The sequence below is a fragment of the Plantactinospora alkalitolerans genome, assembly GCF_015690345.1.
Classification (GTDB): Bacteria; Actinomycetota; Actinomycetes; order Mycobacteriales; family Micromonosporaceae; genus Plantactinospora; species Plantactinospora alkalitolerans.
In genome coordinates this window covers 1-51,149 of record NZ_JADPUN010000422.1, presented here as the reverse complement: position 1 = coordinate 51,149, position 51,149 = coordinate 1, and the positions used below count along the sequence as shown (strand labels likewise).

General features: G+C 68.0%; 73 protein-coding genes, 23 tRNA genes and 2 pseudogenes (1 of these 98 running past the window's edge). 36 read left to right on the top strand and 62 right to left on the bottom strand.

The genetic code is table 11. The annotated features are described in order from the left end of the window. Positions 1-144 carry the final stretch of a helix-turn-helix domain-containing protein gene (locus I0C86_RS45690; protein WP_407676411.1) on the top strand. Its footprint begins 738 nt before the window's first position, so only the last 144 of its 882 coding nucleotides appear in the window; the start codon falls outside the window, past its left edge; it ends in the stop codon at positions 142-144. Here the strand turns inward: I0C86_RS45690 and I0C86_RS40930 are convergent. The 48 genes from I0C86_RS40930 to I0C86_RS40695 form a co-directional block, all read right to left on the bottom strand. Further along, positions 101-175: transfer RNA gene (locus I0C86_RS40930), tRNA-Met, on the bottom strand. The genes I0C86_RS45690 and I0C86_RS40930 overlap by 44 nt on opposite strands. Positions 176-177: 2 nt before the next feature. Continuing rightward, positions 178-251: transfer RNA gene (locus tag I0C86_RS40925), tRNA-Lys, on the bottom strand. Positions 252-258: 7 nt separating this feature from the next. Then, a tRNA-Arg gene (locus tag I0C86_RS40920) sits at positions 259-331 on the bottom strand. 57 nt (positions 332-388) lie between these two features. Then, positions 389-820, bottom strand: coding sequence for a group I intron-associated PD-(D/E)XK endonuclease (locus tag I0C86_RS45685; RefSeq protein WP_407676410.1), 432 nt, complete (start codon positions 818-820; stop codon positions 389-391). Positions 821-1,054: 234 nt separating this feature from the next. Further along, a tRNA-Arg gene (locus I0C86_RS40910) sits at positions 1,055-1,126 on the bottom strand. 1 nt (position 1,127) lies between these two features. After that, positions 1,128-1,203: transfer RNA gene (locus tag I0C86_RS40905), tRNA-Lys, on the bottom strand. Positions 1,204-1,207: 4 nt separating this feature from the next. Next, a tRNA-Ser gene (locus I0C86_RS40900) sits at positions 1,208-1,291 on the bottom strand. A 4-nt stretch (positions 1,292-1,295) separates the two neighbouring features. Further along, positions 1,296-1,369: transfer RNA gene (locus I0C86_RS40895), tRNA-Pro, on the bottom strand. Between the two features lie 5 nt (positions 1,370-1,374). After that, positions 1,375-1,447 (bottom strand) — tRNA-Arg (locus I0C86_RS40890). A 1-nt stretch (position 1,448) separates the two neighbouring features. Beyond that, a tRNA-Ile gene (locus I0C86_RS40885) sits at positions 1,449-1,525 on the bottom strand. A 1-nt stretch (position 1,526) separates the two neighbouring features. Then, positions 1,527-1,613 (bottom strand) — tRNA-Ser (locus tag I0C86_RS40880). A gap of 4 nt (positions 1,614-1,617) precedes the next feature. Continuing rightward, positions 1,618-1,693: transfer RNA gene (locus I0C86_RS40875), tRNA-Asp, on the bottom strand. Positions 1,694-1,704: 11 nt separating this feature from the next. Then, a tRNA-Leu gene (locus tag I0C86_RS40870) sits at positions 1,705-1,777 on the bottom strand. Positions 1,778-1,959: 182 nt separating this feature from the next. After that, positions 1,960-2,033, bottom strand: a tRNA-Thr gene (locus I0C86_RS40865). A 34-nt stretch (positions 2,034-2,067) separates the two neighbouring features. Next, positions 2,068-2,457 carry a RapZ C-terminal domain-containing protein gene (locus I0C86_RS40860; protein ID WP_196206676.1) on the bottom strand — a complete coding sequence of 130 codons (390 nt, stop codon included), beginning with the start codon at positions 2,455-2,457 and terminating at the stop codon, positions 2,068-2,070. 264 nt (positions 2,458-2,721) lie between these two features. Then, a tRNA-Leu gene (locus I0C86_RS40855) sits at positions 2,722-2,795 on the bottom strand. A 6-nt stretch (positions 2,796-2,801) separates the two neighbouring features. Next, a tRNA-Gln gene (locus tag I0C86_RS40850) sits at positions 2,802-2,873 on the bottom strand. A gap of 184 nt (positions 2,874-3,057) precedes the next feature. Continuing rightward, positions 3,058-3,498, bottom strand: a complete 441-nt coding sequence (locus I0C86_RS40845; RefSeq protein ID WP_323374159.1) for an HNH endonuclease — start codon at positions 3,496-3,498, stop codon at positions 3,058-3,060. Between the two features lie 33 nt (positions 3,499-3,531). Then, a tRNA-Gly gene (locus I0C86_RS40840) sits at positions 3,532-3,607 on the bottom strand. Between the two features lies 1 nt (position 3,608). Continuing rightward, positions 3,609-3,681: transfer RNA gene (locus I0C86_RS40835), tRNA-Thr, on the bottom strand. A 1-nt stretch (position 3,682) separates the two neighbouring features. Continuing rightward, positions 3,683-3,758: transfer RNA gene (locus I0C86_RS40830), tRNA-Leu, on the bottom strand. 5 nt (positions 3,759-3,763) lie between these two features. Then, positions 3,764-3,837, bottom strand: a tRNA-Gln gene (locus tag I0C86_RS40825). A gap of 11 nt (positions 3,838-3,848) precedes the next feature. Continuing rightward, positions 3,849-3,919: transfer RNA gene (locus tag I0C86_RS40820), tRNA-Gly, on the bottom strand. A gap of 167 nt (positions 3,920-4,086) precedes the next feature. Continuing rightward, positions 4,087-4,159, bottom strand: a tRNA-Glu gene (locus tag I0C86_RS40815). A 3-nt stretch (positions 4,160-4,162) separates the two neighbouring features. Continuing rightward, a tRNA-Ser gene (locus tag I0C86_RS40810) sits at positions 4,163-4,233 on the bottom strand. 515 nt (positions 4,234-4,748) lie between these two features. Continuing rightward, positions 4,749-4,822, bottom strand: a tRNA-Trp gene (locus I0C86_RS40805). A 347-nt stretch (positions 4,823-5,169) separates the two neighbouring features. After that, positions 5,170-5,442 (bottom strand): hypothetical protein, encoded by a 273-nt coding sequence (locus I0C86_RS40800; RefSeq protein WP_196206675.1) that lies wholly within the window; start codon positions 5,440-5,442, stop codon positions 5,170-5,172. Further along, complete coding sequence (locus tag I0C86_RS44215) at positions 5,439-6,248, bottom strand: DUF5662 family protein (protein WP_230395615.1); 810 nt, start codon at positions 6,246-6,248, stop codon at positions 5,439-5,441. The genes I0C86_RS40800 and I0C86_RS44215 overlap by 4 nt, the downstream gene beginning before the upstream one ends. Further along, the gene (locus I0C86_RS40790) at positions 6,245-6,628 is read right to left on the bottom strand and encodes a hypothetical protein (RefSeq protein ID WP_196206674.1); all 384 of its coding nucleotides are present in this window, start codon (positions 6,626-6,628) and stop codon (positions 6,245-6,247) included. Before I0C86_RS40790 ends, I0C86_RS44215 begins: the two co-directional genes overlap by 4 nt. Positions 6,629-6,651: 23 nt before the next feature. Beyond that, complete coding sequence (locus I0C86_RS40785) at positions 6,652-7,572, bottom strand: metal-dependent hydrolase (protein WP_196206673.1); 921 nt, start codon at positions 7,570-7,572, stop codon at positions 6,652-6,654. After that, on the bottom strand, positions 7,569-7,946 hold the full coding sequence (locus tag I0C86_RS40780) for a hypothetical protein (protein WP_196206672.1): 378 nt from the start codon (positions 7,944-7,946) through the stop codon (positions 7,569-7,571). The genes I0C86_RS40785 and I0C86_RS40780 overlap by 4 nt, the downstream gene beginning before the upstream one ends. Next, positions 7,943-8,146 carry a hypothetical protein gene (locus I0C86_RS40775; protein ID WP_196206671.1) on the bottom strand — a complete coding sequence of 68 codons (204 nt, stop codon included), beginning with the start codon at positions 8,144-8,146 and terminating at the stop codon, positions 7,943-7,945. Before I0C86_RS40775 ends, I0C86_RS40780 begins: the two co-directional genes overlap by 4 nt. Before the next feature lie 85 nt (positions 8,147-8,231). Continuing rightward, complete coding sequence (locus tag I0C86_RS40770) at positions 8,232-8,834, bottom strand: NUDIX hydrolase (protein WP_407676409.1); 603 nt, start codon at positions 8,832-8,834, stop codon at positions 8,232-8,234. An 86-nt stretch (positions 8,835-8,920) separates the two neighbouring features. Next, positions 8,921-9,577 carry a hypothetical protein gene (locus I0C86_RS40765; RefSeq protein ID WP_196206670.1) on the bottom strand — a complete coding sequence of 219 codons (657 nt, stop codon included), beginning with the start codon at positions 9,575-9,577 and terminating at the stop codon, positions 8,921-8,923. 87 nt (positions 9,578-9,664) lie between these two features. Then, on the bottom strand, positions 9,665-9,976 hold the full coding sequence (locus I0C86_RS40760; protein WP_196206669.1) for a hypothetical protein: 312 nt from the start codon (positions 9,974-9,976) through the stop codon (positions 9,665-9,667). A 105-nt stretch (positions 9,977-10,081) separates the two neighbouring features. Further along, complete coding sequence (locus I0C86_RS40755) at positions 10,082-10,531, bottom strand: hypothetical protein (protein WP_196206668.1); 450 nt, start codon at positions 10,529-10,531, stop codon at positions 10,082-10,084. A gap of 81 nt (positions 10,532-10,612) precedes the next feature. Next, positions 10,613-11,044, bottom strand: coding sequence for a hypothetical protein (locus I0C86_RS40750; RefSeq protein WP_196206667.1), 432 nt, complete (start codon positions 11,042-11,044; stop codon positions 10,613-10,615). A gap of 78 nt (positions 11,045-11,122) precedes the next feature. Next, entirely contained in the window at positions 11,123-11,563 is a 441-nt protein-coding gene (locus tag I0C86_RS40745; protein WP_196206666.1) for a hypothetical protein, read from the bottom strand. Continuing rightward, on the bottom strand, positions 11,560-11,808 hold the full coding sequence (locus I0C86_RS40740) for a hypothetical protein (protein WP_196206665.1): 249 nt from the start codon (positions 11,806-11,808) through the stop codon (positions 11,560-11,562). Before I0C86_RS40740 ends, I0C86_RS40745 begins: the two co-directional genes overlap by 4 nt. A gap of 92 nt (positions 11,809-11,900) precedes the next feature. Further along, positions 11,901-12,362, bottom strand: a complete 462-nt coding sequence (locus tag I0C86_RS40735) for a hypothetical protein (protein WP_196206664.1) — start codon at positions 12,360-12,362, stop codon at positions 11,901-11,903. Positions 12,363-12,446: 84 nt separating this feature from the next. Next, a complete protein-coding gene (locus I0C86_RS40730; protein ID WP_196206663.1) occupies positions 12,447-12,641 on the bottom strand; it encodes a hypothetical protein in 195 nt (64 codons plus the stop codon). Positions 12,642-12,696: 55 nt separating this feature from the next. Beyond that, on the bottom strand, positions 12,697-15,507 hold the full coding sequence (locus tag I0C86_RS40725; protein ID WP_196206662.1) for a hypothetical protein: 2,811 nt from the start codon (positions 15,505-15,507) through the stop codon (positions 12,697-12,699). Between the two features lie 42 nt (positions 15,508-15,549). Continuing rightward, positions 15,550-17,070: a hypothetical protein gene (locus I0C86_RS40720; protein ID WP_196206661.1), complete on the bottom strand. Its 1,521-nt coding sequence runs from the start codon at positions 17,068-17,070 to the stop codon at positions 15,550-15,552. Continuing rightward, positions 17,067-17,933, bottom strand: coding sequence for a hypothetical protein (locus tag I0C86_RS40715; protein WP_196206660.1), 867 nt, complete (start codon positions 17,931-17,933; stop codon positions 17,067-17,069). The genes I0C86_RS40720 and I0C86_RS40715 overlap by 4 nt, the downstream gene beginning before the upstream one ends. Before the next feature lie 79 nt (positions 17,934-18,012). After that, positions 18,013-18,264, bottom strand: a complete 252-nt coding sequence (locus tag I0C86_RS40710) for a hypothetical protein (RefSeq protein WP_196206659.1) — start codon at positions 18,262-18,264, stop codon at positions 18,013-18,015. Between the two features lie 230 nt (positions 18,265-18,494). Further along, positions 18,495-18,773 (bottom strand): hypothetical protein, encoded by a 279-nt coding sequence (locus tag I0C86_RS40705; protein WP_196206658.1) that lies wholly within the window; start codon positions 18,771-18,773, stop codon positions 18,495-18,497. Beyond that, on the bottom strand, positions 18,773-19,087 hold the full coding sequence (locus I0C86_RS40700) for a hypothetical protein (protein ID WP_230395614.1): 315 nt from the start codon (positions 19,085-19,087) through the stop codon (positions 18,773-18,775). Before I0C86_RS40700 ends, I0C86_RS40705 begins: the two co-directional genes overlap by 1 nt. 326 nt (positions 19,088-19,413) lie before the next feature. Next, complete coding sequence (locus I0C86_RS40695) at positions 19,414-21,069, bottom strand: hypothetical protein (RefSeq protein ID WP_196206656.1); 1,656 nt, start codon at positions 21,067-21,069, stop codon at positions 19,414-19,416. A 263-nt stretch (positions 21,070-21,332) separates the two neighbouring features. On the opposite strand from I0C86_RS40695, the gene I0C86_RS40690 reads away from it, so the two are divergent. The 3 genes from I0C86_RS40690 to I0C86_RS40680 all read left to right on the top strand — a co-directional run bounded on the left by I0C86_RS40690 (position 21,333) and on the right by I0C86_RS40680 (position 23,504). Next, a complete protein-coding gene (locus I0C86_RS40690) occupies positions 21,333-22,472 on the top strand; it encodes a helix-turn-helix domain-containing protein (protein ID WP_323374158.1) in 1,140 nt (379 codons plus the stop codon). Between the two features lie 460 nt (positions 22,473-22,932). Continuing rightward, positions 22,933-23,193 carry a hypothetical protein gene (locus I0C86_RS40685; protein ID WP_196206654.1) on the top strand — a complete coding sequence of 87 codons (261 nt, stop codon included), beginning with the start codon at positions 22,933-22,935 and terminating at the stop codon, positions 23,191-23,193. Next, complete coding sequence (locus I0C86_RS40680; protein ID WP_196206653.1) at positions 23,190-23,504, top strand: hypothetical protein; 315 nt, start codon at positions 23,190-23,192, stop codon at positions 23,502-23,504. The genes I0C86_RS40685 and I0C86_RS40680 overlap by 4 nt, the downstream gene beginning before the upstream one ends. A gap of 117 nt (positions 23,505-23,621) precedes the next feature. Here the strand turns inward: I0C86_RS40680 and I0C86_RS40675 are convergent, their stop codons facing one another. From I0C86_RS40675 to I0C86_RS40610, 14 genes are all read right to left on the bottom strand, one after another. Further along, a complete protein-coding gene (locus I0C86_RS40675; protein ID WP_196206652.1) occupies positions 23,622-24,239 on the bottom strand; it encodes a hypothetical protein in 618 nt (205 codons plus the stop codon). Continuing rightward, positions 24,239-24,394, bottom strand: coding sequence for a hypothetical protein (locus I0C86_RS40670; protein WP_196206651.1), 156 nt, complete (start codon positions 24,392-24,394; stop codon positions 24,239-24,241). Before I0C86_RS40670 ends, I0C86_RS40675 begins: the two co-directional genes overlap by 1 nt. Further along, a complete protein-coding gene (gene dcd, locus I0C86_RS40665; RefSeq protein WP_196206650.1) occupies positions 24,387-25,022 on the bottom strand; it encodes a dCTP deaminase in 636 nt (211 codons plus the stop codon). The genes I0C86_RS40670 and dcd overlap by 8 nt, the downstream gene beginning before the upstream one ends. After that, on the bottom strand, positions 25,022-25,831 hold the full coding sequence (gene thyX / locus I0C86_RS40660) for an FAD-dependent thymidylate synthase (RefSeq protein WP_196206649.1): 810 nt from the start codon (positions 25,829-25,831) through the stop codon (positions 25,022-25,024). Before thyX ends, dcd begins: the two co-directional genes overlap by 1 nt. Positions 25,832-25,902: 71 nt before the next feature. Next, positions 25,903-26,247 carry an HNH endonuclease gene (locus I0C86_RS45680; RefSeq protein ID WP_407676408.1) on the bottom strand — a complete coding sequence of 115 codons (345 nt, stop codon included), beginning with the start codon at positions 26,245-26,247 and terminating at the stop codon, positions 25,903-25,905. A gap of 432 nt (positions 26,248-26,679) precedes the next feature. After that, complete coding sequence (locus I0C86_RS40650; protein WP_196206647.1) at positions 26,680-26,952, bottom strand: hypothetical protein; 273 nt, start codon at positions 26,950-26,952, stop codon at positions 26,680-26,682. Positions 26,953-27,427: 475 nt separating this feature from the next. Next, positions 27,428-28,369: an NADAR domain-containing protein gene (locus tag I0C86_RS40645; RefSeq protein WP_196206646.1), complete on the bottom strand. Its 942-nt coding sequence runs from the start codon at positions 28,367-28,369 to the stop codon at positions 27,428-27,430. A gap of 259 nt (positions 28,370-28,628) precedes the next feature. Further along, complete coding sequence (locus I0C86_RS40640; RefSeq protein WP_196206645.1) at positions 28,629-29,108, bottom strand: hypothetical protein; 480 nt, start codon at positions 29,106-29,108, stop codon at positions 28,629-28,631. Further along, positions 29,108-29,596, bottom strand: coding sequence for a DUF3307 domain-containing protein (locus tag I0C86_RS40635; RefSeq protein WP_230395612.1), 489 nt, complete (start codon positions 29,594-29,596; stop codon positions 29,108-29,110). The genes I0C86_RS40640 and I0C86_RS40635 overlap by 1 nt, the downstream gene beginning before the upstream one ends. A gap of 95 nt (positions 29,597-29,691) precedes the next feature. Next, the gene (locus I0C86_RS40630; protein WP_196206644.1) at positions 29,692-30,048 is read right to left on the bottom strand and encodes a hypothetical protein; all 357 of its coding nucleotides are present in this window, start codon (positions 30,046-30,048) and stop codon (positions 29,692-29,694) included. A gap of 88 nt (positions 30,049-30,136) precedes the next feature. Further along, complete coding sequence (locus I0C86_RS40625) at positions 30,137-30,610, bottom strand: hypothetical protein (protein ID WP_196206643.1); 474 nt, start codon at positions 30,608-30,610, stop codon at positions 30,137-30,139. Positions 30,611-30,723: 113 nt separating this feature from the next. Continuing rightward, a complete protein-coding gene (locus tag I0C86_RS40620; RefSeq protein ID WP_196206642.1) occupies positions 30,724-31,926 on the bottom strand; it encodes a hypothetical protein in 1,203 nt (400 codons plus the stop codon). A gap of 2 nt (positions 31,927-31,928) precedes the next feature. Further along, positions 31,929-33,254 carry an RNA-guided endonuclease InsQ/TnpB family protein gene (locus I0C86_RS40615; RefSeq protein WP_230395611.1) on the bottom strand — a complete coding sequence of 442 codons (1,326 nt, stop codon included), beginning with the start codon at positions 33,252-33,254 and terminating at the stop codon, positions 31,929-31,931. Between the two features lie 158 nt (positions 33,255-33,412). After that, the gene (locus I0C86_RS40610; RefSeq protein ID WP_196206641.1) at positions 33,413-33,634 is read right to left on the bottom strand and encodes a DUF6214 family protein; all 222 of its coding nucleotides are present in this window, start codon (positions 33,632-33,634) and stop codon (positions 33,413-33,415) included. A 390-nt stretch (positions 33,635-34,024) separates the two neighbouring features. Between I0C86_RS40610 and I0C86_RS40605 the strand changes: the two genes are divergently transcribed. The 32 genes and pseudogenes from I0C86_RS40605 to I0C86_RS40450 form a co-directional block, all read left to right on the top strand. Then, positions 34,025-34,357 carry a hypothetical protein gene (locus tag I0C86_RS40605; RefSeq protein ID WP_196206640.1) on the top strand — a complete coding sequence of 111 codons (333 nt, stop codon included), beginning with the start codon at positions 34,025-34,027 and terminating at the stop codon, positions 34,355-34,357. Between the two features lie 145 nt (positions 34,358-34,502). After that, positions 34,503-35,645 carry a hypothetical protein gene (locus I0C86_RS40600; RefSeq protein ID WP_196206639.1) on the top strand — a complete coding sequence of 381 codons (1,143 nt, stop codon included), beginning with the start codon at positions 34,503-34,505 and terminating at the stop codon, positions 35,643-35,645. Further along, positions 35,642-36,241 carry a DUF262 domain-containing protein gene (locus I0C86_RS40595; protein WP_196206638.1) on the top strand — a complete coding sequence of 200 codons (600 nt, stop codon included), beginning with the start codon at positions 35,642-35,644 and terminating at the stop codon, positions 36,239-36,241. Before I0C86_RS40600 ends, I0C86_RS40595 begins: the two co-directional genes overlap by 4 nt. Further along, positions 36,238-36,609: a hypothetical protein gene (locus I0C86_RS40590; RefSeq protein WP_196206637.1), complete on the top strand. Its 372-nt coding sequence runs from the start codon at positions 36,238-36,240 to the stop codon at positions 36,607-36,609. The genes I0C86_RS40595 and I0C86_RS40590 overlap by 4 nt, the downstream gene beginning before the upstream one ends. After that, entirely contained in the window at positions 36,606-37,202 is a 597-nt protein-coding gene (locus I0C86_RS40585; RefSeq protein ID WP_196206636.1) for a hypothetical protein, read from the top strand. Before I0C86_RS40590 ends, I0C86_RS40585 begins: the two co-directional genes overlap by 4 nt. A gap of 81 nt (positions 37,203-37,283) precedes the next feature. Then, on the top strand, positions 37,284-37,667 hold the full coding sequence (locus I0C86_RS40580) for a hypothetical protein (protein ID WP_196206635.1): 384 nt from the start codon (positions 37,284-37,286) through the stop codon (positions 37,665-37,667). An 85-nt stretch (positions 37,668-37,752) separates the two neighbouring features. Further along, positions 37,753-38,538, top strand: a complete 786-nt coding sequence (locus I0C86_RS40575; RefSeq protein ID WP_196206634.1) for an RNA ligase family protein — start codon at positions 37,753-37,755, stop codon at positions 38,536-38,538. Between the two features lie 80 nt (positions 38,539-38,618). Continuing rightward, positions 38,619-38,996 carry a hypothetical protein gene (locus I0C86_RS40570; RefSeq protein ID WP_196206633.1) on the top strand — a complete coding sequence of 126 codons (378 nt, stop codon included), beginning with the start codon at positions 38,619-38,621 and terminating at the stop codon, positions 38,994-38,996. Between the two features lie 83 nt (positions 38,997-39,079). Beyond that, positions 39,080-39,439, top strand: a complete 360-nt coding sequence (locus I0C86_RS40565; protein WP_196206632.1) for a hypothetical protein — start codon at positions 39,080-39,082, stop codon at positions 39,437-39,439. After that, positions 39,436-39,993, top strand: a complete 558-nt coding sequence (locus tag I0C86_RS40560) for a hypothetical protein (RefSeq protein ID WP_196206631.1) — start codon at positions 39,436-39,438, stop codon at positions 39,991-39,993. Before I0C86_RS40565 ends, I0C86_RS40560 begins: the two co-directional genes overlap by 4 nt. Then, entirely contained in the window at positions 39,990-40,253 is a 264-nt protein-coding gene (locus tag I0C86_RS40555) for a hypothetical protein (RefSeq protein WP_196206630.1), read from the top strand. The genes I0C86_RS40560 and I0C86_RS40555 overlap by 4 nt, the downstream gene beginning before the upstream one ends. Beyond that, entirely contained in the window at positions 40,250-40,471 is a 222-nt protein-coding gene (locus I0C86_RS40550) for a hypothetical protein (RefSeq protein WP_196206629.1), read from the top strand. Before I0C86_RS40555 ends, I0C86_RS40550 begins: the two co-directional genes overlap by 4 nt. Before the next feature lie 77 nt (positions 40,472-40,548). Then, positions 40,549-40,833: a hypothetical protein gene (locus I0C86_RS40545; protein ID WP_196206628.1), complete on the top strand. Its 285-nt coding sequence runs from the start codon at positions 40,549-40,551 to the stop codon at positions 40,831-40,833. A 79-nt stretch (positions 40,834-40,912) separates the two neighbouring features. Continuing rightward, positions 40,913-41,293 (top strand): tetratricopeptide repeat protein, encoded by a 381-nt coding sequence (locus I0C86_RS40540; RefSeq protein WP_196206627.1) that lies wholly within the window; start codon positions 40,913-40,915, stop codon positions 41,291-41,293. A gap of 77 nt (positions 41,294-41,370) precedes the next feature. After that, positions 41,371-41,637 (top strand): hypothetical protein, encoded by a 267-nt coding sequence (locus I0C86_RS40535; protein ID WP_196206626.1) that lies wholly within the window; start codon positions 41,371-41,373, stop codon positions 41,635-41,637. A gap of 78 nt (positions 41,638-41,715) precedes the next feature. After that, the gene (locus I0C86_RS40530; protein WP_196206625.1) at positions 41,716-42,171 is read left to right on the top strand and encodes a hypothetical protein; all 456 of its coding nucleotides are present in this window, start codon (positions 41,716-41,718) and stop codon (positions 42,169-42,171) included. After that, a complete protein-coding gene (locus tag I0C86_RS40525) occupies positions 42,168-42,383 on the top strand; it encodes a hypothetical protein (RefSeq protein ID WP_196206624.1) in 216 nt (71 codons plus the stop codon). Before I0C86_RS40530 ends, I0C86_RS40525 begins: the two co-directional genes overlap by 4 nt. Before the next feature lie 78 nt (positions 42,384-42,461). Beyond that, positions 42,462-42,782 (top strand): hypothetical protein, encoded by a 321-nt coding sequence (locus tag I0C86_RS40520; RefSeq protein ID WP_196206623.1) that lies wholly within the window; start codon positions 42,462-42,464, stop codon positions 42,780-42,782. A gap of 5 nt (positions 42,783-42,787) precedes the next feature. After that, entirely contained in the window at positions 42,788-43,192 is a 405-nt protein-coding gene (locus I0C86_RS40515) for a hypothetical protein (RefSeq protein ID WP_196206622.1), read from the top strand. Further along, positions 43,189-43,827: an HD domain-containing protein gene (locus tag I0C86_RS40510; RefSeq protein ID WP_196206621.1), complete on the top strand. Its 639-nt coding sequence runs from the start codon at positions 43,189-43,191 to the stop codon at positions 43,825-43,827. The genes I0C86_RS40515 and I0C86_RS40510 overlap by 4 nt, the downstream gene beginning before the upstream one ends. Positions 43,828-43,952: 125 nt before the next feature. Further along, positions 43,953-44,222: a hypothetical protein gene (locus I0C86_RS40505; protein ID WP_196206620.1), complete on the top strand. Its 270-nt coding sequence runs from the start codon at positions 43,953-43,955 to the stop codon at positions 44,220-44,222. Positions 44,223-44,234: 12 nt separating this feature from the next. After that, positions 44,235-45,167, top strand: a pseudogene (locus I0C86_RS40500) (DUF932 domain-containing protein); the annotation flags it as partial. 80 nt (positions 45,168-45,247) lie between these two features. After that, positions 45,248-45,514, top strand: a complete 267-nt coding sequence (locus tag I0C86_RS40495) for a hypothetical protein (RefSeq protein WP_196206619.1) — start codon at positions 45,248-45,250, stop codon at positions 45,512-45,514. Then, a complete protein-coding gene (locus tag I0C86_RS40490) occupies positions 45,511-45,957 on the top strand; it encodes a hypothetical protein (protein ID WP_196206618.1) in 447 nt (148 codons plus the stop codon). The genes I0C86_RS40495 and I0C86_RS40490 overlap by 4 nt, the downstream gene beginning before the upstream one ends. 79 nt (positions 45,958-46,036) lie before the next feature. Further along, positions 46,037-46,240: a hypothetical protein gene (locus I0C86_RS40485; protein ID WP_196206617.1), complete on the top strand. Its 204-nt coding sequence runs from the start codon at positions 46,037-46,039 to the stop codon at positions 46,238-46,240. Beyond that, a complete protein-coding gene (locus I0C86_RS40480) occupies positions 46,233-46,643 on the top strand; it encodes a hypothetical protein (protein WP_196206616.1) in 411 nt (136 codons plus the stop codon). The genes I0C86_RS40485 and I0C86_RS40480 overlap by 8 nt, the downstream gene beginning before the upstream one ends. Before the next feature lie 559 nt (positions 46,644-47,202). Then, complete coding sequence (locus tag I0C86_RS40475) at positions 47,203-47,922, top strand: hypothetical protein (RefSeq protein WP_196206615.1); 720 nt, start codon at positions 47,203-47,205, stop codon at positions 47,920-47,922. Between the two features lies 1 nt (position 47,923). Beyond that, positions 47,924-48,469 (top strand): hypothetical protein, encoded by a 546-nt coding sequence (locus I0C86_RS40470; protein WP_196206614.1) that lies wholly within the window; start codon positions 47,924-47,926, stop codon positions 48,467-48,469. 47 nt (positions 48,470-48,516) lie between these two features. Further along, positions 48,517-48,822 (top strand): hypothetical protein, encoded by a 306-nt coding sequence (locus I0C86_RS40465; RefSeq protein WP_196206613.1) that lies wholly within the window; start codon positions 48,517-48,519, stop codon positions 48,820-48,822. A 67-nt stretch (positions 48,823-48,889) separates the two neighbouring features. Next, positions 48,890-49,390, top strand: coding sequence for a group I truncated hemoglobin (locus tag I0C86_RS40460; protein WP_196206612.1), 501 nt, complete (start codon positions 48,890-48,892; stop codon positions 49,388-49,390). A 60-nt stretch (positions 49,391-49,450) separates the two neighbouring features. Next, entirely contained in the window at positions 49,451-49,936 is a 486-nt protein-coding gene (locus I0C86_RS40455) for a hypothetical protein (protein ID WP_196206611.1), read from the top strand. A gap of 17 nt (positions 49,937-49,953) precedes the next feature. Then, positions 49,954-51,149: pseudogene (locus I0C86_RS40450) on the top strand (hypothetical protein); the annotation flags it as partial.

Here is a 51,149-nt window from a genome sequence, read left to right as displayed (position 1 = left end):
GAAGCGGTCGTTGGCGGATACCGTCGAGCGTTCGGTTGGCTGCTCGGTACCGCAGTCGACGCCCGGCCGGTCATAGAGCGCCTGCGCGCGGAGTTGTACGTGGGGGCGGGACCGGGAGTCGAACCCGGGGCCTGCGGCTTATGAGGCCGCCGCGCTACCACTGCGCCATCCCGCAAGTGGGTCGCCTCGGACTCGAACCGAGAACCCGTGGAGTAAAAGTCCACTGCTCTACGCCATTGAGCTAACGACCCAAGTAAATGCCCCGCGCAGGATTTGAACCTGCGACCTGCCGCTTAGGAAGCGGTTGCTCTATCCCCTGAGCTAGCGGGGCGGAAAGTACGCGATACCCTGGTTTGGAGGCCCTACCCCGCGCTTGCAGTCAGCCGAGCTACGGTGGGCCATCCTGAAGAAATCCCGAATACTTTGTATCCAGCACAATGTATTTTTTCTCGGCAATGACTGACAGCGGAATCAGATACACGTGACGCGACGCCGTCAAGATGAAGAAGTAGTCCACCTCCCCGGAGGTATAGGACACCTGGCGCATCTGACCGTGTGCATTGCGTACGCCGCTGGCGTCGTATATGCACCGATGCAGGTGAACCCGGTATCGCCCAGTCTGCGTCTCCCGCGACCGCGTCGTTTTCACCTGAATGCGCCGAAGCCCTCCGTCCGACTCCGTGACGAGGTCATACGGCACCGACTCCAGAGGCACCGAGACGGTGTACCCGCGCTCCATGAACCAGGCGGCAGCAAAGCTACTTCCTGCGCGGTGCGTAAGATGCGGCGCTCGCTTAAATTCATGTGGGGGCGCAACCACGGGTAAGACACTGTGGCTCAGGTGCGCTATATCGAGACCCAACCTCTCTGCAACCCTCCGAATATGGGTCGTGCTGTAGTTTCGCTGCTTCCCGAGACACTTCAGGACGCCGGCCCAGTTCTTTGACCCGCGGATCGCCTCGGCCAGCTGCCCGTCAGAGTAGGTTCGACGATTAGGCACGTCTTCTACAATACCGCCCGCCTCCGACACTTTACCAAGCTAGCGGGGCATGAGTGCGACGCCCAGGAGTCGAACCTGGCACACTCGGCTTCGGAGGCCGAGAAGCGCATCCAGCGCACGCGCCGCATGGTACGCCGTGCAGGAATCGAACCTGCGACATTCCGATTAAGAGTCGGAAGCTCTGCCAACTGAGCTAACGGCGCAAGGCGGTGAGGGAGGGAGTCGAACCCGCAAACCTTTCGGTCAAACTGTTTTCAAGACAGCGCCCGTCGCCAATCGGGTGGCCTCACCAAAGTCGGGGTGGCCGGATTCGAACCGACGGCCTCCGCGTCCCGAACGCGGCGCGCTACCAAGCTGCGCCACACCCCGTTGCGTGCCCCTGAGACGATTCGAACGTCCGACTCCCGCATCCGTAGTGCGGTGCTCTATCCACTGAGCTACAGGGGCATGGTGTCGTCGGGAGGGGTCGAACCTCCGGCCTCGGAGTTATCAGCTCCGCGCTCTGACCGACTGAGCTACGACGACATGGCGGAGAGTGCCGGATTCGAACCGGCGGCAGTGTTACCTGCTCGGGGTAGCAACCCGTCGCCTTGGACCGCTCGGCCAACCCTCCATTGCGGTGACGGCGGGATTCGAACCCGCGCCCTCTTCCTTGACAGGGAAGCGCCCTGGACCTGACTGGGCGACGCCACCATGATGTTGCGTGCCCGGGAGAGGAGTCGAACCTCCAACAACGACGGTCTGAGCGCCGCGCCTCTACCGTTGGGCTACCCGGGCATGGACTCCGTCCAGTACCTACCTACCATCCTGTGGACGACCTCGGTATCGAACCGAGCGGGCGCTGCTTGCAAGGCAGTGCTGCGCACCTGCGCGTCGCCCAGAGAGCCAACGGGCCGACTCGAACGGCCTCCTTTCGCTTACGAGGCGAATGCACCACCAGTCGTGCTGCGTTGGCATTGAGCCGGTGGCCGGGGTCGAACCGGCGGCATCCCGCTTACAAGGCGAGCGCTCTGGCCATCTGAGCTACACCGGCATTCGCCGACCCTTCCGAGCCGGCTTCGAAATTGTTAGAGCACCGGCTTGTCGATGTCGCGGTGGAACACCTCGACGCCGATCCCCATCCTTTCCAGCTCGGCGGCGATCGCCTCACCCAGCACCGGCGCCCGGTGCCGACCTCCGGCGCATCCGACAGCGACACGCACCAGAATTCCGCGAGGGTGGTTGCCGTCGGTCAGGAGGTACCGGACGCGCTCGGCGGTAGCGTTGACCAACTCCCGCGCGTTGGGCGTGTTCAGTACGTGTTCCCGGACAGCCGGGTCGCGGCCGGTCAGGTTCCGCATCGCCGGGTCTGCGTGTGGGTTACGGAGCAGTGTTCGGACGTCGAGCGTGATCGGCGCCGAAGGCGCCGGTCCGTGGCCGTATCCGAAGGTATGCACATTCGCTGAGATCCAAGGCATGCCTCAACGCTGATTGCCCTTCGGCTCAACGCCTATGGATCTACCGTTGCCCAGGTAGCGGTCAACGGGAAACTCGACGTCTTTCGTCGGCCTCGCGAGTTCCTTGTCGGCGACGCGCGACGGCGCGTCGGGCGTCCCTCAGGCGTAGTAGTACCACGTCTAGATCTTCCTCGTCGTCGACGGGCTCCGACGTGGCTTCCAACGCGGAGTACTGCTCCGTTCGGGTGCTTGCCATCTCGACCTCCGCGTGTCAACCATCGAACGTGCCCTCGGCGCGATTCGAACGCGCACTGTCGGCCGCCTCATGGCCGCGTCTCCTGCCGTTGGACTACGAGGGCGTGGCGCTCCCAGACGAGGATTCGAACCTCGGTTTCCTGATCCAGAATCAGGCGTCCTGCCAGTTGGACGATCCGGGAATGGCATTTCGTTCCGTGCTGTTCCAACCTGTTCCGCAGCGTTCCGCAGCGTTCCGGCACGTTCCGGCACGTCCGACTGCGACCGGTCGGCCCGTACGCTGGCGAGGCGGTTGTGGATCCGCTTGTCAATTGGTCCGACGAAAGGGTGGGCTCCCCCTTGGGGCGGGGAGCCCACCACCGCCGTTCAGCGCCCACCGAGCGACGTCCATGCGGGCGTGGCCGGCTCGATCCGAAGCACCATCCCCGCCTCGGCGGGGGTCCGGTCGCCCTTGGCCTGGTTGCAGCTGTAGCAGGCGGCGACCGTGTTCCTCCAGCTGTTCCGTCCGCCGCGCGAGCGCGGGAGGACGTGGTCGACGGTGTCAGCCGGGCCCGCGCAGTACGCGCACCGGCGGCCGTCGCGGCGCATGACGCCGGCGCGGGACCAGGCCGGGCCGGCGGTGTAGCGCCACTTCGTCACGACGTACCGGACGAGCCGGACGACGGTCGGTACCGGATAGACGCCGATCAGCCGGTCGGGTTCGGCTTCGTGGACCTCGGCGACACGACGTACGAGCATCCGTACTGCGTGCCGGAGACTGACCCGGTGGAGCGGGCCAAGATCGGCGTTGATGACCAGGACGTCCACCGGACCCCCCTCTCCTCGGTGCGGTCGGTGGTATGGAGCGGCTACCCGGGTTCGAACCGGGAACCTCGACAATGGCAATGTCGCGCTCTGCCAGCTGAGCTACAACCGCATGGAGCCTTCGGCGGGCCTCGAACCCGCAAATCCTGCCTTACCGGGGCAGGGCCCGGCCTGTCGGGCGAAGGCGTGGTACCCCGAGCGGGATTCGAACCCGCACATCCGCCTTTTGAGGACGGCACCTCTGCCGATTGGGCTATCGGGGCTTGCGCTCCGGGTGCGGGAATCGAACCCACGGACTCCGCGTTCAAAGCGCGGCCACGGACGCCAGCGCCGTACCCCGGAAGGGCCTGTCGAGCGGCCACAGAGAATCGAACTCTGGTCATCTGAGTGGAAATCAGAGGCTCTGCCATTGAGCTACGGCCGCGAGGTGGGGACGTAGGCCGGATCCGTATCCCCTGGGTGGGTTGGCGCTCGGTACCACCCTGTGCCACTTACCCGAGTCCCCGGTGGCTAGGCCGGGGTAGCTGGCGGGCACACCGCCTATATACCTTTCGGCACCAGCCGCACTTTGCCCTGGCGCGCGGCTGAGAGCAGACCGTGCCGGGATCGAACCGGCCTTCTCCAGGTTGAGAACCTGGCGAGATAACCACTACTCCAACGGTCCAGGCATGCCCGGCGGGACTCGAACCCGCATCGCCCGCCTTCGGGGCGGATGCTCTGCCGTTGAGCTACGGACGGGAGTATTCTCCCGACGGCCGGCAGGTGGAAGCCTGCGGCCTGTCTCGCGCGGCAACCGGTCCGTTCCGGGTCTTCCACCCCGACGCGCACCGATCGCTGCGTGCTCCCTGCGTGCTCGCCCACGGGCTTGAACCGCGCACCTTGCCCAAGTCAACGCGGCGGCCCCTTGCAAGGCCGCGTCTGTCACTCCCCACCGCACGTTGACGCGGAAGACCACTCGGTTTTGAGGCTCGCGCCCTCGCCCCTCGTTGACGCTGTGCCCTATCCCGCGCAAGGGAACGGGTCTTGGCGTGTGGTCTTCCTCGTCCGGGGCCGGCGAATCGAACGCCGTGTCTCCTGTTCCCAAAACAGGCGGGTCAGCCGTCTCCCTCGCCCCGGATGCCGCGCCGGGCCGGCCGCGAGTTGTCTCGGGCCGGCCGGCACGGTGCGGTCCCGATGGCGCGGGACCGCTGTTCATGCCATCCACTGTGGAATTCTCAAGACCACCAAAGCCGCCGGCCGAAGTCGGGGCTGAGCCCGGGCGACAGGAGTTGAACCTGCAACGCGCGGCTTTGGAGACCGCTGCTCTACCTGGTTGAGCTACGCCCGATTGAGTTGTGGTGTAACGAAAAATCGCCCGGTTCCCTGTTTGGGTCGGGCGGTTTTCGCGTCTTGCGCGGTTCCGCCTACCCCGGGGCCTGCTCGCGGCCGTCGATGGCCCACCCTGTGCTGGGCAGCGTGACGACGTAGCCGAACGGCATGTGCCGCTTCGACTCGTTCGTCCTGCTCGCCAACATCTCGTCTCCTGGTGGTTGGTGGAATCAGCTGCCCCGAGTCCCTGGTGGGCGGGGCCAGCTGACCCAACGGTAGGTGTTCGGACCCTGGCGGGGCAACACCTTTGTGGGGTGTGTCCCGGCCGGGCTTGTGACCGAGGTTACGCCCCGGCCGCAACCGGCGTCAAGCAGTTCGTGCCTGACACTGCTCGCAGGTCAGTTGGCGCGCCGCTTCCTGCGGCTCGAACGAAGCGACGCTGACCTCGGTGCCGCACCCGGCCAGACAACGGCACTGGAACGAGTCGCGCCAGCTGGGCGCCACCATCTGAGCGCCGCAGCACTGGGCCTGCCTGGAGCCGAGATTCAGCACGATGTTGGACCGGCGGCACGCGCCGCAGTAGACGCCCTCGCCCTCGGGCTGGCCCCAGTCGGTCGGCAGGCGGCTGTACGTCCTCACCGCGGTCTCGCTTCGCTCAGCGCGTCCAGAACGGCCTGCGCCCGCCGACCCGCCTCGGCCGCGTTCTGCAGCTCCCGCAGCGTGGCACCGGTCATCTCTTCGTACTCGGGGGCGGCCACGTCGACCCAGACGCGCACCGAGCCGGTCGGGGCCGATTCGGGCCAGTCGAACCGAACGTACCCTCCACTGCGGTGGCCGGACTCGGGAAACCCGTTCGCGGTCATCACCTCGATGAACCGCGCCGGGTCGATACCGGCCGGCTCGACGTCCACCTGAGTTTCCGGCAGGTCGTCGGGTTCGATCCAGCCGAGGTGCCGAGCGGTGTTGACCAGCACGTCGTACAGGCCGGTCGGGATGTTGAATCGCTCGCGGTTCGTCCGGAGACTCCTCGCCAAATTCCCATCGGCGTGCCGCTCGGTCGACGCCCGCCAGTCGGCCAGCATTTCCGCCAGGTCGACCAGCGTCATGCCGAGCACTCCGCGATCGTGGTGCTCGGGGTGGTGGGCATTGTTCGCGTAATGAGCCGTCAGGCCCGAGCCCATCGCCACGCGGTTCGCCTCGTACTCCGGGGAGCCGTACGTGGCGCTGGTCAGCTTCGGAGTGAACTCGTCGAAGGTCGCAACCTCGGGTGGCTGAGTCTTGCTGTAGTCGTGGCTCCGCCCGCGGTCGATCAGCTCTTTGATCAACTGGTCCAAGAGCTGGCCGACGCGGCGAGCGTGGAACAGAGTGTCTGCTCGGCTGTCGTACGCCGGCGCCGGATCGCCACACCCCTCGTCAACGTCGAGCGTCGGCGCGTCCATGGTCATCGCTTGTCCTCCGGGGTGCCGGACGACGCTCCGACCGTCGCCGCACCAGCAAGCGCCGGCTCTTCGTCGAGCGTCGGCAACATGCAGAACGACGGCCGATTGCCCTCACGCGGGACCCAGTGGGCGCCCGGCATTCCGCACGCCGAGTTCTCCGTCGAGTGCACGTCGAACGGGCCGAAGTTGAGCGCGAATCCCAGGTCCTCGTCGCACGCCAGGCCGTTCACGGTCGTCGCTTCGGTCCACCGCACGTGATGCGTCGCCGGCCGGCCACAGATCGCGCCGGTGTGCGGGTTCCCGTCCGGGGCGGCGTTGCAGATCAGGGCGTAGCCGGTTTCTGCAGCGACCTGGCGGCCAACGTGGCGGGGCAGTTCGGTGGTCACGATGTTGACTCCTTCTTCGCGCTCTACCGATCCGGTGATGCCGTGTCATCCCAGAGTGCCGCGAGCACCTGGAGCATGCCCACCATCTGCCCGCCGGCCGCGACTCCAGCGATCATCATCAGCCAGACGACGACCTTCTCGGCACGGCCGCCGGTGGTGATCCGCATCCACCGCGGCGGGCCGACGGACCTCCACCGGCACGGCCCGATCTTCCAGGGCCACAGTAACGGCACGGCGCTCTTCGTGATCAGGTCGCCGAGGATATGCATGAGCGTGCCCCAGCCGGCGGCGAATCCGATCCACCACCAGCTGCCGACGTGCCTCGTGTTCGCCGCCAGGATCGCGGTCGGGATCGCGGTGATCAGAACCGACCCGGTGAAGGCGGCGAGCCGGTACCCGATCGTCTTCTTCGAACGCCCGTCGTGGCCCGTGATGGCCGCCAGGCTGAGCTTTCGCATGTGGCCCGGCAAGAGCATGTCGCCGACCTCGGCCCGGATCTTGCCACTGAACGCGGGGTAGCTGGTGAGGAAGGCGGCGACGGCGAACACGACGACGCCGATGGTCTGGTCATAGATCGCGGCCAGGACGCTAAGGCCGACGCCAATCGCGATCGCGAACAGTAGGGTGTGGCTCAGCGCCCGGTGGCCGCCAACCTTCGGCAGCCGCAGGCAGTGGTCGCAGCTGGCCTTCCGGGCCGCGCGGGCCAGATGCGCGAAGACCCACGACGTCACCCGACTGACCGGCCCGAGCGAGGTGGAGACGGTCGAGTCCTTGTGGTCGATGTCAGGGAACAGGGCGAACCCGGTCGCGACGACGCCGCCGGCGAGGACGTGGGTCCAGGTCGGGTCGGGTACGGGCAGGCCGCGGCCGGCGGCCCAGCTGGAGGCCGCGCATCCGACGAGCCAGCTGGCGGCGCCGCTGACCGCGTGCCCTTTCGCCATCATGGGGCGCCGCCCGGGACGGCAATCTCGAACTCGACCGAGCTGGTCCGAAGGTGCGTTGGCAGGTAGCCAAGCAGTTCGTGTCTGGCGGGATTCGACCACTGCGGGCAAACCCGACAGATGAGCCGGATGCGCCGCTCCCAGCCGTAGTCGGCGAGCGTTTTCAGCATGATGGCGCAGCTGCGGTCGATGAACAGTTCGTTCGGGTCGTCCACGTACAACGTCAACACCGGATCCGCTTCCCGGTCGTCGGGTCGCCCGTCGCCCTTCTCGAACACCTCGATCGCCGCTGCCAGTACTCGTCGAGCGTCGTCGAGGTCGGCCGGCCCGATGCGTGCGTTGCGGAGCAGGCGGAATTCCTTCAGCGGTCCGTTCATCGGTTGTTTCCCGCGCGCTGGCGCGGGATCGGGCCGCCGGCCGCCCACTCGTTGAACAGGTCGGCACCGATTCGCGCAACGGGCAGCTCCGCGCCGTCGCCCGGGGGGTTGATCAGGTCTGAGCAGTCGCTGTCGGAGCCGACCGTTTCGTCTATCAGGCCCAGCACTTCGTCCGGGTCGATTGGGTCGATCTTGTCCATGATTCCCTCTTGCGGTTGCATCGAGGGACGCCACCTTGGCGCCCGCCGCGCGGGCCCGGCACAGGTCCGGGCCCGACGGTGGAGGTCAAGCGGAGAGAGCTTCGGCGATCATCTGCTGGTGGGCAACGCCGATCTTGCCGCCGTAGTTGTCGGCCAGGTACTGGACGAGCTGGTCGTACGTGTCGGCGGGAACCCAGGCGACGCGTTCGAACTCGCCGGGCTGCGGCGCGACTGTCGGGAGGTCGTCGAACTCGCCGAGGTCGAACGTGACGAGGACGGTGACCATCCACGCCCGCCGGCCGGCCCTCGGGTCGGGCACCAGCTGGGGCGCGCCGACGACGTGCGCGTCTCGGCTGCGGAACAGCGTCAGGCCGGTTTCCTCTTCCAGCTCGCGAACGGCGGCGTCGACCGGGTCTTCGCCCGGGTCAGCCTTGCCTCCGGGCAGCACCCAGCAGCCGGGACTGTCGGATCGCTCGCCGAGAAGCAGGTGGCGGCCACCGAACGCGTTCCTGACGGTGACGAAGGCGTCGCCGCACATCTGCTCGCCCCAGTGTCGGAGGCCGCCGCGGCCTTCGGGGAGGGTCGGGTCGTTGGACGGGTTGACGGGCAGGCCGTCGTCGTCGAGTTCGAACGGGACCGCGGCAGTAGCCTGGCGGGCGCGCCAGTTGATCTTGTACAGGTCCTCCACGGGATTCCTTCGGGTTACGAGGGTCGCCGCCTTGGCGTCCGCCGCACGCGCCCGGGACCGGCCGGGCACGACGGTGGAGGTCAAGATCAGTTCTGTGGGCCGAAGTTCGGGGTGAATGGCACCATGTCCGCGGTGAGGTAGCCGAGCAGGCCACTGTCCGGCGACTTCCGCAGGTACATGACGTTGTCGTGGGCGTCGGCGAGAGCCCGCAACATGTGCTCGCAGGAAGTGCCGACACTGGGGCGGCAGTGCGCGACGACGGTGACTCCGGTCTTGCGACTCAGACGCGCGATCATGTTCACCTGTTCCTGCGCCGCAGGGGCGAGTAGGTCCGGGCGGTCCACGAGGAGGACCTGGTGCGCGGCGGTGTCCGGGATCAACATCTCGCTGGGGTGCCGGTGGGCAATCGCGCGTGCCGTCTGGCCCATGACCGTCCGGGTGGCGTCGAGGGCCAGGGCGATCGCGGCAGCGCCCTCAGCGGTCCAGACGTCGACGCCGTCGATACCGTCGAGCACGCCTCGGGGGTCGATCAGGCGTACGGCGATGGTGCGGGCGGACGCTTCGGCGAGGTGGCGCAGCAGGGCGGCGCCGTCCGCGCCATCGCCGACGACGATGCCGCAGTAGGCTTCGCCGTCCTCCCAGAGTCTCCAGGTGACGTCGCGCCCCCCGGAGAAGTGGCCGACGACGACCTCGCCCCGCTGCGGGGAGAAGATCGACTTTGCGGGGAGTCTCAGATCGCTCATGGTTTGTCCTTCTGTTGGTCGATACGTGGGTCGCCGCCTTGGCGTCCGCCGCACGCGCCCGGGACCGGCCGGGCACGACGGTGGGCGTCAAGCTCGCATGCGTGCCGACGTGAGCAGTTGAACTTCCCTGGCCACCTGCCGAGCGCGCTCTACCCCGGCCGGGGTCAGGTACCAGTCCTGGCCTCGACGCTCCAGCAGTGGTGGGTCGACCCGCTCCAGGGCTCGAACAGCGTCGCCCACGGTGTCAAGGTGGGGCTGCCGTGGCCACCCTGCCCGCTCCCGCCAGGCCGAGTGGTTGAGGACGAGTCGACGTCGGCATCCCGGGTTCTCCAGGACGAGAAGCAGGATGACGTCAGCAGCTTCAGTTCGACTGGTCAGTCCGGCGCAGTCGCGTTCCATTGCGATTCTCCTTGAGGTGATGCGTGGTATCCGAGGTCGCCACCTTGGCGTCCGCCGCACACGCCCGGGCGAGCCGGGCGCGACGGTGGAGGTCGAGATGGCGTATCAGCGGGGTTCGACGAAGGTCCTGTTGCGGTTGTAGTGCGGGATCGGGTCGCCGCCTGGCAGTGGTACGAAGACGCGGTCATGCTTGCTGTGCTCGGTGCCGTACCGGTCGTAGTAGCGGTCGGGCCATGAGTCGTCGCCGTCGTACGCCGGCTCACCCTGGGTCACGTCGAGCATCCGCATCTCGGCCTTGGTCAGGTCGCCGTATGTCCGCTGTGCGGCGGCGATGACCTCGTACTCGGGAAGGTCGAGGTGTTCGAACGCGCGGTCGAACTCCTTCAGGCATGCCACCATTCGCCGCTGCCAGTCCAGAGACATGGACTGCATCAGCGTTCGAGGTAGCACCAGGTGCGTCGAGTACGTCAGCTCAAACCAGTCGCTCACAGGGCCGTCGAGGCGCGCGTTGCGCTCGGCCGGGTCGATCGTCGACGTTTCCTGCTCAGCTTGCATGGTCAACTCCTTGTTCTCGGCTACTTGCGCTCGTTGGGTCGAACTGGTTGACGCGGACGGGTCGCGTCGGTCGAGGTGCCGTCAGCGGAGCACGGTCACGTAGACGATCGGGTGGCCGACCCTGTCGGCGGGCCTGGCCCAGCGGATGCCTTCGATCGGGTCGACGGGCCTTCCGTCGGCGACGACGCCGATCATGTCGGCGAGCTCCGCGAGCTGTTCGCGGTCCAGGTTGACGTCGTGCGGGAACCGCTCATGGGTGAAGATCGCGGCGGGCGCGGCCCGCTCCCACGGGTCCTGACCCTCGGGCCACTTGAGCGGATCCGGAGTACCGGGCGCGTACACCCGCCACACCCGGTCGTCGCCGCGCACGGCCGCCCACGTCCGCCCGATGATTCGCCCGTGGTCTGTCTCCTGCTCGGCGACCCGGCCCGGGTCGAACCAGTCCATGGGCAGGTCGGTCAGCGACGCCAGGAGCACGCCGGGTATCGCCAGGTAACTGGTCTTGGTCTCCATGTTGATCACGCCCTTTCGGACGGCTGTCGTTCTGACAACCGCCACCGCCACCGGGCGAGCCGGGGACGATGGTGACGGTCAGACCGCGACTCGCAGGTACGCGATCGGGTACGCCCTCTTCCAGGTCGCATCCTCGGCGCGCAGGCCCTCGATGTGGTCAATGATTTGACCGCCCGCCAGCTGCTCCAGGCGGTGCCAAACCAACTGGCGGCCGACGACGGTGAACGGCAGCCGCGGTCGCTCGGCGGTGTCGAAGGACAGCGTGGCTCGCGGTTCGGCGTCGGCGTGCGGGTCGCCGTGCACCCAGGCCGCCAGGCCCGGGGTGCAGGGTGCGTACAGGTCCCAGTGCCACTCCCGGGGGCGCACCGCCCAGACGCCGCTGTCCGGGTCGCAGTGCCACGCGTGCCATCGGCCCAGACGCGCGTCGTTGCGCCACTCTCTCGGGTAGCGATCGGCGATGCCGACGCCACCTTCGATGTGGGGCCGCGTCCAGCCCGCGATGCGCTGCGACAGCATCATGGCTGATCCTGAGCTCGGTTGGCGAGAGCGTAGAGGACCGTCGGGATGGTCACCTGAACACCCGACCCGGCGAGCGCTTCGTGGACCTCCGTGGCGTCGAAGTCGGGGTTGCTAGAGACGCACTGTTCGATCCGGCCCCACAGGTTGTCCGTCAGCTCGGCGGGTCGAGTCGAAGGGGTTAGGTCGGCGAGCGTGAGGCTAAAGCGCCCGACGAGACTGGCGTCGCCCAGAAAACGAAACTCCATAACGCCTCCTTGGCGTGAAGTGAGTGTTGCGTTGGTCGCCACCCTGGCGCCCACCCCGCCGGCCGGTGCTGGCCCGGTCGGCAGAGAAGCCGTCAGGTGCTCGGCGGAGTGACTCGGGCCAGGACCACGATCTCGTACTCCCCGCAGCCCTCGTCGTAGTAGCGAGCGCCCACGACGATGTCGCCCTCGGCGACGGTCCCTTCCGCGACCCGGCCGATCCGTTCCCGCAGCCGGTCTTTGTCCTTGGCCGTGACGGGCAGCCCGTCCGGGTCTCCGGATTCGGGCAGTAGCCAGATCGGGTCGGTGCGGTGCGGGAAGCGGCCGAGTGGCCACACCGCAGGGTCGGGACTCCCCGGGGCGTACGCCTCCCAGCCGTCGCCGTTGCGGTAGATCGCCCAGACGCCGCTGTCGGCGCGGGCGTGTTCCTCCAGCCACGGCAGTAGGGCGTCGTAGTCACCCCACTCGGCCGGGAACTGCGAGTACGCCCACAGCGCGCGGTTCAACAACCTGGCTGGCGCTTCCACCGCCCGGCCAACCATCTGTCGCACACCCATCCCGCACCTCCTTGCGTTGGTCGCCACCCTGGCGTCCACTCCGTCGGCCGGTGCTGGCCCGGTCGGCAGAGAAGCTGTCAGGGGTCAAATTCGACTGGTGTCGAGCCGCCACCGGTCGCGGTGCGGATGGATGAAGCCCGCCTGTTCCAGCTTCTTGCCGGCGGCGGCCACCTCCCGGATCGTCGGCCGAGTCAGCCGACTGCCGTACCTGTCCCACATCTCGTGCCGCTGGACGTCGTCGAAAGTGCAGCCGCGAGCGTCGAGCGCCACGATCGCCAAGACAATCCGTTCGGCTCGGGGTATGCCAGTCGCCCATTCAGCCAGGGACCCCATTTCACTCCCCTCCCGCTCGAACGAGCTCGGCCTCTTGGCGAAGCTCTTCGTTCCGTTCGGCGCGCTGCTCGTCGGTCAGTCCGTCGTCGGCGGTCGGCGCCCCCTCGCTGGCGGCCGGCCCGGTCGGCAGCGAGGGTCGGGACGACAGGTCGGTCCACAGTTTCGCGGCGAGCGGGGCGCCGGCGTCTGTCACGTACAGCGCCCCGGCGTCTCCGGTGATCAGGACGGGAAGCGACGGCTTGTCTCTGCCTTCGATCTCCCCCTCCTCGAACCCCTTCAGGCGTCGAACCGCACGAGTGATCGTCGACGGGTTCGGCTCCCTGTCCCATCCGGCCTGGGCAAACCAGATCGGGTTTTCGACGACGAACCGGCGGGTGCACCCCGGGTTCTGCCCGATCAGGGCCAAGAAGACGTCCCGAGCTTCCGTCTTGGACCGGCCGTCAGTCCCGGCGACCTGGGCCCCGGTGGGCGCGTCGCGGACGGGTTCGGTGCCGGCAAGGAGGTTGTCGAGGCCGTGCTCGCCCTGTCCGAGGCGCCACAGGTCCATGAGTCCTTCGCGTTCGAGGACTTCCATCATCGGGTCGGGGATCGGGGCGACTTCGAGGAGCAGTTCGCCGTTGGGGCCCCACAGTGTGTCGAAGAGGCCGCCTTCGGCCTCTTCGCGCGGGTCGAGATAGGGGGTGCGGATGACCTGAACAGCGCCGCCGCCGGTGTCGTACGATTCCAGGCCCGGGATCGGCGGCATGCTGGCCGGGTCGTAGTCGCCGCTGTAGCCGGCGAGCCGGGCACGGTTGATTGGCGTCCGGAAGACGTGGAGGCCGCTGGCCTGGAACATGGCGCGTACGGCGCCGTCTTTGAAGTCGCCGAGGCCGCCGTCCTGGCTGATCAGGTGATCAAACATGGCGATGGCTCGCTGCAGGCGCTGCTCCTGGCCGATCAACTTGACGAAACGATCGTCGTTGATCATGTGGAATTCTTCCCAGAAGCTACCGAACAACAGGCCGTCGCAGCTGGTGTCGTAGAAGTTGTCGGGCCGGCCGGTACGCGGCGGCACGGGTTCGCCCCGACGGCGCGCGTGGACCCGGGCCGTCGCCTCCCGGCGCTGGCGGGCGAGGACTTTCTGGCGGCGCGCCCGCTCGGCCATCTTGGTCCGCATGATGACGTCGCGGTGTTCGAGGGTGACGCCGATCGGGAACAGTCCGATGAAGTAGGCGAAGTCGACGAGCATCTTCGGGTCCTGGAGGGTTGGCAGCCCGCCGGCGAAGAGCACGTCCATGATGCGGCAGATGACGCTGACGGTCTTACCTGCGCCGGGAATACCGATGGTCATGCCGCTTGCGGGCTGACCCGGGATGTACATCGGCTCGTAGACGTCGACACCGTTGCCGGCGCGGCCGGCGAGGCGGCTGATGGTGCCGTCCGGGTCGACCTTGATGCCGGCCCGGCCGCGATACTTCAGCGGGCTCGTCAGGCTCGGCGTCGTAGAAATGATCATCGCGCCGGTGTTCTGGACCCGGTCGGGCCGGTCGACCAGTTCGATGAGCTCGGGCTGGATCCCCATCATGGAGGCAATCCAGTCGCGAGCGGCCAGCAGCGGCGGGGCGACGAAGCCGCTGCTGATGCCGCGGGTGACCAGTGCGCCAGGCTTCGACTGGATGAAATACTGCCAGCCCACGGGTGTGTCGACACCCTCGATCGGGACGATCACCCGCTTCGTCTTCTCGGGGACGATCCACGTGTGCTTCATCTGCTGGAAGGCGGTGCCGGCAAACTCGGAGTGCGCGGCGTTCTCCCACCACACGCGCATCGCCTCGCCCATCTCCTCGGGCGTTTCCGGCTGGTGCTCGACGACCTCGACGACCTCGACCTGACGTTCCGCTTCGCGCCGCAGCCGGTCGGCTTCCTCCTGGGCGCGGCGGGCGGCGGCTTCGGCGGCGAGCCGGGCGGCTTCCCGCTGGCTGTCGCGGGCCTCGCTGATCTCCGTCCATGTCTTGTGGCAGGTGGCCCAGATCAGCAGTGCGCCGAGAAGCAGCGCCAGGGCGGCGAGCGGGTCGCGGACGTCAACACCGGTGCCGGTGGCAAGTACGAGCCAGACGCCGGCGGCGCCGGCGGCGTACAGGGCGCGGCGGGCACGTTCCCGTGCGCGGCGGGCGCGGCGACCACGCACTTCCTGGCCGGCTTTGACGATCTTCTGGCGTTCGAGGATGTAGACGACCACGTAGGCGACGACCGCGCCCGCGGTGGCGACGGCCGTGCCGAGGCTGGCCGACAGGAGCGGCTGGGCGGTGGCGGCGATGCAGACTTCGGTGGCGAATGAGCCGAGCGCGATGCCGGCGGTCGGCAGGTGGCCCTTGTAGTCGTCGTGGGTTCGCCGGGCGACGCCGGAGGCGGCCTCTCGGGCAGCGTCGGCCTTGATCTGGGCAAACGCGGCGGCCCGCTTCTTCCGCACGTCGACGTGCGCCCGCCAACGCTCACGCGCGGTCCGGCTGGCGGATCCGATCGGGTCGTCGTCGGTGGGCAGGACCCGGGCGGGGATCAGCTGCTCGGGATGTTTGGGGCAGCACGCCGGGTCGGGCTGGTCTTCGGCGGCGAAGGTCCAGGCGTAGGTCTTGCACTCGTCGGCAGGGCAGACGTACAGCTTGCCGACGGGGTTCCCGTCTTCGTCGACGGGGATCTCCTGCTCGTGCGCGATCATGGTGGACGCGTCCGGAGTCGGCTTCCACCACCTCCGCATCTCCACACCCGCGGGCATGCGCTTCGGGGTCGGTACCTGGGTTGTCACGGGTTCGGTCGAGTCCGGACGCGTCATCATGATCACCTTCTTTCGGTCTTGGCTGTCGTGTCAGGTGGGCGGTCAGTCGGACGTGGCGGTGGCGGCCATGTCGCCGCTTCCGCCGTTGGACCGCAGTCCGTCGAGGCGGTCCAACGTCGGGTCCAGGCTCTTCTGGGCAAGGCCGCCGACGTCGAGCGCCTTGGCGATATTGAGGGTGGCCGCCGACGACGCATCGGCGATCTGGTCCAGCAGCGCACCGGTTGCGTTGCAGGCGGCCTCGTACTCGTCGACGGCGGCGGCGATCGAAGCCTCGGCCCCCTTGACCTCGCCGCGCTGCTTGGCGGCGGCGACCCTCGCCTTCGCTGTAGCCTTCGCGGCGTTGGCCTCGGCGATGAGTTCCTCCACCTTGAGCATCGCCGCACGGACCTCGCCGCAGGCGGCAGCTGCGTCCTCCAGGTCGCCGGCGATCAGCTCGACGTTGGCCTCGCCCTGAGGCGCGGCACCGCCGCCTGCCGCCCGCTCCTTGCCCTGCCTGACCGTGTCTTCTGCCACGCTGGCCATCTGTGTACCTCCATCGTCGTTTTCGGTTCCCTCGGCCTGCTCGGCCGGGGCGGGTATGTTGAGACGCCCAGACGGGCCGTCCCCTTCCGCGAACAACTCCCTCTGCTTAGCCTCGTAGGCCAGGAACTCGTCCCGCCGACGAGCGCCTTCCCCGGTCGGCGCCGGGAAGCCGCTGCCGCCGGTGGCCAGCCAGTCGACCGTCTGCTTCAGGTCGGGATCTTCGGCGACGGGCCTCCGATTCGCCGGGCCCTGCGCCACGTCGGCCGCATCGGGGGTCACCGGGCCGGCGAGCCGGTCGTCCGAGCCGACTGCCGGGACTTCCTGGGTCTTCTCCGGGTCGACCAGCGGCAGGTTCGATCCCGGTGCCGGTGCCGGCTTGGCCGCGTCGCTCGGGGTTGCCGGAGCGGCAGGTGCGGGCGGTGCGACCTTGTCGGCGGTCGACTGGTCAGCCGCGGTGACGTTGCCTCGACCGAGGCCGAGATAGCCCGCAGCGGCCCCGTACAGTCCGGCGATTGCCGGCTTCACCACCGGCTCGCCGGCCTCTCGCCGCTTCGTGGCGGCCTCTTTCTCGGTGACGTAGCCTTCGTGCGCCCGGGCGGCGCCGAGCACCGCGTGCGCCGCGCTGGCACGCGCGACCCGTCCCAGCCGACTCCAGAAGCCGGCCCGCTTCGGCTTGCCGTCGACCATGATCGGCTGGCCGTTCTTGTCGAGCGCGTACCGGTACGGCTCCTCCCCGCCGTTGGTGAGGTAGTCGCGCCGCCGCTGCCGGTACGCCTGCTGCTGTGCGGCCATCTCGTCGAGCCGGCCCTGGTGGCGGGCCAGGCGCCGCTGGCGCTTCGCGGCCCGATCGAGGTCGTTCTCGTGCTGCCTTTCCTCGCGCCGCTCGTCGTTCTCGCCGACGTTCGGGAACAACGCCTGCTGGATCGCGACCGCACTGGCGGCGACGACGATCCCGATGGGCCCGGCCGCGGCGGCGAGGATGCCGCCGAAGATCGTGGCCCAGACGGCGGTCTTGTTCTGCTCCTGCTGCTGGGTACTCATGCGACGGTCCCCGAGAACTTGTCGAAGCCGCTGTTGGCGGTGTCGCTGAGCCAGGCGTAGCCGACGGAGAAGAACAGGTAGCACAGCGGGAGGCCGACGAGACCGAAGGTCCGCACGTGCTGATCCGGCTTACGGATGGTCCGGCTCCGGTCGTCGGGGTGTGGGTGCTTCTGGAACGCGTCGGCGAAGGCTCCGATGAGCATCGCGGCCCCGATGACCCCGCCGATCACCCGTCCCCACGTCATGTACTCCGCGGGTACGTGGTCGGCCAGGAAGTCGTCGATCTTCGCGACCAGCGGCACCGCGCACAGCCCGCCGAGGAACGACACGACGGCCGCGTAGTAGAGCCACTTCACGTAGTGCTTCGACTGCTTGTTCTTCAACGCCTCCTGCACGATCTTGACGCAGAAGAACACGCTGATGCCCGACATGATCGCGGCCGTGATGGTGGATCCGATCCCGGTCGGATTCGAGATAACCCCGGCCACGGATCCCCAACCGGCGGGCAGGCAGGTGGGAATGTAGAGCGCCGCACGCTGGGCCTCCTTGTCAGGAACACCGTCAGCCAGGTCGCGAACCATCGAGGTGCCCATCGTCAGGGCGTACCAGCCGAGCGTCAGGCCGACGATGGCCCCGATGGAGCCGATCCAGGCGAAGCCCCCGTCGAGCTTCAGGACCCACGAAACGATCGGCCACAGCACGACGACGGCGATGAAGCCGGCGAGCGCGGACAGGATGAACGCCGTCCACCTCGCGGCCTTCGAGGAGTCCTGGATTCCCTGGTGCGGCTTCCGGGCGTAGTGCAGGAAGACCGCGACGGCGACAAGCCCAACGATCGCCCTGATGATCATTTCAGCGTTCATGGTGGAGCCTCCTTTCAAAGGCGGTTGCGAGCGGGACGTGCGCGCACATGCGCGCGACGACTTGCGGTTACGAGGCGGCTCAGGTGATCAGGTTGGAAACGACGACGGTGGCAACGACCGCCGTGAACAACAGCAGTCCGGCCCGGCGGCGCCGGACGGTCCCGTGGGCGTTGACGACCAGGTAAGCGAGAAAGATCAGGGCCAGCGTGAATGCGCCAGCAAGTAGGTCGACGGGCCACCAGAACCACGGAGTGGCGGTGGTCGGCCACACCTTCCGCGCGGCCTCCGCCGGGGTCGGCAGGCGGTACGTGACCGCCCATCCCTCGGTCAACGAGGCCCCAACCTCCCCCGCGTGCAGTCGCAGAACGTTACTGGCCGCATGCGCTTGCCGCTTGGGGATCAAGCGTGATATCGCGCGTGCGACACGTGGGATGAGCCCCAGCTTCTGGGGCTCGACCGGCCCCTGGGGCGGTTTCGGGGCCCGCGCACGTGCACGCACACCATCACGGTCGGTGACGACGGCGCCCTTCGTCGGGTCGTATCCGTTGTGCGTTGCGGTGGTCACCGGGGCACCTCCTGATCTATCTCTTGGTCTCGATCCAGTTGCCCGGCGAGATCGATGATCTTCCTGACCGCGGTGCGGGTTCTGTCCTCGCGGCCCTTGCAGACGGCCTTCAGGTAGTCGACGGCCTTCCACAGCTGCTGGGTAAGCGTCGGCTGCGCCCGGATCAGCGCGGTGTGGTGCTCGTGCCGACGCTCGGCCAGGTTCGCCGTCGCCACCGGGCCGCGCCGATTACGCGGCACGGAGTGGCGACGGCGAACCGGGCTCAGGCCGAGCATCAGCGGATCTCCTTGGTGATGTTTCCGCTGGTCACAGTGCTGTTGACCTTGCGGCCGGAAACGACGGCCAGAACGACGCCAACGACCGTCAGGAAGGCCGCCGCGGCCAGGAGCGCCACCCCTGTCCCCCGGTACTGCTCCGCCCCGGACCGGAGCAGGAGGCTGGCCATCATCGTGCAGGTGGCCACGGCGCCCAGGACGCCGTAGAGCGCACCCTTTGCCCAGTCTCGGGAGGTTCTGGCGACCGGCGCCGACAGCGGCCTGGCGTACTGCAGGACCGCACCCACCTGGCCCACGCCATCCGCGACCGGCACGGGTAGCCGATCCGCGCGGGTACGTCGCGCCAGCGCGTTGGTCGGACTGGGGCGGCGGCCCGTGCGTGCACGTGCACGCACATTCGGCGCCAGGCGACCTCCGACTCGAACCAGTTCAGTACTGGCAGTACCAGTACTCGCGATCTTGTCCATGACCCCTCCTGGGGCAGTAGCCGCACTGTCAGTACGGGCAATGGCAGTGGTCGGTCCGGCAGTACTGCTACTGGCGTTGCCGGCAGTAGCAGTACTGCTCGGGGCAGTGCCGGCACTGGTCAGTGCAGTACTGGCAGTGGCGGTACTGGTCAGTGCAGTACTGGCAGTGCGGTTCACTGGGCACCGCCAGTACTGGTCGCGGACGTCCCGCCCTCGGCGCGCAGCTCCTCGGCCCACCGGTCGAAGTCCGCCGGCGGGGCGCCGAGCTGGTCGAGATAGAGCTTCTGCTGCTTGCGCCCCTGGCAACCGGTGTCCAGGTCCTTGCCGGTGACAGCCCGGTACATCTCGGTCGCGTTGAACTTCGGGTGGTGGCCAGCGGCGACCATGACCAGGGTGTAGAGCCGCATGCCGGCGTTGAACATGCCGTGGGCTTTCGCGGCCTCCCGGCCGACCTTGGCGGCGTACGCCTCGGCGACCTGAATGTCCAACTTGCGAGCGAACAGGTCGCCGGACTCCCAGCTCTCGCGAAGCCGGGCGACCTCGGCCCACGTCATCGGTTCGACCCGGTTGCCGCGCGCCTTCGCAGTGCTGCTCTTGCCGGCAGTGTCAGTGCCAGTGCTGTCCTGGTCCGCCGGCGGTACTGGCGCCCGCTCCGGCGCAGTATCAGTACTCGTGTCGCCATCCAGTACTGTCTCGCGGTCAGTACTGCCACTGCCGGGACTGTCAGTACTGGTACTGGTCCAGCGAGGAGCACTGCTACTGGCACTGACGGACGCCGGACTGACTGGGCGCCACACGTCGAGCATCTGCGCCCGGGCGGCGGTCAACTGCTGCCGCGCCTGGATCAGGATCGCCAGGAACTCGCTCAGCTGGGCGGTGACGTCGGGGCCGTACCGCTCGACGATCTTCGGAAACTCCACGTCGAACTGGGCCTTGGCCTTGCTCTTGACCTTGTCGTCCGCGCCCTTCTCGGCGAGGTAGGCCAGTCGTGCGACGCGCATCACCTTCCGGCGCCGGATCAGCGAGGAGCCAATCACGCCCTTGTCGTCGACCAGGCCCCAGCGGACGAGGAAGCGGCGCCACATGGTCCGCAGCGGGTTCGCCTCAATGGTCTCGGCGTCGGCCTGCTCGTTGTCGCCGACGGGCTGCTGGTTCTCCCTGCGCCACTTGCGCTGCCGGGCGAGGAGCAGGAATGTCAAGGTCGTGGCGACGATGACCGGGACGATCATTCGCGCCAGCGCCAGGCCAAGGTTGCCGGAGGAGAACACGATCTCGTACGAGACGTACAGGGCGCTGACCAGTGCAATGAACCACGGCGCCGCGCCCTCGACGCCAGCCTTGCCGGACTCGCGGATCCTGATCCGGCCGAGCCGGTAGAAGACCACGATCGCGATCTCCAGCACGGTGGCCACAGAGAGCGCCAGCGTCCAGGCGAACACGCTCGTGCCGAGGGCCGGCTGCAGAACGTGGAGGCCGCTGGCCAACGACACCAGGGACCCGAAGATGTAAAGCCTGTAGGCGTCCCTTTCGGCGCGGCTCCGCTCGCTGTCCAGATCGTCCTCGGGCAGCTTGGGAAGCGTCGCGTCGGGCGCGGCCCGCTTCGCGCGTCGGGCGAGTAGCCAACCCAACAGTCCGGCGAGCGGAAGTGCTACCGCGACGACGAGAGCTGCGGCGACGGCGACGGCGAGCATCGGGCGGGCGGCAAAGAACGTCGTGACGTGCTCGAACGTGGTCGGGTCGGGCACGAACGGCGGCACGTCGAGGGGCAGCTCGCCTCCGGTAGTCCCACCGTTCGGGTCCGGCTCCCGCTGTCCGATCGCGACGCTCATCGAGTCACTTCCTGTCCAACATCTCGGTGATAACCCAAGTCAAACTAGCTTGTGCGAGGTTATCGCCCGAGCGGCCGGCTGTCAAGCCGATACACCGACGGCGTTCGCCCTGGTGGGGGCACGACACCCGCGGCCCTCTCCGACTCCCGGGCGCCGCGCCCTACCTTGACCATCACCCTGGTCGGGCATGAATGCCACGCCCCGGGTGTTTCATAGAGCGATGACACACGTCATGAGACAGCAATCGGCGAAGGAGTGCCGCCGTGAGCGCGTTCGGTACGAACATGAGAGAACTCAGACAGGCCGCGGGCTGGACCCTGCGTGAACTCGGCGCCCGGGCGAACGTCAGCCACAGCTACCTCGGCAAGATGGAACTCGACCAGGTCTCCGACCCGACGGCTCCGACCGCCCTGGCGATCGACCGCGCGCTGAGCGCCGGCGGCCGGCTTGCAGGTCTCGCCTGCCAGGCGCCAGTAAGCGACGCGCTGGACGTGATCGGCGACGTCGACCCGGATCCGAGCCGGCCGCTCGGCGAGGCCGATGTGATCTCCATGCGGGATCGGATCTGGCAGTTGGTCGGCCTCGACCGAGAGGCGGGCGGCGACGAGCTGTACCGGGTCGGCCTGAAGGTTCTGGGGCCGGCGCGGGCCAAACTGGCAGCGGGCCGGTACGCGACCCAGCATGAAGCCGACCTGCGTGCTGTGGTTGCCGAGTTGTCGCAGGTCACGGCCTGGTTGGCGTACGACGCCGACGAGCAGAGTGTTGCCCGGCGGCTGCTCGATGACGGCGTGCTCGGCGCCGAGCTCGCCGGCGAGGAACGCCTGGCATGGTTCGTCCGCGACCAGCGGTGCCTGCAGTCGCAGCATCTCGGCCGGCCCAGCGAGGCTCTGGCCATGGCCGACCGAGCGCTCGCAGACCCGCACACCCGGGGCCGGATGGCGTCGATCAGCCTGATCCGCCGTGCCCGGGCGCTCGCCGCGCTCGGCAGCACGGAGGCGTTGCCGCTGCTGGACCGTGCCCGTTCCGAACTGGCCCAGGGCATGGGCAGTGCCGATTCGCCGTGGACGGCGTGGATGCACACGCCGGAGCAGGACCTGCACGCCGCCCTGGCGCACAGCGCCCTGGGTTTGCACCGGCAGGCCGCTGACCTGGCGATTCGGGCGATCAACGGCCTGCCTGCGGCCCAGGTCCGGGACGGGGCCGTGTACCGGGCGTACCTGGTGCAGATCCTGACGGTGGCCGGTGCCTGGGAGGACGCGATCGAGGTCCTGGCCGAGATGCGGACCCGGTGTGCGCAGGTCGGCTCGACCCGGATGGCCAATCTGGTAGTCGCCTCGGCCACCCGGCCAGGCACACCTCAGCCGGTGGCCGAGGCGGCGCGGGCGGCACTCGCGGTACGGTAAAGATCTTCGGCAGCGTCGGCCGCCCGCAGCACCCCGACGCCGCTACCGCCACTGCCCCACTGACACTGTCAGTGGGGCAGTGGTCTTTTCCGGACCAGTGCCAGTGCCTCGGCGCCGACCAGTACTCGGCACTGCCGAGCCGCACTGCACTGCTCCCTCCAGTGGACTGGAGTATCAGTGCACCAGTACCTCCAGTACCACTGACAGTCCAGTACTCCAGTGCGGACCGGCGACGACCTGGGGCTCCTGGGGCCGGAGGCGCCACGACCCTCGGGACGAAAACCGTTCGCGTTGAGACAGCCGGGCGTCCGTCTCCGGGCAGTGCCGACCGGCCAGTATCAGTAGAGGACACTGAGCACTGGTGGTCAGAGCACTGCCAGTGGCGGCAGTATCAGTATCGGCAGTACCAGTACTGCCGACGGAGTACTGCTACTGCTACTGCCGACCGGAGATCATCGCGATGGGCCAAGATCTGATCGCCACCCACTTCGGCGACGTCGTCGTCACCCACGGGGCGGACGACTGCCTGCCGCCGTGCACGATCCACTCGCCGTCAAACCACCCCATGATCGGCTGGCCGCAGAACTGGCGCGGCGACCGGAAGTCCATGGAGCGGGTGTGCGAGCACGGCGTCGGCCACCCCGACCCGGACGACCTTCAGGTACGCGTCCGGCGCGGGGCTCGCGTGCACACCTGCGACGGCTGCTGCGTGGCGCTGTGACCGACGGAGACGACCGGCCGCTGGCCGGCTGGGCAGGCAGGTCCGTGACGTTCCCGGTGACGTTCACCGACGAGGGACGCCGGCTGCTGCTCGGGGAAGATCAGTCGCCGCACACGCGCGTCGCGTGGCGGCTGGCCGCCCCCGACGGCATGCGGTACGGCGATGAGGACGCGGCTCGGCTGGTCGGCCTCCGGGTCGCCGAGGTGTCGATCGAGATGCACGGCTCTTCGTTCGAGTACGGACCCGGCGTGATCATCGGCGCCGACGTCATCGAGAACGGTGCAGCCCTGTGGCTCGCCGTGGACTGCTGACGGCCGGTGGTTGCCGGCGAGCGCTCGCCAGAATGCGAACGGCCGCCGACCTCTGCTTGCTCGTGGTCGGCGGCCAGTCCGCCAGGATCTCCGCGACCCGCGCGGTGATCGCGGCACTCAGATCGGCAGCGCGCTTTGCTCGACGCGCGGCTGCCACTTCTTCTTTGGATCTTGCAGTAGCTCTTTCCACTTCGCCAGGGTAGGCATCCGCGGTTGGCAGCAAGGCCGGTCGCAGTCCGGCGCGTCGAGCGCTGGGCTCAGCCAGATCACCGGGCGCCGGTGGTGCACCGCCCGGCCCATCGCGTGGTAGGTGCCTCCGTCGTACCGGGCCGAGCGCCAGTCGGTGATACCGAGGTGGCAGTCTCGGAAGATCCAGTCGTTCCGGACGTGGAAGTACTTCGGGTTGTAAGCGTCGCCAAGATCGGCGAACTCCTCCCTGGTCGCTCGCCGGCGCAACTCGTGCCAGTGTGCCTGCTGCTCGCCGCTCCACTTCTTCGGCTGCCACCGTCCCGGGCTGTAGCCCCACAGCTCCAAGCCCAGGTCGAGGGCGGCGTCGGCAAGCCAGGTGTCGAAGCCGAGCGCCAGGCCCGAGATGACGGTGGTTGTGCCGTGCTCGTCGCGCAGCCGTCGCAGGACATCCGGCAACTGGCGGCGAACCCACGCCTCGACGGCGTCGGGCTTCCGCTCCGGGCGGTGGCCGGTGCCGCCGACGATCGGCCAGGTCGGGGCGTCCATCAGAACGCCACCAACCAGGCACCTCCGGTGAGCAGTTGTAGCGCGCCCATCACGCCGACCAAGACCGTGATCTGAACCCAGAACTCCAGCAGTCGTTGAAGACTGGCATCACGGCGATCAAACTCAAGGTCGTCAGCCACGTCGTCGTCATCCATCGCCTACCCCTCCACGTCGTCGATCAACATCGGGTCGACCTGACGACCCGCGCTCGGTGGGCCAGACGCGCCAGTTCCGCCAGGAAAGGCTGCTAGTCGGCCCGTTCTGCCCCTGATACCGCGACTCGCGCACGGCCGAGCCGTACGGGTGCTCAGAGGGGGAAGAAAGCTTGAAAATGCCCAGCTGCCCGATCTTCATCCCGGGCCACAGGTTGATAGGCAGGTTGGCCACGTTGGACAGCTCCAGCGTGATGTGTCCGGAGAACCCGGGGTCGATGAAGCCCGCCGTCGAGTGGGTGAGCAGCCCGAGCCGACCCAAAGACGACTTGCCCTCCAGCCTGCCGGCCAGCTGGTCGCCGAGCGAGATCGCCTCAAGGGTGCTGCCGAGCACGAACTCGCCCGGGTGCAGCACGAACGGGCCGTCGTCCGCCACGATGAACCGCTCGGTCAGTCCCGGTTGCTCCACGGAAGGATCGATATGCGTGTGGATGTGCGTGTCGAACGTCCTGAACGTCCGATCCAGTCGCACGTCGATGCTCGCCGGCTGCATCAGCTCGGGCTCGAACGGCTCCAGCGCCAGGGTGCCGGCCTGGATCTCGACGAGCAGGTCGCCATCAGACAGCAGCATCAGACACGCTCCGCGTGCGGACTCGACGCGACCTCAGTGCCGTCGGGCAGCGCGGTGATCGTGAAGTCGGCGAAGACGTTCGGGGCGATCCGCTGGAGGCCGCGCAGGCACGCCACCGCCAGGTTGCGGATCTCGACGTCGGCGCCCTCGGTGGCCCGCATCGCGACGAAGTGCCGCCACGCCCGGTAGTTGCCGGTGACGACGATCCGGGTCTCGGTGGCATTCGGCAGCACCGCCCGAGCCGCCTGGCGGGCCAGCTTGCGACGCGCCGTCTTCATCGCTTGCGTCGGCCAGGCGAAGTTGTTGTCGCAGGGCAGGCAGTACCCCTCCGTTCCGGCGCTGTACGCCTGCAGCTCGGCAGGCTGGCCGCAGGCTGTGCAGATTGGCTTGCCGGGCAGCGGCACCGCGGCGAGCTTCCGCTCCAGGCCGTGCAGCAACCCGCGATAGGCGGCCACCGACGCCTCGGTGGCCTCGGTGAACAGGCGGTGCAGGTAGGCGTCGTCGGCGACTACGTCGGGCTCGACCATGGCGGCGTCGCCCTCGGGCACGTATCGCTGCGACAGCTGCGAGTACGAGAAGTGCCGGTGCCGGACCAGCTCGTGGGTGAACGACCGGGAGACGCCGGTGAAGTAGAACGTCACCGTGCCGTGTTCGAGCACCGACAGGTGCTGGCTGTCCAAAATGTGGGCCAGGTAGCCGGCGTTGGTCGCGGTGGTCGGGTTGGGCTTCCGCCACGACGCGTAGCAGGCCCTACCCGCCGCCTCCGCAAGAGCCTGACCGCCTTCCGCATCGGTCTCAAACCCTCCCATCGCCTCACGAGCTGCCGCAGCATCGAAGTGCGTCCAGGCGATTAGGCGAACCTCGGGGGTGACGATCTGGGTCATGCGACGTGCCTCCAGGAGATTCCCAGCTTTATCTTGCTGACCAGATCATCGTTCACCCCGAACTCCCGAGCCAACACTCGACCCCGCTCCCCGGAAGCCAGGCGAGACTTAATGCGGCACACCTGCTCCTCGGTCAACCGGGAGGTGCCGACGCGCTCCCCTCGGCAACCGCCCGGCTTCTGGCGACCTCGCTCTACCGCGTCCCGCATGTTGTCCGACTGCGTACCCGCGAGAAGATGCTCGCCCCGTACGCATGCCCGATTGTCGCACCGGTGCCGGACGAGGTTCCCGTCGGGAATCGCTCCGTTCTGGAGCACAAACCCTGCCACGTGTGCCCCCATCGGCGCACCGGGCCTGTTTGAGATCTTCCCGTACCCTGTGCGTGCGCAAACGTATCCCGCCCACACCCAGCACGGGGTGTCGATAATGAGTGGTCCGTTTCGATCAACCTTTGCCCAGAAGCGTTCCGACAACAGCTTGGGCTTGGGTCCAAAGTTGGCCATAGTGAGTGTCGCAATCAAGAGAATTGGGCGCTCGAAACACCTACACGGATGTGTGATGCTTGCCGCAATTCTCTCAACTAAGTACGACACAAAAATCCCTCTAGCTGCAGCTCGGGCAAAGGTCGACAGTCTTACGGCCCGCCACTACTCGGCGAAGCCAGCCCAGTCGACGAGCTGCCTGCCGAGCTAACGCAACAGATGCACGCAGGTCATCCACGCCTCCACAAGGAGCGCCGCAGTGATCGCAGCGGACGTAATAGAGTGTGGCTATCACCGGATCACCCCCAGTGGCAGTAACCCGAATTCCTCCAGTCGAGCGACTGCCTCGACCACCGCCGGCTTCTGCAGCGGTCGGGCGCGGCGACACAGAGTGTCGAGCGTGACGTCGCCGGCACGGATGCACTCGTCCAGGTCCCAGCTGTGCGGCCAGCCGGCGAGCACGTCGAGGACCTGACGGTCAGCGGCGGACAGCCGCGGGTCGCAGTAGGCAAAGGTGGCTGCGTACGCGATGTTCGTCGCAACCACCTTTTCCGCCCGCCCCATCACCAAGTCCGCCCAGCATTGACAACGAGGAATCGACAGGCGCACATGGGAAGACAGTCGCCGTGACGCTGATCGGTCCGGTGTCCAACGTCGCACACCCACAGCCGATACCCGCGCCGAAACTGGCCTGGCTGCCCGCAAAGCCAGGCGTCTCGCCCGTACTGACGGAGTGCGGTCGGGGTGGCACCCTGGTCGATTTCAGCTTGGCAGGTGTGCTGATCTCCGAGGCAAGGCTTAGTGCCCGCGATGCTCGCTGCTGGTGCGGTACACAAGCGGCAGTGCGCGGACCGCTGCGCCCAGTCCCATGGGGTCGCTTCGGGGTCCGGCTCAAGGATGTGTCCCTGCCCGAGGTTCATTCGGGCCTCCAGGAGGCGAATGTGATCGTTGGTCAGCGCAAGTTCGCGCTCAACCCTCTCCAGAGTTGCGTATGCCCGCTCCCGTCGAGCCCGTAGGTCCGACAGGCGTGTCGCCTGGCTCATGGCGCCGCCCCTGTCGACTGCGGCCCGTACAGCAGCACCCGCACGTCGGTCATACCAGCGAACGCGCGCTCGATCATCGGCCGCACTTCGGCCCACCGGAGACCGCCGAGCCCGCACCCGAGCGCCGGGATGGCGATCGACCGGATCCCGAGCTCGCGCACGACCCGGGTCAGGTCGAGCAGGCCGGCGGCGATGTCGTCGGCCTGAGACTGGTCGCGGTAGTGACGCTTCGTCGGGAAGTTGATCACGTACCGAGCTCCGGTCAGCGCCGGCTCGTGATGAACGAACATCTGCCCTGGCTTCACCTGGCCGACCTGGCACGCGACCCGGTACGCCTCGAACATCTCGGGGTGTCGCTGCTTGAACTGGAGCGCCAGGCCGGCACCCATCACCCCGACGCAGTTGACCGGGTTCACCAGGGCCTCGGCGTCGGCAGCAAGGAGGTCGCCGGTCGCGTCGACCAGCTCCGTCGCGGTCGCGGTCGCGGCCGGGCGGCGTAGCTCGTCGCGCAACTTCATCAGCAGCCGGCCGAGGTGGTTCTCGCCGGGCGTACCGCGGTGCTCGCGGCACTGGCAGTCGCCCCACACCTGGTCGTTCCAGGTGTTGGTCTCCACCAGCAGAGCGTCGCCGGTCGACAGGAGGGCCTGGATCCGACCGTCGTTGGCGGTGAACTTGGCTCGCAAGACCTCTTCCATCACCCGGTACCGGACCCGCGCTTCCCAGCCGTCCCGCAGGCGGACCTGGTGCCCTCGCCGCTTCGCCTCTCCCAGATCGGGGGCGCTGGCGATCCACTGCCGGAGGAACGGTTCGGTCGTCTTGCCCGAGTTGAACGCGTGCTCGCTGGTCGGATAGTCCAGACCGTCCCAATGCAGCGGCGCGGGAAAGAAGTTCGACAGGAAGCGGTATTTGCCCGAGAAGCCGCGAATCTCGTCGGTCACGACTGCCCCCTCAGGCCGCAGCCCGCCAGCGCTCCAGGTGTCCGCACGCGCGCTCGATCTGCCGGTCGTATCGGCGACGATCTCGGATTCGGTAACAGGCCGCCGACCGGATCGCTTCCTTGATCGAATCCGGGAGTGCGGCGTGGCAAAACCGGCAGAATCCGTGCCACGTCGAGTCGCGGTCGCAAGAATGGCACGGGGTGGCCTGGGTGGGCATGCCCCATTGTCGCGCACAGATGCGACATAGCTCGATTCCGGTTCATCGCGCGGCCACTTTCGCAGCGCCAGTGAACTCGTCGCAGAGACGCAACCACCGCTCACCGAGGTCGGTCAACTCCGGTTGCGGATACTGCTCGCCGACGAGGCGTACAAGGCTGTCGTGCTCCGCCCGGCGAATAGCGGCGGTGGCGTCGAGCGGTGGCCGGCCGGCGGCCTCGAATCCGGTCCGACCATCGACGGTAACCGGGGAAACGCTGCCATCTCGAACAGCGCGCAGCAGTCGGTTGCGCCCAGCTCGGGGACCGGTGCACGAGGGGAGCGACGTGTCCGAAGCGGCGACACCGTCGGTGAGCCGCGGGTCGGCCGGCCACGACCAGGCCAGGGACCAGTCGCCCGGGACGGTGCGGACCGCGATCTCGCACCAGGCGCAGTTGCGGTGATGCCGAATCTTCTTTACCCAGGCATGCCTGGGCAGGTCGGGGTTGAAGCGGGCCAACGTCGGCACGAGCTTGATCTTCATCAGAGCTTCGCGATCATGATCGCCGAGATGAACAGGCAGCCGTGGTGCAGCGCCTGGTCGGCCAGGTATATGCCGTTCAGCCCGCCCGAACGCAGCTCCGCGAAGCCCGGCGAGCCGGTGAACCGCAGAATCCAGCGAACTGGCCACCGGCGGTCGATGAACGAGTGCGTCGTTGCCGACCAGGCCAGGCCGGCAACGACGCCGCGCCAGGTCGCCGACAGGTCGAAACTCCAGCAGGTAATCAGCAACACCGTCGCCACGACCAGGTGGTAGAGGGCAACGTGCTGCAGGTTCTCCCACCACCCGTAGTGCGACTTCTTCCTCCCGCTGGTCACCTCGTCGACAGTCGGGGCGCCCTTGTTGTCGGCGATGTGATCGCCCTGGCTCAGGATGTGATCCGCCACGTTGTGGCCGACGGCAAGAGCTGCCCAGGCTGCGCCGAACGTGGCCAGTTCCAACAGTGCGTTCAGGTCAACGTCGCTCCCCATCGCGATCTCCCTCGTTCGTCAGCCACTTCCGGCGGCTGCCGCACGGGCCGGTGCGAGACCGGCCCGACGGGTAGCGCCGGATACGGGCACGCCGACTACCGGAAAAGCCAGAACCGGCGGACTCCTGGGGCCAGCTTGTCCAGCTGATTAGCAACGTCGCCGGTCGTTTCCCAGAGCAGGGCCTGGGCAACGGCGCGCGGCTTGTCCCCACCTTCCATCACCAGCTCCGAGCGCAACCGCCGGCCGTGAACCGACAGTTCGGCGGTCACCGTGACCGCGCCACGCATTTCCTTCACGGGGTCCGGTGTGGCGTTGAGCTTGTCGAGGACGTCGTCCCGGGCGACTTTGCGCGCGGCGTTGGCTCGGGCGTAGTCGGACGCCTTACCCTCGCCGGGCCGTGTCGATCTGACCTCCGTGTCGCCGACCCGCACCCGCACTGTTGCCTCGATCATCTTGCCCTCCTGCCGTTCAAACTTCCGCCGCCACCCTGGCAACTCCGTGGCGTCCGGCCGGAGCCGGCCACCACGGGGCCGTCAGGGGTTAGACGTCCTTGCGGTCGAGCCAGGTGAACGACGCGGGCCCAGAGATCAGGTAACGGGTGACGGACTCGATCGGGCCGCCGGGCTGGAAACTGACCATCCCGGAGACGGTCCATCCGTCGTCGTGGCTGCCGGACGCCGTGTGGATCCGCAGGAACAGGCTGGCGTCGCCGGGGCGTTCGACCTCGATCAGGTCGCCGCGACGCGGGATCGTCGCGACGCGGTCGTACCACTGACTGGCGTACCAGGCGGCGGCGTGGCCCGGCGTCTCGTGGAGATCTTCCAGGGGCACCGGTGTCACTTCGTCCGGGTCGGCGATGCGAAAGATCCGATGGTCGTATCTGGCGACACGCCAGTGCGTGCCCCCGTGGTCGGTGTAGTCGAACTGCTCGTCAGGCAGGCGGTCCGGAACCCGGGGGAGCTCGTCCCCGAGTTCGGGGATGAGTCGTACGCGTCTGGTTTGGGCTGCCGTCACGGCATCCTCCTGTAACCTCGGTCAGTTCAGCTTGACCGAGGTTACAGCCGGCCGGGACATGGGTCAACCAGGGTGGCGAATGGCGCAATTGTCGAACCGCCGACAGGCGACGGTCAGACGGAGGCGTCCTCGGCGAACTCGAAGTACTGGTCCAGCCACTCTCGGCCGGCAGCGGTCAGCTCGTACACCGCGATCTTCGCGGTCCTCGGCTTCAACTGCACCAGGCCGTCGCGAACCTCGGCCGCGATGAAGTCGCCACCAGACCGGCCGCGAACGTCGCCGGCGTCAACCCTGGACAACCGCGCCGCCCGTTCGACCGAGTAGCCCGTGCACGGATCGACGCGGCTCTTTCCGACCGCACCCATCTCGCAGAACAGGCAGTACCGGGTCGTAACCGAGTCCGTGGTGTGGGCCGGCGGATGCCACGCGTGCGCCCGCCTGGTCGGCAGATACCGGGCGAAGACGCGTTTGTGCGCGCCGGCGCCGCCGCCGGCACCCATCCGCCGCGGCTGGGACTTGTACCACTCGCCCCACTCGGCAAGCTCGTCGACCTGCGACGCCAACCAGTACGGGTTGCCGCGGTTGTCGCGCTGCTCGGCCGGGAACGGGTGATGCTCCAGATCGCCGCCCGGCCTGGACCGGGACATGAACCGGGTGATTTGGATCGGCTGGAAGCCGAGGAAGTCGCCGACAGCGTCCCTGGTCAGGATTGTCACCGGCGGCGACATGGTGCCGTCGGGCAACCGGAACACCCGCTGCTCGAAGACGGGGGTGCGCTCGCCCGGCTCGGCCGGTTCGTCGCCGCTGCGCCAGGCCAGCAGCTCCTCGGCCTGCGTCTGCCGCCAGTACGGCTTCCCGCCGATGTCGCGCTCCGGCGGCGGGAACGGGTCGTCGGCGCGGCGACCGCCGGGCTCCGACTGCTTTACCCACCGGCTGACCGAACCCTCGGCGACGCGGAGGAAGGCGGCAACACCACTCCGGGTCAGCGCGCGGATCTCCTCTTCGCGGCCGTCGGGGTGCTGCACGACGAGGTCACGGAAGTACCTGGGGTCGTCGCCGAGCTCATCCAGTCGGACTTCCGCCCGATGCCAGTCGAGGATCTTGTCGACCTGCTCCTTCGGCCAGTACCGCTTGTTGTCGGCGTCTCGGGCGGGGGTCGGGAACGGGTGGTCGGCCAGACGTTCGCCCGGCTTCGACTCCTGCACCCACTGGCCGATCTGGCGTGCGCTGACCCCCAGCAGTGCTGCGATGTCAGAGGCCCGAGGGTTCTCGGCGAGGCCGTCTGCCAGCTCTCGCGCCCCGGGCGTGCTCTCCATGATCACCTGTTTTTCTCGACGTCGGCGGTTCCAGCTTGACATAGGTTATCGCACGGGGAGTTGACTTCTACCCTCACCTGAAGGCTAGGGATACCTGAGGTTCGGGCGTGCTGCTGCCCGAACCTCTTGGTCGGTTGGCGCTTCACGGACCGCCCAACGGCGAGGTCTCCACGCCCTGTCACCACCAGCCCGGCGGCGAGGATGTTCTTGGCCGCGTTCACGTCCGCGTGTGCCCGATGCCCGCAGGCGACGCACCGGAACACCGCTTGGCTCTCGCGGTTGTCCCGGGCGATGTGCCCGCAGGCGTTGCAGGTCTGCGACGTGTACGCGGGGTTGATCTTGACCACGGTCGCCCCGTGGTATCGGGCGGCGTAGTCCAACTTCAGCAGGAAGCCGCCCCAGCCCTTGTTGAGAATGGCCCGGTTCAGGCCCGCCTTCTGGCGGACGTTGCGACCCGGCTGCTCCGCCGTGCCTTTCGCGCTGGCCGTCATGTTCTTGATGCGCAAGTCTTCGACCGCGACCAGGCCGTGGCTACGGACCAGCCGCACCGCAGTCTGGGTGGCGAAGTCGTTGCGCCGGGACCGGATCCGGGCATTCAGCCGGCTAAGTTCCGCGCGGACCGCGTCACGACGTCCCGACCGCCGATTACGGCCGTGAACGCGCAGCGACCGGGCCAGCCGCTGATTCAGGCGCCGGATTCGGCGCAGTTCGCCCGGGGTGGCGAACTGCTGGTCGTACAGGTCACCGTCAGAGGTGGCGACCGCGACCGCGACACCCCGATCTACGCCCACCGGCGGGCGGCCGTTCGGGGCAGCCTCGGCCACGCCGTCCTCGACGCAGAACGAGACGTACCAACGGCCACCGTCACGAAGCATGGTCGCGTTGCGAATCGCCCCGCCGACCGGACGAGTCCAGCGAAATCGGACCGGACCGAACTTCGGCAGTCGGACCTCGCCCCACCGGCGGTTCACCCTGCGTACCGCGATCTGATGCGGGTCCGGAAACCGGAACGAGGGCGTGGTGCGCGACTTCGACCGCCACCGCACCTTCCACGTGCCGTGCGCTCGGCACACCTTGTCCAGGTCCCGCAGTGTCTGCTGCAGCGTGTGCGACGGAACCTCGGCCAACCACGCGCAGTCTGGGTCACGCTTGGCCTCCGCGAGCTGACGAGCCTGATCGACGTAGTTGATCCAGGCGTGTCGGCGCCGGTACTCGCGGCGCTGCTCCAAGGCGGTGTTCCACACCGCACGACAGGCCGCGCCGACCTGCTCGGCGTAGGCAACCTGAGCATCGCTGAACGCGAGCAGGTAACGGCGACCGGTCAACATGTGAAACACCTCCTCTTCGGTAGTCTGCGGCCGTAGCGCTTACCTCCAGTTGAACCGACTGCAAGCGCTACGGAGTTCAGGTCACGCCAGCTTGACATAGGTTATCGCAGAATGTGATCAACATGCTATAGCCGTGGCTCCGATAGATGAATGCTGATTCATTGGACGTTCGGGTCCTGATCAACATCCCCGAGCGCAACACCGGCGGACGTCGGAGGGAGGAGGCCGGCCTCGCGGACCCTGGAGATCAGCGCCGAGGCGCCGCCTCGACTAAGCCCCTCGGCCTCGGCGACCGCCTGTGCCGGCTGCCCGCCCCCGCGCAGCGCGGCGCGGTAGATCTCGGCGACCCGTTCATATCTGGCCCGCTTCGAAGCCCTCATGCTTGTCGATGACGCTGCCTGCGGGGTGATCATGCGGGCCCGGTCGGCGGCCGTCCATCTGGATACGTTCAGACCGCGCAGGACGGTATCGGTGAGACGCTGAGGCGGGTCGCTAGTCAAGGTCACTCCGACACACTCGGGTAAGCCGTCGAGCACCTGCCACTGGAGGGTCAACACCCAGGGTCCGGCGGTCGAATCGGGGTACCGGTGCTCGGTCGGCGGCAGGTCCGGAGTTGGTGGCGACGGACTCTGCACCGCCCCACCGTAGAGCCCGCGCGTGCGGCTTCAAAGCATGCAAGGACTCAACCCGCGGCCAGTCGGCAAACATGAAGCAGATGAAATCCGCTGCATGTGTTGCGCGCTGCTTCGATTCGAGGTCATACTCTTTCCATGGACAGGTACAACAGGCGCCTGCTGGCCGAGGCCGTAGGCCACTGCGCAACCGGCGTGGCCGCCGTGATCTTGAGTGCCGCCAACGTCCCCGACGAGCAGATCGCGGCCGACTGCGGCGTTTCCGCCGCGACGATCTGGCGCTGGAAGACGGGAACGCACCCGCCCCGGGGCGATGGCGGGCTGCGGCTCGGGCTGCGCCTGCGCGAACTCCTCCCCGTCGCGGTCGCGAACCTGCGACAGGAAGAAGAGGCCGCGCAGGTGCTGCGCCAGAAGGCGGACGAGTACGAAGAGGCGATTCAGATGGTCAAGGCGCTCGCGCCGGCCGCATAGACAGAAAACGACCCGGAGGGCGTCCCCACGCCCGCCGGGTCAACACACTACTTAGGAATCCGATGTCCAGGATACCAAGATCTGTTCGCCCTTTTCAAAGGGTTGGGATCTACTTCATTTTCGCCAGGTGCACGGGCGGCCGGCGGTGAGCGCCGACGAGCGGCCGTTCCGCGACACGTACCGCGACGCCGTCTGGGAGTCGGACGAGCTGAGCGCGGTCGAAAAGGCCACCGCCGAGACCTATGCCCGGTACGTCCGCAATCGTGACGGAGACAGGGCTCCGGACGCGGACCTGGCGTGGCTCGACTACCCGACGCTGATGGCGAAGGCCGGTATCGGTCGACGTGCGAACGCGGCCAAGACAGCCAAGGGGCTGGTCGAGAAGGGCTGGCTGGAGGTCGTCCGGGCCGTCAGTCGTCGACCGACCCTGTACCGCCTCACCATCCCCGAGCGGAACTACGGTAGTTCCGACGGTGGAACTACCGACCCCTCAGAACGGAACTACCGTAGTTCCGATGGTGGAACTACCGACGATGTGGCCACCCGGGACCGTAGTTCCGATGGTGGAACTACGGTAGTTCCGCAGTGGAACGTCGGTAGTTCCGACGGTGGAACGCAACCTAGGAACTACCTGGAAAACCCTCCCCCTACCCCCATGGAGATCAACTCACCGTCGTCGGACGAGAGCTCTCGGGATGGAGGGGATTCCAATCTTGAAGAGCGGAAGAAAACGATCGTGGCCAGGGTCCGCGAACACCGCCCGCTCTGGTCGGTGCCGGGGTGTTTGAATCAGATCAACACGGCCCTTGCCGGCGGCAGGGAGATCGACCTCGTCGCCGAGGTCTTCCTCCTCGTCGCTAAAGATCCAATTGCGCAAACGCCGAAATGGCTCAACCAGGCCCACCAGTGGTGGGATGTCGCCGTACAGCGCCGCGCGGGGCGACCGACGAAATGCGGTCGGTGCGACGGGGTGCGCAGCATCCCGAGCGACCCGACGCGGCCAAAGAGCGCGTGGGTTGGCTGCCCGGCGTGCGTCGCCGGCGCTCAGGAGCCCGTTACTGGCGAGCGGCCGTCGGCCCCGGCGCCGCCTCCACCGGAGGTTCGGGTGATCTCGAAGGCTACGCACAAGCACGTTGAGGGGCGACGCCCCAACGGACAGCCGAGATGCGTAGCTTGCTCGACCGAGTGGTTTCGGCGAGCCGAGCTGGCCCAGGACGATAGCCCCCAGGAACCGCCGAGCCTAGAGGGCGCGCGGGTGTACCGACTCGACGATCGGAGAGTGTCATGACCCGCCAGACCCCGGCGCCGCTGGAGCGCCTGCCGATCAACGCATCATCGATACCGCTGACGACTCTCGTTGCCTACGTCGAGAGCGGGCGCATTGATCTCAACCCGCCGTACCAGCGCGGCGACGTGTGGGGCACCGACCAGCGGGTTGGCCTCGTCTACTCGTGGCTGCGTGGGGCGACCGTCCCCTCGATCACCATCAACGACCGCAGCAGCGACGTCTGGGCCGACGTCGAGACGTACGACATCGGCGCCACCGACGAGGGGATCTGGGCGGTGATCGACGGGCGCCAGCGATTGACCACCGCCGCCATGTGGATGCGTGGCGAGTTTGCCGTGCCGGCGTCATGGTTTCCGGCCGAGATGGTCGAGACAGCAGAAGACACCGACGACGGCCCGTACGTCCGGCACACCGGGCTGACGCCGCTCGGCCAGAACCGGGGAACCAACCGCACGATCATGCCGGTCGGCATCGGGGAGTTCGCCTCACTCCAGGCCGAAGCAGAGATCTTCCTGCTACTCAACGGCAACGGCACTCCGCAGACCGGGGCCGACATGGCTCGGGCGACCCGTGTCGCCGAGGGGCGGAAGTTGTGACCGCGCAGACCATCCAGCCCGCCCTGATCGGCCGTTCCCGCGCGGGCCGCAAGATCAAGCCCGGCTGGTGGGTGCTCACCGGTGGCACCTTCAACATCGACACCGCTGAGGTCGACCACCGTCAGGAGTGGCTGAAGGTCGACAACATCACGGTGACCGATGAGGTCGACGGCCGCCACCGGTACCGGCGCTACCTGCTGCACCTCGCCGACGGCTCGAAGCTGCCGACCACCGCGACCGAGTTCATTCGCACGCTCAACCCGCGCGAGGCAGTCGCAGCCGGCGCCGCGTCCTTCGGGTCGGCCGTACCGTTGCCCGTCGACGGGTCCATCGCAGCCCCGCCGAATTCAACGAAAGGAACGAGATGACCGAGACGACCAGCACCCCGGCCACCGCACCGACGGCCGCCGAGGTGGCGTTGATCATCGAGCGGACTGCCGACCGCGCGGCCCGCTGGCTGGCCGCCGAGAACGGCACCGGCGAACTGCAGCAGGTCGTGCAGGTGCTGGCCCGGCCGATGCAGCATCTGGGCAAGATCCTCCGGGCACTCCAGACAGCTGCGCCGGACCGCCAGACCGCCCTGGTGGCCTGCGCCGACCTGGTGATCACCGCCTACACCGCGAAGGCGATGCTCGGCTCCGACGGAATCGGGAACGGTGTCGACAAGGCGATGTGCCACCGAAAGCCGCGCGACAGGGCCCGGTTCATGTTCGAGTGTGATCGCCTAGCCGGCGCCGTGACCGATCTTGCCGGACTGGTCGTCGGGTGGTTGGGCCACGATCCCCGCAAGCGAGCCGGAGGGTCGACCACTCCGACATCACAGGTGGGCCTTGGTCTGGACGTCGTCGCGGAGATGGCCGGGGTCTTGATCGCCGAACTCGGTTACGACGTCGGCCCGGCGCTCGTCGCCGCGTGCGACAGGGTCAACGACGAACTCGACGAGCTGGGCCTACCTCGCTGACCGCTTCCGTGGCTGCCGGCACCCCTCGCCGGCGACCGCGGTGGCCGCCAGACGCGGACAAACCGACAAAGGAGAACGATCATGGAGCAGTCCACTCCGTCCGGCCTGTACTACGTCACCCGCGACGCCTCTCGGGCGTTCCTCCTCGACGCCGACGAGACCGAGGTGCTGCGCCTGTCGGCGGAGGAATTCACCGTCCTGGTCTCCCAGCTGGAACTCGCCAGCGAGCAGGTGTACCGGAGCAGATCCAGCATGTTCGCGGCGGACCCTTCGCCGAACGTCGAGGGAGGCAATGCGGCGAACGCCCTCGGCGTCCCGCACGGCGTCTACTACGTCACCATCGCCGGCGACGCGATGTACGACCTGACTGCCGACGCTCGGCCGGACATGAGTCGCCGGGAAGCAGCTGTCGCGGTGGCCCTGATCCGCCGGATCGCGGGCAGTTTGAGCATCAGCCTGCCCTGACCGCTTCCGTGGTTTCCGGCACCGCGCCGGCGACCGCGGTGGCCGCCAGACGCGGACTCGTCGGACCAACCCCGAGAAGGACCCCATGACCAGCTTCAACGTACGCACGGCGGACCTCGCCGCGATCAACTCGATGACGAAATACCCGTCAATCCCGACGTACCACAAGCTCGGTGAGCGTGGCGCGCTGCTCGATGAGTACGTTCCGTTCGCCGGCACAGTGATCGGGACGGAGAAAGTCGACGGGTGCAATGGGAGGGTCGTCCTCCTTCCTGACGGCTCGTACCTGATCGGCAGCCGCGAGGAGCTGCTGTACGGCAGCGGCGACCTGGTTGCCAACCCGGCCCTCGGCATCGTCGACGCCCTCCGGCTGCTTGCTGACCGGCTGCTGACCAACCGGGTGGTGGACCGGCCCACGGTGTACTACGCCGAGGTCTACGGCGGCAAGACAACGGCGGCCAGCAGGCAGTACACCTCAACGAAGCAGGTCGGCTACCGCCTGTTCGACATCGCGAAGGTCGACGGATTCGAGGAGATGCTGCACTGGCCGTCGGCGCAAATCGCCGCATGGCGCGACCAGGGTGGACAGCGGTTCTACAGCGAGACGGCGCTGGGCATCGAGGCCGACTCGGTCGGCGCCCAGTTGACCCCGCGTCTGTTCGTTGACAGCGCCGTGAACGTTCCGACGAAGGTGGCCGACACCCACGTCTGGTTGGCGCAGCGGCTGCCGGCGACACGGGTGGCCCTCGATTCCGGTGCTGGCGGCCTCGCGGAGGGGATCGTCCTGCGAACCCCGGACCGGTCGGCCATCGCGAAGATTCGTTTCCAGGACTACAAGCGGGCTGTCAGCCTGCGCGAGCACGCACACTGACCGCTTCTGCGGTCGCTGGCCCGCCGGCGACCGCGGTGGCCGCCAGACGCGGACTTGGACTAACGAGGAGATCGATGGAGATGACGACGATGACGACCGGAACCAAGCCCGGCCCTCAGGCGTGCGGCACCTGCCGTACGAACGGCCAGGTCGATCCGGACCCGATCCACCAGACGTGCGCGCAGCGGGCAACCCTCGTCGAGGCCCCCGACATGCCGTGCTGGGAAACGCTGACAGACATGACCATGGAGGAGAAGGCGACCCTGCCCGCCCGGTTCCACATTCCGCGCTTCACGGACACCTGCACCCCGAAGGTGTGGGTCTGCGCGGTGTGCTGGGACGACGGCGAGGTCACCCAGTGGCCGTGCGCCACCGCCGTCGACGCCGGCGGCGAGGTCTTCACCCCCGAGCACATGGTGCGCGCGATCAACGTCACCCCCGGTACGTCTGCCCGCTGACCGCTTCTGTGGTTCGCCCGGGATGGCCGGGCGGGCCGCGGTGGCCGCCAGACGCGGACCCTGCCCAAACCTAGGAGCTTGCGATGAGTGAAGTACGTATCGAGCGCCCGGACGACGAGCGCATCGAGGTGTACGTCGGCGACCGCCTCGTTGCGTCCGCCAACCATGACCAGCACGGCTGGTCGGGGATGGAGGCGGTGGAGGCGACCGCGGTGGCCGTGGCCGACGCGTTCGTCCCTACTCCGGCCGGCTGCGAGCCGGTCACTTCCCCGGACGGGAGTGCGCTGTTCATCCATGTGGGCTCGGGCGGCTACCGCTGCGACAACACCGAATGGTGGAACGAGCGCGTCAGCGGGCCGATCAACGTGCAGGGCTGCGACGCATGCGACTCGGGCGGCGGCGGATCGTGGCGCCCGCTGTACGTCCGGGTGGAGACGCGATGAGCACGGCCCTGAGTCCGATCCAGGTGGCGACGCTGGCCGATCGGACCGTCAGTCGGATCGCGGGCTGGCTGGCCGCCGAGAACGGCACCAACCAGGCGGAGCACGTCCTGCAGATCACCGCGAAGCCGTTGGAGGAGTTGGCCGAGGTTCTGGCCGCACTGGACGCCGGAGACTGGCGTGCCGCCGCGGCCGAGTGTGTCGACGTCATCGTGACCTCCTGCACCGCCCAGGCGAGACTCAGTCACCGCCTGGTCCTCGGCGAGATCTACCGGATCAAGGCCGCTACCTCGCCGAACCTGGCCGGCGCGGAGAGGAACCTGATCCGGTCGATTGCCGGGCTCGGCGACCTCGTGATCGGGTGGACCGGCCAGAACCCGCGGAAGCGGGAGCGGGGGGTCATCGTCGAGACGCACCAGGTCGTGAGCCAGCTCGACGAGGTCGCACGGGCGGCGGCCGAACTGATCGCCGCCCTCGGATTCGACGTAGCGCTGGTGGCGGGCGAAGACCTCGCCAAGCTCAACACCCGCCTCGACGGGATCGGAGTGCCGCGATGAACCCCGCCGACCACTTGGAAACGGCATCCGACGAGCCAACCTTGGCGGACCACCTGGTGGACCTCGCTATCCAGTGGGAGGAGCGCGCGACCGAACTGGACGCGAAGTGTGACGTCGACCCAGTCGCCCGCCCTGAGGACGACGACTGGGACGACGGGCTGGACGAGTTTGGCATCCGGGACGCCGGCGTCGAGGCCGACGTACTGCGGATAGCGGCGAAGCAGCTGCGCGACCTGCTGGGGGCGGAGGCTGTCCGGTGAAGCTGCGGCGCCACTTCTTCAAGGGGTGGATCCCGATCCGCCGGATCGCCGTGCTGGCGAACCTGTACGGCGGTGCCGGGCGGTTCTGCACGCTCGTGTCCGGTCGCACCTGGATGGTGTTGCTGGTCCGCCGCGACCGATCCATGCCGGCGGTTCCCGAAGCAGAGCGGCTGACGTTCGCCGAGGCGCTGGAGCAGGCCGACGGTCCGAGGATCTGACCACCCCCGTGCCGCCCGGGCCTCGCGTCCGGACGGTGCGGAGGTTGCCAGACGCAACCCCGACGAAGGAGATCAACATGAGCCAGTCCAGCCCCGACAGCCAGCCCAAACCGCCGGAGTCGTTCTACGAGGAGACCGCCCGGCACCTTGCCCGCCTCGTCGACGCCGAAGAGTCCGGCGCGCCGATGACCCCCGAGGAGTTCGAGGAAGCGGTCAGGGACGCACTCGACGAGCCGGCATTCAAGGAGCTCGTCGACTTCGTCTATGCCAGGGGCGCCGCAGACGCTGGCCGGTCGGGTCCGGTCTCCGTCGTGCAGGAGGCGACGACCGTCACCGGGGTCATGGTCGGCTACCGAGCCTGACTACCCCCGTGCCGGCCGGGCCTCGTGTCCGGGCGGCGCGGAGGTTGCCAGACGGGCGACCGAACGAGAAAGGGATGCCATGCCCAACAACACTGACGACCTCGGGATGATCGAAGCAGCTCTGCGGCACGCGGAGTCGACGAGCGACATGATCAACGTGGTGAACATGTCTACGACGCTCGGCAACGCACTCGTCCGAGCGGGGCGCACCGGTGACGCGAGGCCGCACTACCAGCGCTCGGCGGAGCTCGCCCAGCAGTACGGCCTGATCGGCGCGGAGTCCGTGGCCCGCGAACAACTCGGGATCTGCCTGGCGCGCCTCGGCGACTTTGCTGGGGCCGACGCCCAGTTCGCTGCCGCGATCACAGTGGCCGGACAGCTCGACTCCCCGAAGACTCGCGAGAGCAGGTTGGCGCAGCTCGCCAAGAACCGGAGCCACGCCCAGGAGATGGCCAGCTGACCACCCCCGCGCCGCCCGGGCCTCGCGTCCGGGCGGCGCGGAGGTTGCCAGACGCAACCCCGACGAAAGGATTGATCATGTCTCTGGGGGACTTCACCGCGCGGGTCGCCGCCAAGTATCCGGACTGCGCCATCGAGCAGGTCGCCACCGTGCTGCAGGTCGACCAGGAATCGGACGACAGCTACGTGGCACTCGTTCGTCAACCGGACAACTCCGTACAGCTCATCACCACCGTGTACGGCCTGCCGTCCTCCTACTCCCGGGAGGAGCTGGAGGGCGCCAGGCGCCAGCACGAGGAGGCCCTGGCGTCGATCGACGCCGTCCTGGCGCGCGTGCCGGCCTGACCGCCTCCGTGCCGGCCGGGCCTCGCGTCCGGGCGGCGCGGAGGTTGCCAGACGGGCGACCCCGACAGAGGACTATCCATGATCAATCTGAGATTCCGCCGGACCGATTTCACCCCGGCCCAGGTCCTGGAGGTCTGGGAGCTGAAGGCTCGCAACCAGACCCGGCACGTACGCGTTGTTCAGCTCACCGACGACGGGGCGGCCTACGTCGTACCCGCGTGCAACCCTCCCGGCGAGCGCAGACAGTCGCGCATCCAGCTCGATCGCTACGGCCGCCTCGACGGCTACCGGTTCCTCAACGACCCGGCGACGCGCCTCACCTGCAACAGCCGCGAAGACGCCGAGAGCTGCGCCGACTTCCTGCACGACAAAGGGTGCAAAGACGTGTACGTCGACGGGCGCGTGGTGTCAGTCATCCTGCCGAACGCGCACACCGTGAACTACCTGGCCGATGTCGCCGAGGAGCGCAAGTGGGCCGAGCCGACCCAGTGTGCGGCGATCATCGCGGCGCTGACCGAAGGGTGCACAGGATGACCTCGTACGGATTCTCGGACTCCTCCTACACGACTGCTCGCATCGTCCGAGGCGTCGACGATCTCGGGGCGGACGTCGTCGAGCTCATCGTCAGGCTACGCACGGAAGATCCCCGACGGACCCCTCGTCATATCAGCGACGAGCTGATGGAGCGCGACATTCCCGTACTCCCGGAGGTCGTCGCCGAAGTGTTGGCGCTGCGCCAGTTCTGACGACCCCCGTGCCGACCGGGCCTCGTGTCCGGGCGGTGCGGAGGCCGCCAGAGTGGCGTGCCGGATTGGAGTACGACCATGCCTGAAGTACCCGCAGGTACTCGCGGCCCGTGGTTCGCGATCCTGGCGAACCCGGAAGGGGAGCAGCGCAACTACCTCGACATGCAGCACGGCGACGAGGTCTGGATCCTGCTCGTCCGCGGCAAGGCCGCGCCGAAGGGCCGCGGGGACGTACCGCGGGTGACCAGGAGCACGCCGATCACCGACGTGCTCGTCAACGACCAGGACCTGGTGTTCGGGACCGACGCCGTCCAGGCCCGCTGGGACCAGGTCAGGCAGATCGCGGCGGCACTCAACGCCCAGTCGGGCCAGCCCGACCCCGACGACCGGAAGCGGTAGCCAGGATGACTAGTCAGCTGATACGCGCCGCCCAGGTGCTGGCCGACCGTCTCGACGATGCGACTGAAGCGTTCGACGGAACGTCGTCCAGCTGGCGGGACGCGATGAACGGCTGGCTCGGCGGTCCCGTCGGCGAGTACGCCGCGATCGTCTCCGAGCCGGTTCTTGGTCGGATGCTCGTAAGCATGCTGCGGTCCGGGCCGACCACGCCGGCGCTGGAGGTGGTCGCGGCGGCGATTCTCGGTGAAGACCCGCCCGCCGTGACGGCACCAGAGCCGCCGACGGCCTCGATGTCGAAACCGGCCGACCAGGCCGCGATGTACCGGCTGGGCTGGCGCGCCGGCCGGCGCGACCTGGTCGGCCAGATGAAGAACGCTGCCTGCGACGACCCGACGGAGGTGCCGCAGTGACGCCGACCGTCGCTGACGCTGCCGCGCTTGCCGAGCGTGCCCACGCCGGCCAGGTCGACAAGGCCGGACGGCCGTACGTCGAGCACGTGCGGGCGGTCGCCGGGATGCTGCACCGGTTCGGCGAGAACGCCGTCATGGCCGGCTGGCTGCACGACACTGTCGAGGACACCTGGGTCACGCTCGCCTACCTGCGCGAGCAGGGCTATCCGGAGGAGGTCGTCGGGGCGGTCGACTCGGTAAGCCGCCGGCCGGGCGAGGCGTACGAGGACATGCTCGACCGGGCCGTAAGGCACCCGGTCGGCCTCAAGGTCAAGTTGGCAGACAACAGCCACAACTCGGACCCGAAACGCCAGGCTCTGCTGTCCGAAGACGATCGAACGTGGGGCACGCGGAAGTATGCCGCCGCGCGCAGTCGGCTGGTGGCACGCAATCCCGAGCTGCTGGAAGCTGTTGAGCGGACCGCGTGCCGATACCGCATCGATTCGTACGTCCTGGTCCGCGACGGGTACTGGGACGGCCCGAACGACTGTTGGCTGATTCGCGAGTCGGCGTACTGCGGCAAGCGTCCGCCGGGCTACGAGTACTCGTGCGAGCTGCACCGCGAGCACATCGGCCCCTGCCTAGAAATCGACTGAGTCAGACCAGGAGTGTTGCCGAATTGGGTACTTGCGCTATGCGCGCTCGGGCTATAACCTCGGTCATGTCAGCTTGACCGAGGTTATAGCCTTACCTCGGAGGCGGAGCACACCAGGAGGACCAGATGACCGCATCCGTGCTGGACGTCAACGACCGCTTCGACGCCACCCGTGCCAACCAGATCGCCGAAATCCTGCGCAACCAGGAATCACTCAACGACGCGATCGCCGCCGGCACGATGCGCTCCCTCGGCAACGACCGATACCAAGTCACCGACGGCGGCTACGACAACGGAGAAATCTTCCTCCGCAACGCCATGGGCGACGTCATGCCCCAGCACGGCCTCGACGTCGTCGAGGGGAACGTTGCCCTCTACTCCCGGTACGAGGAATGACACAGGGCCGGCAACGTCGTACCCGCCGGCGTCACCGACATCGGCCAGGTGATGGACCTCAGCGGCACAGCCTGGCTCGTGCTGCAGCGCCCCGCCACCTTCCAGATCGACGCGGACGGCCCGCTCATCGAGGTGCCCGGCCAGTTCGTCAACTACCGCAGCGACACCGGCGCCCCGCTCGGCATCGTCGGCCGCCGGTACGAGATCTTCCAGAACCGGGTCTGCTTCGAATTCCTCCAGGACCTCGTCGACAACTACGACGTCACCTGGGAGACCGCCGGCGCCTTGCGCGGTGGCGCGAAGGTCTTCTGCTGCATCAGGCTGCCGATCGACGTCCGCATCGACGCCGAGGGCGTCAACGACGAGATCCGCCCCTACGTCGTCAGCATCAACAGCCACGACGGCTCCGGCAAGATGGACAACGTCGCCACCCCGTGGCGCCCCCGGTGTGCCAACACCGAACGGCTCGCCGTCGCCGGCGCCCACACCCGCTGGGGTATGCGCCACGTCGGCGACCCGCTGGAGCGCATCGCCGAGGCTCGGCGCACCATGCGCCTCTCGATCGCCTACTACGAGCAGTTCAAGATCGAGGAAGAGGCGCTGGCCCGTACCCAACTGGAGATCGACAAGTTCCACGAGGTCATGGGCGAGCTGTGGACCGCGCCCGACGAGGACTCGCCGGCCCGTACCCACACCCGCTGGAACAACCGCAAGGAGACCCTGACCGAGCTGTTCGACGAGAACGCCAAGCAGCTGGGACGGACCGCGTACGCGGCCGAGCGGACGTTCACCGAGTTCCTGGACTGGAAGGCCGAAGTCCGGCCGGGCGGCAACCTGCGAGGCGCCACCTCCGGCGTCGTACGCGCCACCGCCGCCCTGGAAGGCACCCGCGACGACGCCAAGAGCAAGGTCCACCGGCAACTGCTGCTGCGCACCAACAGCTGACCCGACCAGCTTCCGCCCGGCCCGTCTCGCACGGGCCGGCGCGGTGGCCGACCGGTCAGTATCCACCGGAAGGGGAAGAAATGGGCCCGTACTGCCAGTTCTGCGACCAGCGTTGCTTCCTGCCCCGCGTCCTGCGCGACGCCCGGTTGGTGCTTCTCGCCACCTGCGCCCAAGGCATGGAACGCGACCGAGCCAAGGCAGGGCAAGACCACACCACGGCGCTCAACCCGGTCACCGACCGAGACGCTGTCGCTCAGCTCGTCACCGAATTGACCGAGTTGGAAACGATCGCTCGCGACGTGACCACCGAGGGCGAGCCGGGCGCCGCGCGAGAGGATCAACCGTGACCCGCCCAGACACTGACACCGAGCTCTACTACCTTGCGTTCAGCCGCGCCTCGCACGGCGGCGAATCGCGCGAGGTGCGGCTGCTGCGCGACTTCACCCACGCCCGAATGCTGGCCGGCCTGATCGACGGCGCTACCCAGGACCGTATCGGCGAACTGCTCGACGCGATCTCCTCCCGCGAAATCCCCAAGGTCGGCGACTGGATCGCCCCCGGCAGTGAAGATATTCGCTGGGACGTCCTCGAAGTCGTCGACGATGCGGGCGACACCTGGCACCGCGTGTTCGGCGACGACCGGTACGCCGACGACGAGGACGACGGCGGCCTCGACCGCTCGCAAGAGTACGACTGGCGCAACTCAGGCGGCTGGTCCACCACCGAGGGCGTTCTCGACTATGCCCCGTTGCGCGTCACGAAGGTTGCTTGCCGTCCCGAGGATGACTGACCCGGCCAACTTCCGCCCAGTCCGTCGCGTACGGGCCGGTGCGGTGGCCGACCGGATCGGACTGGAAGGAGGATTGATCATGGCACGCGGGAGCACTACCGCCCGAGAGGGCTCCAGCGACACCCTGCCGTGCGGTGAGAACCGGCAGGCCGTGGTCGACCGGGGGCACCACCGGCCCGGATGCGGGGCGCGGTACGCGGAGGGCTGCAACTCACTCGACTGCCAGGGCGAATGCCTGGTCACCAACGAGCACTGCGACGGCGAGGCTGGCGACGATGAGTGACCTGCCGGAGTGGGTAACGAAGCAACGCGAGCGCATCGAGCGTGCCCGCGTTCCCTTCTACCAACACTGCGGGAACTTTCTGGGACTGGACTGGTATTCGACGGCCAGGGGGGCGCTCCCTGTCTACGGGCGACTGGAAGCGGCGCTGCGGGCGCTACGCGAATGGCGTGACGCGAACAATCAGCGCCGAGACTTTCAGGACGAGGTGAATCTCGCTGTCAGGGTGGTCGCCCACGAGATGGCCAGGCAGATCACCGCGGCGGCCACCGCCGACCAGGACGCGGCCACGATCGCCTGGGTAACCGCCGGACTTCGCTGCGCCAGCCGGCCGTTCTGCACCGGATGCGTCTCGTGTCAGACGATCGAGTCGCCGCATCGCCCGATCGGATCGGGTACAGGATGAGCCCCCGGCTGCCGAGCTGGATGCCCGCGCCGGCGCGGCGACGACGCGCGTCTATCAGCCTTCGCCGTCTGACTGCCGAGGTCGATAACCAGGGCCGTCGCCAGTGCGCCGAGTGCGGCGACTTCATCGACCCGAAGGACTGGTGCCCCGGCTGTATCAGCGCGAAGGGGCCGTGCGGCAACCCGCACGAACGAGACCGAAAACGTGCCGACGCAGCGTACTGCGACGAAGAGTGCCGAAGGCGACGTCGCGCGACGGCGCTCGCCGGCAGGTAGAGAGGGCAGCATGGACAAGCAAGCCGCAAAACGTGAGGCTCACAGCTGGGTGGCGGGCCTTATCGACATGGCACTCTGCGCGGGAGCTTCGTTCCCCGACCACACCGAGGCCGACGGCGAGCGGATCGAGAAAGCCGTCGCCGAGATTCGGGACTCCCACGGGCGTGCGGCCGTTAGTCGGCCCCGCCGTGCACCCACCAGGTAACCCGTCGCCCTCCGTCGAGCCGGACCCGTGCCGGCTCGTGCGGTGGCCGACTGGATCCGACCAACCGAAGGAGGCCACCATGGCCGAAGTCGCGACCAAGCCGGTCGACGTAGACCCGACCAAGGCCGCAGTACGGGCCGCAGTCGAGGCGTGGAACGAGAAGATCAAGCCGGGTGACCCGGTCCTGTACTGGCCGGGCAACCGCCGGTCACGCCGAGCGAAGATCGACGTGGTGGCCCGCGCAGCCGAGGTCTACCACGACCCGCCTCGGGCGCTGGTCGTTCTCCGCAACAACTGGAGGGGGGTGCCGATCGGGCACGTCCGGCTGCATCGCCTCGCCGGCCAGATACGCGCCCTGGCGCCGATCGAAGGTGTGGAGCTGGACTTCCCGCCACCGAACTGCCCCTACTGCGTCAGCGTCCCCTGCGAGTTCGATGACCCCTGGGTCTGCCCGGAGTGTGCCGCCCGGTGGCCTGAGGCCGCCCATCAAGGCGGGGCAATCCGGCGGTGTGTCGAGTGCTTCGACCGCGACGCCACCGCGATCGGCGGCGACGGGCAGCCGCGCTGCGCCGTTTGCCACGTCGAGGTGCTGGCAGGTGTCGTCGAGGCGACGGAACCGTACAACTGCAGGAGCTGCAAGGTGGAGGTTGTCGGTATGCCCGTCGGCCGGGAGGCGTCGAACTGGAGCCTGTGTGGTCACTGCAACCACCGCCGGAAGTGGGATGAGTGGCTGTCCGCGCGGGTCGGCAAACGCACAGGAAGCTCGACTCAGTCGATCGCGTCCGTGAGGGGAATCTGAGATGCGGTGGACGCTGATCGGAATGAAGTGCCCACCTCCGCCCGGTCGGACCGATCATCCAGCGTGGGCGATCCTCATGGTCGCCTCCGTGGTGGCGGATGGGCGGCGGTTGCCGCTGACCGGCTGGATGCGCCGGGAGGCGATGGCGGCGATGACGGCCCTCGGGTACAGCGCCACCCACGTCGCCTGGGCGCTGCGGATGAGCGTGTCCGGGGCGAAAAGCGCCGCACGCCAGATGGGGATCAAGCTCCACCCGCAGGACCAGCGACCGGACGTGCTCAGCATCTGGATGCTGTGCAAAGACCCGAAGCTCCAACTGCCAATCACGACGTCTGATCGCCCCATGGCGGTACGGGCGCTCGCCCTGCGGCGCCGGACAGCGGCGCAGATCGCCTACCAGATCCGCATCGACGACTCCGACACCGTAACGACGATCGCCGGGCGGGCCGGGGTGGAGGTGCTGCACCCCCAGGGCGCCCAGGCGGACCTGATCGCCTTCGCTCGCCGCAACCCCGACTCGCAGTTGGCGAACCTCGTTGCGGCGTAGAGGTGCAACGAACGACCGTTCCGTTCAAATCCATCTTAGGAAGACCTATGGCTGACGGTACGTTGATCGAGTTCTTCGACCAGCCCGTCCTCGGCGAGGACGGGCTGGTCACGCTGGGCCGGTGGGGCGGCTGGCTGGTCCAGGTAATGCCCATGCTCTACAACGACAGACTGATCTTGACTCCGCAATCGTTCCAATCGGTCTACGATTTCGGCTGGTGCTACCCGAAGGGCGGTGCGGCCGAGCTGGCCGCCCGGGTCTGGGACCCGGAGGTCCAGGGCGAGCCGGCTGGGTTCACCAAGGCGGTCGGCAACGCCCGGCGCAGGCCGGGCGAGAGGTGCGCAAGCGCCTGACCAGCGGCAATGTTGACTTAGGTTACCGGCCGGTTTTCCGCGTTGTTTTCGCGTTACCGTGCGGTAGGTGGATGTCCTGATTCCAGCAGGGGTCGGCGTCATTGTGGTCGTGGGAATTGCAGTCTTGTGGCGCGTTTTCGCGCCCCGCGAACCACGACAACCGTCGATCACCGAGCCAGCGACCGCACCCGAAGACCGGATCACGATGTACGACCGGGTTGGACCCGACACGATCCGCGTCGCCGTCGACCAGTTCTACCACCGAGTGCTCGGCGACCCTCGCCTGAGCCACTACTTCGCCGGCGTGAACATGAGCCGGCTACACCGCCACCAGGCGCTGTTCATCGGCCAGATTCTGGGTGGACCGGTGCACTTCCAGATGCATCAGCTTGAGGCGATCCATCGCCGGCTGCGTATCGACCGCGACACGTACTGGGCCGCCGCGTTCCACCTGATCGCGGTGATGTCCAGCGTCGGCGCCTCGGATGACGTGCGGCTACACCTCTTTGGCGCCCTGCTGGACCTGGAGGGCCGGATCGTCGCAAACCCCGCGCGAGCAGCAGTTTGACCGAGGTTAGATCCGGGCGATAACCTAGATCTCCCAGCACTCCGACCAAAGAAGGGCAGGATGGAACAACGTCTGGTGCCACCGTGGAACGCAGATCAAGTCGCCGCCCTGAACAGGTTCCAACAGTCGGGCTGGCTACACCCGTTCACCTGCGGAGACGGCGACCATGGCGGGTCCCGCCCGGCTCTGGTCGCCGCGAAGGACGGCTGGTACTGCCCGGACGTGCCCTGCGGATACACACAGCCGTGGGCGCACGTGTTCATGGCAGGACCGCTCCCGGCCTTTCCTGGAGTACCGGAACCGGGCGGCGCGGAGGCTCGCATTCTCGCCCTGAACACGTTCTGGACCAGGGTTCAGGAAGGAACGGCGAGTCTCGGACTGGGGCCGTCGGAAGGGATCGACGAGCGCCTACTGAAGACCGTCAACGACGCCCTGTATCGCGTCGCAGCCGCGGTCTGGACCGCAAGCCGCGAGGCGGCAGCGAACCAGGGCTCGGCGCCCGTACTGGCCGACGAACACAAGACCGACGGAGGGGTACGTCATTGACCCGAAGCAATGGAAGCATGCAAGAACTGGCACAGCGGTGCGCCGCCGTCAACTGGCGGGTCGTGGATCGCAAACGCGGCTGGATGGTTTTTCCTGCCGACGGCCAGGAGCCGGTCAGGATCCCCTCACAGGGCGCCGGCCGAACCGTGGACAACGTCACCACCGAACTCCGCAAACGGGGCCTGGAGAAGGCCGAGCAGGCCGCGCGTGCGGTGCGAACCGCGTCCCGGCGCACCAAGATCGCGAAAGACAGGGCCAGCGTGGCAACGATTGCCACCGCACCGAACGAACTGAAAGAGCCGCCCATGGCCGTCACCGCCACAACCACACCGGCCCAGACCGCCACGCCGTCCCTTGACGTAGGCATCCCACTCGAAGAACTTGGCGACGACGCCATCGGCCAGTTCTGGCTTCGTATGGAGGTTTACAACAGGCCGTACGCGAACCTCGCCGGCGTGGCGATGAAGGCGGACACATCCTTCGCCGCGAAACGCGCCGTCAGGTACAGCGATGAAGCCAGAGAGAACGAACCGCCGCCGTCGGACGTGCCGGTATGCAAGAACTGGTCGAACTGGTGCCGCCACGAGCCGAGCGAGCGTTGCAGGAAGTGCCCGTGTGGGAAGTGCCCGAAGTGCCTCCTCGACCTGGTTCCCGCTCGCGTCCTGTGCAACAAGCCGGGCACGGGCTGCACGTTGACGTACACCAGCTCGGCAGCGGCACGCAAGCACCTCGGCAACGAACATCCCGGACCACTCACGCTCGCCCGCCGCGAGCTACAGGCAGCCAAGGTCACACGCTTGCGGACCATCTTGAGCAAAGTCGTCGAGGAATTCCCGGTCGAGATGCCCGTGCGGAAACGAGGGACCGGGGAACCCCAGTACTACAAGAAGATCCGGGGTGTGCGCCTGAGGAACGGCGAGCGGTACTTCGTCTGCGGCGCGGACCGTCCGGCGTGCGACTTCGCCTCCAACCACCTCGGAAGAACCAGCGGCCACGTGCAGACAAACCACCACGGCGAGGACGAGACGGCCGGTGCGGCGCCCGTGCCCGCCACCACCGCCAAGCCGCCGCCGACGCAACCGACGACGCCGGCTCCTGCCGTGATCAAGGCGGCCATCGCGAAGGTCGCCGCAGCACCGCGAGAGGTGCGGCAGACCACGCCCGGCGCAACGGGGCCATCTACGACTTCGCCAAGCACCCCCAGCAGCCCGCC

Coding starts and splice junctions, on each gene's coding strand:
- I0C86_RS40860 (WP_196206676.1), bottom strand. CDS start 2,457: ATGCCTTGGATCTCAGCGAATGTGCATACCTTCGGATACGGCCACGGA.
- I0C86_RS44215 (WP_230395615.1), bottom strand. CDS start 6,248: ATGACCATGGACGCGCCGACGCTCGACGTTGACGAGGGGTGTGGCGAT.
- I0C86_RS40785 (WP_196206673.1), bottom strand. CDS start 7,572: ATGATGGCGAAAGGGCACGCGGTCAGCGGCGCCGCCAGCTGGCTCGTC.
- I0C86_RS40780 (WP_196206672.1), bottom strand. CDS start 7,946: ATGAACGGACCGCTGAAGGAATTCCGCCTGCTCCGCAACGCACGCATC.
- I0C86_RS40775 (WP_196206671.1), bottom strand. CDS start 8,146: ATGGACAAGATCGACCCAATCGACCCGGACGAAGTGCTGGGCCTGATA.
- I0C86_RS40765 (WP_196206670.1), bottom strand. CDS start 9,577: ATGAGCGATCTGAGACTCCCCGCAAAGTCGATCTTCTCCCCGCAGCGG.
- I0C86_RS40760 (WP_196206669.1), bottom strand. CDS start 9,976: ATGGAACGCGACTGCGCCGGACTGACCAGTCGAACTGAAGCTGCTGAC.
- I0C86_RS40755 (WP_196206668.1), bottom strand. CDS start 10,531: ATGCAAGCTGAGCAGGAAACGTCGACGATCGACCCGGCCGAGCGCAAC.
- I0C86_RS40750 (WP_196206667.1), bottom strand. CDS start 11,044: ATGGAGACCAAGACCAGTTACCTGGCGATACCCGGCGTGCTCCTGGCG.
- I0C86_RS40745 (WP_196206666.1), bottom strand. CDS start 11,563: ATGATGCTGTCGCAGCGCATCGCGGGCTGGACGCGGCCCCACATCGAA.
- I0C86_RS40740 (WP_196206665.1), bottom strand. CDS start 11,808: ATGGAGTTTCGTTTTCTGGGCGACGCCAGTCTCGTCGGGCGCTTTAGC.
- I0C86_RS40735 (WP_196206664.1), bottom strand. CDS start 12,362: ATGGGTGTGCGACAGATGGTTGGCCGGGCGGTGGAAGCGCCAGCCAGG.
- I0C86_RS40725 (WP_196206662.1), bottom strand. CDS start 15,507: ATGATGACGCGTCCGGACTCGACCGAACCCGTGACAACCCAGGTACCG.
- I0C86_RS40720 (WP_196206661.1), bottom strand. CDS start 17,070: ATGAGTACCCAGCAGCAGGAGCAGAACAAGACCGCCGTCTGGGCCACG.
- I0C86_RS40715 (WP_196206660.1), bottom strand. CDS start 17,933: ATGAACGCTGAAATGATCATCAGGGCGATCGTTGGGCTTGTCGCCGTC.
- I0C86_RS40705 (WP_196206658.1), bottom strand. CDS start 18,773: ATGCTCGGCCTGAGCCCGGTTCGCCGTCGCCACTCCGTGCCGCGTAAT.
- I0C86_RS40695 (WP_196206656.1), bottom strand. CDS start 21,069: ATGAGCGTCGCGATCGGACAGCGGGAGCCGGACCCGAACGGTGGGACT.
- I0C86_RS40685 (WP_196206654.1), top strand. CDS start 22,933: ATGGGCCAAGATCTGATCGCCACCCACTTCGGCGACGTCGTCGTCACC.
- I0C86_RS40675 (WP_196206652.1), bottom strand. CDS start 24,239: ATGGACGCCCCGACCTGGCCGATCGTCGGCGGCACCGGCCACCGCCCG.
- I0C86_RS40670 (WP_196206651.1), bottom strand. CDS start 24,394: ATGGATGACGACGACGTGGCTGACGACCTTGAGTTTGATCGCCGTGAT.
- dcd (WP_196206650.1), bottom strand. CDS start 25,022: ATGCTGCTGTCTGATGGCGACCTGCTCGTCGAGATCCAGGCCGGCACC.
- thyX (WP_196206649.1), bottom strand. CDS start 25,831: ATGGGAGGGTTTGAGACCGATGCGGAAGGCGGTCAGGCTCTTGCGGAG.
- I0C86_RS45680 (WP_407676408.1), bottom strand. CDS start 26,247: ATGGGGGCACACGTGGCAGGGTTTGTGCTCCAGAACGGAGCGATTCCC.
- I0C86_RS40650 (WP_196206647.1), bottom strand. CDS start 26,952: ATGGGGCGGGCGGAAAAGGTGGTTGCGACGAACATCGCGTACGCAGCC.
- I0C86_RS40640 (WP_196206645.1), bottom strand. CDS start 29,108: ATGAAGATCAAGCTCGTGCCGACGTTGGCCCGCTTCAACCCCGACCTG.
- I0C86_RS40635 (WP_230395612.1), bottom strand. CDS start 29,596: ATGGGGAGCGACGTTGACCTGAACGCACTGTTGGAACTGGCCACGTTC.
- I0C86_RS40630 (WP_196206644.1), bottom strand. CDS start 30,048: ATGATCGAGGCAACAGTGCGGGTGCGGGTCGGCGACACGGAGGTCAGA.
- I0C86_RS40620 (WP_196206642.1), bottom strand. CDS start 31,926: ATGGAGAGCACGCCCGGGGCGCGAGAGCTGGCAGACGGCCTCGCCGAG.
- I0C86_RS40615 (WP_230395611.1), bottom strand. CDS start 33,254: ATGTTGACCGGTCGCCGTTACCTGCTCGCGTTCAGCGATGCTCAGGTT.
- I0C86_RS40610 (WP_196206641.1), bottom strand. CDS start 33,634: ATGAGGGCTTCGAAGCGGGCCAGATATGAACGGGTCGCCGAGATCTAC.
- I0C86_RS40605 (WP_196206640.1), top strand. CDS start 34,025: ATGGACAGGTACAACAGGCGCCTGCTGGCCGAGGCCGTAGGCCACTGC.
- I0C86_RS40595 (WP_196206638.1), top strand. CDS start 35,642: ATGACCCGCCAGACCCCGGCGCCGCTGGAGCGCCTGCCGATCAACGCA.
- I0C86_RS40585 (WP_196206636.1), top strand. CDS start 36,606: ATGACCGAGACGACCAGCACCCCGGCCACCGCACCGACGGCCGCCGAG.
- I0C86_RS40580 (WP_196206635.1), top strand. CDS start 37,284: ATGGAGCAGTCCACTCCGTCCGGCCTGTACTACGTCACCCGCGACGCC.
- I0C86_RS40575 (WP_196206634.1), top strand. CDS start 37,753: ATGACCAGCTTCAACGTACGCACGGCGGACCTCGCCGCGATCAACTCG.
- I0C86_RS40570 (WP_196206633.1), top strand. CDS start 38,619: ATGACGACGATGACGACCGGAACCAAGCCCGGCCCTCAGGCGTGCGGC.
- I0C86_RS40565 (WP_196206632.1), top strand. CDS start 39,080: ATGAGTGAAGTACGTATCGAGCGCCCGGACGACGAGCGCATCGAGGTG.
- I0C86_RS40560 (WP_196206631.1), top strand. CDS start 39,436: ATGAGCACGGCCCTGAGTCCGATCCAGGTGGCGACGCTGGCCGATCGG.
- I0C86_RS40555 (WP_196206630.1), top strand. CDS start 39,990: ATGAACCCCGCCGACCACTTGGAAACGGCATCCGACGAGCCAACCTTG.
- I0C86_RS40545 (WP_196206628.1), top strand. CDS start 40,549: ATGAGCCAGTCCAGCCCCGACAGCCAGCCCAAACCGCCGGAGTCGTTC.
- I0C86_RS40540 (WP_196206627.1), top strand. CDS start 40,913: ATGCCCAACAACACTGACGACCTCGGGATGATCGAAGCAGCTCTGCGG.
- I0C86_RS40535 (WP_196206626.1), top strand. CDS start 41,371: ATGTCTCTGGGGGACTTCACCGCGCGGGTCGCCGCCAAGTATCCGGAC.
- I0C86_RS40530 (WP_196206625.1), top strand. CDS start 41,716: ATGATCAATCTGAGATTCCGCCGGACCGATTTCACCCCGGCCCAGGTC.
- I0C86_RS40525 (WP_196206624.1), top strand. CDS start 42,168: ATGACCTCGTACGGATTCTCGGACTCCTCCTACACGACTGCTCGCATC.
- I0C86_RS40520 (WP_196206623.1), top strand. CDS start 42,462: ATGCCTGAAGTACCCGCAGGTACTCGCGGCCCGTGGTTCGCGATCCTG.
- I0C86_RS40515 (WP_196206622.1), top strand. CDS start 42,788: ATGACTAGTCAGCTGATACGCGCCGCCCAGGTGCTGGCCGACCGTCTC.
- I0C86_RS40505 (WP_196206620.1), top strand. CDS start 43,953: ATGACCGCATCCGTGCTGGACGTCAACGACCGCTTCGACGCCACCCGT.
- I0C86_RS40495 (WP_196206619.1), top strand. CDS start 45,248: ATGGGCCCGTACTGCCAGTTCTGCGACCAGCGTTGCTTCCTGCCCCGC.
- I0C86_RS40485 (WP_196206617.1), top strand. CDS start 46,037: ATGGCACGCGGGAGCACTACCGCCCGAGAGGGCTCCAGCGACACCCTG.
- I0C86_RS40480 (WP_196206616.1), top strand. CDS start 46,233: ATGAGTGACCTGCCGGAGTGGGTAACGAAGCAACGCGAGCGCATCGAG.
- I0C86_RS40475 (WP_196206615.1), top strand. CDS start 47,203: ATGGCCGAAGTCGCGACCAAGCCGGTCGACGTAGACCCGACCAAGGCC.
- I0C86_RS40470 (WP_196206614.1), top strand. CDS start 47,924: ATGCGGTGGACGCTGATCGGAATGAAGTGCCCACCTCCGCCCGGTCGG.
- I0C86_RS40465 (WP_196206613.1), top strand. CDS start 48,517: ATGGCTGACGGTACGTTGATCGAGTTCTTCGACCAGCCCGTCCTCGGC.
- I0C86_RS40455 (WP_196206611.1), top strand. CDS start 49,451: ATGGAACAACGTCTGGTGCCACCGTGGAACGCAGATCAAGTCGCCGCC.